The organism is Leptospiraceae bacterium (genome assembly GCA_016708435.1).
In the GTDB taxonomy this organism is placed as follows: domain Bacteria; phylum Spirochaetota; class Leptospiria; order Leptospirales; family Leptospiraceae; genus UBA2033.
Genome location: JADJFV010000035.1, coordinates 1 through 57,671 on the forward strand (window position 1 = coordinate 1; position 57,671 = coordinate 57,671).

A 57,671-nucleotide genomic window follows, 5' to 3' on the forward strand; every position below is an offset into this window, starting at 1 on the left:
CTAGCTGCGACTTTGACATTTGTAAATTGTCAGGAGAAAAGGTTGACGATAAACTCCTCTATTCGCGGCGCAGCACTTGCCTCTAGAGGAAGTGGAACAGTGGCAACGGAAGTGACAGGAACAGCAGCAATCCCATACAATCGGTGGAACGATTACGGGACCCGCTGGCAACGGGCTTGGTATTGCAAAACAACGCAGGTAACAATTTATCAGTAGCAAGTGGTGCGACTAGCTTCAAGACGAAGCTCAGCGATAGCAACAGGAACAGCCTATGCAGTAACCGTGAAAACACAACCAACTGATTAACCTGCACGGTTTCAAGTGGAACAGGGACGGCAACCGCGAATGTGACAACTCCGGCATTACCTGCGTTGCAGTAACTCATACAATCGGTGGAACGATCACCGACCTTACAGCAACGGGCTTGGTATTGCAAAACAACGCAGGTAACGATTTAACAGTAGCAAGTGGTGCGACTAGCTTCACATTTGAGCACAAAGGATAGCAACAGGAACAGCCTATGCTGTAACGCAGAAACCCAACCAACTGGTTTGACCTGCTCGGTGGCTGGGCAGCATTAGAACCGCAACCGTGAATGTGACAACTGTAACTTTAGCATGTAGCGTTCCAATAACTCGCAATTGGGGGTCTTTACTGACAATAATAATGGAACTATTCAAATTTGGCAGTCACTGCTGGAACTTGGGTGGACAAACAAACCTACACGGCACAGACTCTGACTTGATGAAATGTAGCCATGGACAAGCTTGGAAATCATCCACGAACACACGCTCAGGAACTGGCATTGCAACAGCTTACGGAGCAACTGGAGTTCAATACTGTAATATAGCTGACCAATCGTGCAATGATGCAGTAACTGGTCTCCTAAATGGGACTGGCACAAGTGGGGCGTATACAGCTTGTAATGGTTTAAACGCAGGTGCAGGGACTAATGGTAAGACCAACTGGCGTGTTCCTACTAAAAATGAATTAAAATTACACTGAATGCAACACTACAAACAAGAAATGCCAAATGATGATCTAACTTAGGAGGAGCTCCAAGTCCTTCCATTAATACTTTATTTCCCTGGGAATACAGTTGCCAATTTTTATTGGAGTTCTACCCAGAGATCTGCAGGCGATGCGTGGACAGTCGAATTCATCGCTGGTATCTCGTCTGAGAGCTGCAGAGTGGCACCCATTCTGGTGCGCTGTGTCTCCGGACCGTAGTTTGACATTTGAGCGTTTTGAATGAGGATTATTTCGTATTTGCCCAAGGGCGTGGTTAATCCACGTCCTGGGGCAACACACAGAATTTTCTTTTTCTAGATTTCCTTGACTCCCAAAACTCTAACCCAATAGTGTAACTATGAAACCGTTTCCTGATAGGAATTAAAATCCTCTGAAAACTCATAGAGGGAAATTATCTATACATAGACAAAACACAAAAAGGTATATCAGATGATCAAAAACTTGCCTGAGCTTAGTATTCTATCTCGCCTGGCAGATTTGGAAAAGAATCTTACCTTACACTGAAGAAATTTCTCGAAACAAAAGAACTCTTCCAGGGACTTGGTTTTTCAATTCGAATACAAATGAAAGACATTCAGTCATACGACTCGATTTTAGTAAACAGAAAACAAATGAACTATGAGGTTTAAAAAAAGGATTTATTAATAATCAATTGATTATATTGCGGAAGCGCATTCTCATTCATTTAAGCAAGAAGGAATACTTTGAACAGATTTGGAAGAACTGATCATGAAACATAGGAGTGACAGAAAAAGTTGTTATCCTAATTGACGAATACGACAAACCCGGTCAACGATCATCTAGAAGATATAGAGATTGCCTCAAACGCGCGAGGTGATGAAAGGGTTTTTACTGTTTAAAAGGGTAAGATGAGTATATCCGATTTCCCTTTGCCACGAGCGAGTAAGTTTTCGAAGGTGGGCGTGTTTAGCAATTTGAATCACCTCAATTGATAATAACTCGATGATGCACTATTTCTGACCTAACGTGGGTAGTGCAAAGGTAAGAATCGATAATTATTTTTCAAATTATACTTGTTCTGAAATCAACGAAAGTAAAACTGGAGTTGAAACTCTAAATACAATTCGCGCTTGGTATAACGGTTATCGTCTCTCCGAAGGGATCTCAGTTTACAATCCCTTTTCCACTCTACTAGTGATTTAAAAGAAAAGTTTGAACACCATTGGTTTGAGACAGGCACACCTTGAGTTTCTTTTGTTAAATTAATTTTTAAAATAACTAGACATCATAGAAATTCCAATTAAAAATAGATGCCTTAAACTTTTCAAGTGAAGTGGATGACCTAAGTCTAACGCCTCTTGTTCAAACAGGGGTATTTGAAAATCAAGGATTATAGTGCAGAGAAAACTTTTTACATTAGATTTTCCGAATTATGAAGTGAAGAATGCTTTCTGACAGCTCTACTCGCAAGCTGGAAAGCAAGGATTTTTCTGATTCTATACTTTATGAAATTTTAAATGCATTGGCAGTCGATGATCCAGAAGCCTCGCATTTCCTATTGTAGGAAAATATTTGTTTAAGATATGAATATGACTTCATGTAATCGCAAGAGAAATACTACCAAACTCTATTCTGTCTTACATTCACCTTGTTGGGATTTAAGATACGAACGGAAGTGAAAACAAATCTTGGTCGAGTAGATGCAGTAGTCGAAAGCAATTCCATTTATATTTTTGAATTCAAACTAAGCGGCACAAAGAAGAAGCCCTTGCCCAAATCAAAACAAGAAATATTACGAAAAATATTTAAACAAAGGTAAAGATATTTATCTTGTGGGAGTTGAGTTCAAAGATCGAAATATTGGGGAATATATTCTTGAGAAATTTGAGAGTGTGTAAAAGTTTCACTGACTTTTCTCTGTCCCTGTTTGCAAAAGCTTGCGCAGTGTTTGCCGAGGCTTCTGTCTAAGTTTAAAAACGTGGCGTTAAAGTTTAGCTAAACAATCTTTAAAGTTTAACGGCGCGTCGGTAAACTTTGACGATAGATTTTGACTGTTTACCGTTGGATTTTCAAACAGTCAAAATCGATTTCCAAACAGTCACTTGCGAGATTTACTCTGCAAATCTAGTGTATGGTTGGCTATGGCTCATCGGATAACTGAAAATATCGTATCTTTTTCCATTCAATTTATTGTGAAGCTTGACAAAGTCAGACTAGAATTATCTATTGAATTAGATAAAGAAGGAAATCGTTAGATATTTAACTATCTAATAATAAGAAGCACTTAAAAGGAGTTTTTTATGGCATTGGCAGAAATTACAGATTCAACTTATAAGCAAGAAACCGGTTCCGGTTTTAGTATTGGTAGATTGTTGGGCAGAATGGTGTGGTCCTTGTAGAATGGTCGGACCTGTTCTAGAAGAATTATCTAAAGAATACGGAGCTAAAGTTTCCATCAAAAAATTAAACGTAGATGATAACCAAAAGACAGCGCAAGACCTAGGAATTCAGTCTATTCCAACTTTTGTTATACAAAGACGGAGCATTGGTTGATAAAGCAATCGGAGCATTGCCAAAGAACCAAATCAAAAACTTTATCGAAAGGCATCAGTAGAAAGTGAAACGAAGTCTTCCTTTCACAGAAGAGCACACAACAGTTTCAGAGAAACTACTCGCAAATTCTTTGAGACTGAAGTGAAGCCATTCCACGAAGAATGGGAAAAAGTAGGAATCGTTCCAAGGGAGATTTATGTAAGGCAGGCGAGGCAGGTTTACCCTGTCCTGATGTCGCGGAAGAATATGGCGGTAGTGGAGCAGACTTTTTATACAACCTCATTATCATTGAAGAGTCTTCTCGTGCAGGGAACAGCGGCTTCTTTGTTTCTCTTCACAATGATATTATCGCGCCGTATATCTCAGAATACGCGAACGAAGAGCAAAAGAAAAGATGGCTTCCCGGATGTGTGTCTGGCGAAAAGATTCTAGCGATTGCTATGACAGAGCCAGGAACAGGATCTGACTTAAAAGCAATTCGAACCACCGCAATTGAAAAAGACGATCACTTCCTTCTAAATGGCTCCAAGACTTTTATCAGCAACGGACAACTCGCAGATTACGTGATAGTAGCCGCAAAGACAAGCGATGACGCGATGAGTCTTTTAATGGTAGAGCGTGGTATGCCTGGATTTGAAAGAGGCAGACGACTCGAAAAGATAGGATTAAAAGCCCAAGATACATCTGAGTTGCACTTTGTAGATGTAAAAGTTCCCAAAGAAAATCTAATCGGGAAAAAAGGGCAGGGCTTTCGTTACCTAATGACTAAACTTGCTAAGGAAAGACTTGTGCTTGCAGTTGGCGCAACAGAGGCAACAGCAGCAGTGCATGAGATTACACTTCGTTATCTCAAAGAGCGCGAAGCATTTGGTAAAAAGATTGGTAGTTTCCAACACATTCGTTTTAAAATGGCAGAGATGAAAACAGAACTTGAAGTCTGTCGTTCTTTTTGTGACCAAGCGGTTAATGCTATTATGGCGGGTGAGCTTACTACAAGCGAAGCTTCTATGGCTAAATGGTATTCTACTGAAATGCAAAAGCGACATACAGACGATTGCCTCCAATTCTTCGGTGGCTACGGATATATGATGGAATATCCAATCGCCCGTGCTTACCTAGATGCAAGAGTCCAAACTATCTACGCCGGCACAACAGAAATCATGAAAGAAATTATCGCTCGTAGCATCGGGCTTTAGTCCACCTAAATCCAAACTCAGGGTCTACCTGTTAGAAGTAGGTAAAATTAAGTGTTGTAATAATATGAATTATAAATCCTAATCTTGTCCATCTTGTTAATCATGTCTAGAAGAGTTTTTAGACAGGATTAACAAGATTCACAGGATTTTGTAATTTGTTGGTAAAACTTTACCTACTCAACAAAGGTAGACCCCCAAACTCATCTTCTGAAAGGTGAGTTACTAGTATTTCTTGACTTTTACTCGTTCGATAGGACTTTGTATTTCGAGGGTAAAAAATGGATATTGTAGAATTAGAAAAGGGATTTTCCGAGACAGAAGAAAAGATAAAGAAATTAGCCGCAGAGTGTGGCAATGATGTAGAAATTATTCGTGGTGGTGGAGTAAGCGATACCATTCATTTCATTGGAGACACAAGAAAAATCTCTGAAAAATCAGGTTACGTAAAGGAACTAGCAGGTGTTAGCCGCATCTGGAATGTATCGGCACCTTATAAAAATATTGCTAGAGTAGCCGCTGGAAAAGCAGGCGAAGTCGTTCATAGACCAGATAGAATTGTAGAAGTAAAAGGTCCTGATGGTTTCGTTCGTAAAATTGGAAACGGCAAACATGTATTTATCGTAGGACCTGATTCTCCTCAAACGCTGGAACAAACTCTTACTATTGCAAAACAAGCCAAAGCTCTCGGTGAAAAATATGGAATCTTAGATAGAATGATTATTCGTGGTGGCGCCTTCAAACCAAGAACAAGACCAACTGATTGGCGTGGACTTGGATGGGAAGGAATCAAAATGCTTGACCGAGTCAGAGAAGAGACCGGCTTACCATACGTAACCGAAGTTATGGATCATACCATGGCAGAAGAAGTTGCAAAACATGCAGACATGATTCAAATCGGAACTCGAAACGCTCAAGACTTTGAATTACTCGAAGCTGTGGGTAAGACGATGAAACCTGTAATTCTAAAACGTGGTTTTGGTAACGAAGCAGAAGAATGGTTCTCAGCAGCAGAATACATTGCCAATCAGGGGAATCTCAATATTATCCTCTGCGAGCGCGGTGTTAAGACGCTATTCATCAAAGAAGGTTACTGCCGTAATACTCCTGACTTTAACGTTATCACACACGCTAAGAAAAAAACAATACTGCCTACTATTTTTGATCCATCTCATGTTGCGGGGGATGATAAGATTGTAATGCAAAATCTACTTGGTTGTCTTCCATTCAAAGCAGACGGCTCTATCACTGAAACTTTACACGAAGAATCTTTCCGTAAAGAACAAATGTGTGATGCAGCGCAAGCTCTTGTAATGAGCGTATACGAAAAAGCAATTCAAGCAATCTTAGCTTACGAACAAAACATCAATCCGTTCATAGCTGAAATGGATGCATATTTTAGTAAAAGGTCTAAAGCTTGAGATATCTCATTCTATTCCCGGTCGCTTCTTTTATCCTAATAGGGACAATAGGAATTAGCCTCTGGGCTCTCTACAAGGATGAATCTTTAATTGAAAGATTCATCCTTCATCCGTATGGGATGATTCGCAAAAAAGAATACTATCGTATTTTCTCTCATGCGTTCATCCATGCGGATATGTGGCATTTGCTTTTTAATATGTTTTCTTTTTATTCGTTTGCCTTTGTCTTAGAAAGCTATCTTGGTTCTTCCAAATTCTTTCTAGTCTATTTTGGCTCTATAGTGGCGAGCGTGTATACCTGTATTCTTAAAAATAAAACGAATCCTGTGTATCGCAGTCTCGGTGCGTCAGGCGGCGTATCGGGTGTAATTTTTAGTTTTATTCTATTTCAACCAATGGCTAAGATCGGTATCATGTTTATTCCAATTGGAGTTCCTGCCTTTGTGTTTGGATTTCTATATCTCGCATACTCTTATTATTCCGCAGAAAATCAATACGACAACATCAACCACGAAGCTCATTTTTATGGAGCAGTAGCCGGTATGGTGATTACAGCTATCTTAATGCCAGATGTTATAAGTCATTTTATTCAATCGATTAGTTTATAAAGAGTAAAGAATACGGTCGGTGTAAGGTTTGTTTATTGCACAAAAAATGGAGACGCCGGGGGTTGCACCCTGGTCTATTGCACAGAAGTAAAACTGCTACGTGTTTAACTTGAAAGTAGAAAATGGAGACGCCGGGGGTCGAACCCGGGTCCTATTGCACATAAGTAAAGCCTCTACATGTTTAGTTTGTAAATAAATCTCGAAGTGCCTTGACCTACAAACAGGTGATTCACTCCTATCCAACTTTGGTTCTGCACAAATCCAAGTCGGAGAACGACTTGTGCAACTTTCCGTTTAGAGTCGATACGCTGCCCACCGGAAAGTTAGAGCAGTTTCTCGTAGCGGCTTAGATTAAGCTGCTAAAGCTAATTCGTTGTTAGCGTTTGTTTTTTGAGAGTTTTTAAAGGCGGCCTCTCACCTCTACATGCCACAGTACCCAGGTCTACAACAGTCGAAACCAAATCGTCCCCATTTACTTGTGAAGTTTAGACTGTAAATTATCTTCCTTTGTGCGGTAAAGAAATATTTTTTTAGTAATTTGAGTTACTTTGAAGAAATTTTATTGTGTCGGTCTTATTTGCGCAAGTAAACAACCAAGCCTAAGACTCCTGCGGCACCGGTGCAAAAAGCAGGCAGAGGGAAAAAGTAAAGTCCGCTCACAATAGCAACTGCAATTAATCCAAGACTATGTAGAAGTAACATTCTACGATTGCTTGTATCTGTATTCTCAGAAGAGGAAAAGGAAATAAAACTGAGTCCTGTAACAAAAAGATAAACAATCACACAAATATTATTCCCAAGAAAAATATCGAAATAACTTTTACCTTTACCAATAGGCATGGAGACTAACGTTTCCTTCATAATGTTCGTAGTATTCATCACTTCAACTTCTTCTTTTGGAATCGGCATAAACGTTCCAAACGTATGTCCAATGCAGGTAAATAGAACCAAGCCCGCCGCAATTCGTAAGAGTAATTTTTTGTTCATGGGATCAAAGTCTCGTTTTATTTAATAATGTCAAACAACATTATTAAAAAAGAAGTGTTTGATTTTTACGAGAGGAAGAAGATAGAATGAAAAAAATTTTAAAAGGAGTAGAGACACGCTTACGCTGTTTGAAACTTGTCTCTACGTTTAACAAAAAACACAATTTCGCGATATCACTTGTAGGTTATGCATATATGCATAACCTACAGTGGATAATAATCAATTATCGATTCATCTCATAAGTATCCACAAGAGCCATGATATGGTCTTTGTAGATATGATCGAATCTTTCTTGATTTAAAACAGGTTTACGCAAAATCTTCATAGCATAGTCTTGTTGTTCTTTTGTGCTAGTAGGTTTTGAATACAACTGTGTCGCATAACGGGAGAAATCACGAACCATGAAGTCAAAGATTTGATCGATTAAAGCTTCTTCTTCGTTAGTGAGTTTTGCTTGCTCGAGCACCAACTGACCGTAAGCCACAAGAGTAAACATTTCTCCAAGAGTGAGCATAAAGTCGATGTCTACTTTTTGCGCTTTGTCTGGAGCTGCTTTGTCGAGTAGTTCTTTGAAGACTGCGATTTGTTCTTTGAAGATAGTGAGGTTCGGGAGATTATAGCTGTTATACGCAATGTTATAATCATGGAAAACAACCTTATCGAAACCTTTTGTAGTAGCACCTTGATTGAAAAGGAAGGTATCATCTGTTAAAGTATGAACTCTTGGAATGACAGGAAGAGACGCATCTGGCTTGAAGAAATAATTTTGCATAAAGCGCATAATCAGGATCATGTTCACATGCACAGTTCCTTCAAGTCTTGGAAGCATTTGGATATCACGAATTGCCAATTCAAAATAAGCATCTTTGTTTAAACCCTTAGCAGCAATGATATTCCAAAGAGCAGTTACTACTTCTTCACCTTGCATGGTGACTTTCATTTTTTCCATTGGGTTAAATAGGAGATAACGTCTGTCAGTCGCAGAAGCTGTTCTCATATAATCAGTTGCACGGAAAGAAAACATTCTCATAGCAGCAAGACGAGTATAGCTTTCCATGAAAAGTTGTTTGATATGAGCAAAGTCAGTTACGTATTGATTGAATAGTCTTCTATGTGCGGCGTGGTTGATAGACTCATAAAATGCGTGAGTCGCAATACCAACAGATCCCCAACCTAAATTGAATTTACAAAATGCGATAGTTGCAAGAGATGCATCCCAGGCTTCACGACCAATAGATATAATATCATCTTTCGTAATTGGATAATCGTGTAACTCATACTCGGCTACATAGTTTTGGGAGGTAACGATGTTTGGTTTCAATTCATATTTTGGATGTTGTGAATTTACACCGAAGAACACAAATTCGCCGCTATCTTTTACTTTACCAAAAGTAGAAACGATAGCCGCTTTGTTTCCGTTACCGATGTAGAATTTGTCTCCACTTGCTTTATATGTTCCATCACCGTTGGGGATAAGCATCATATCACTACCGATTAAATCAGCACCGTGCTCTTTTTCAGATAAACCAAAAGCAAAGATTTCGCCTTCTTCTAAAAGTTTTGCGGCTTTGTTTTTAATGCCTTCATTTTTAGAAAGCCAAATCGGACCAAGACCAAGCATAGAAACTTGCCATGTATACCAATAACACAAACCGTAAAAACCTAGAATTTCATTGAACGCCATAATACGATTGGAGTCCCAACGAGAATCATTCGCACCATATCCTTTCGGAGTCATGAGAATGGAAAATGCTTTTTCTTTTTTCACAAACTCTAAAAAGTCTGCATACCAAACTTTTTTGTGGTCATCATCTAGAACTTTGAGTTTGCCTTTAGTCTCAAAAAACTCAATTGTCTTTAACATTAGGTTTCTAGACTTTTCGTCTAGATGCTCATACTTTTCTTTCTTAGGGTTTAAGAGTTTCATTTTGTTTCCTTGGAATTTTAATTAATAATAAACGTTGTTAGTTGACTTTTGTCATGGTGAGCTTGTCGAATCCATGCTTTTATAGACAGCGCACTTCGACTGGCTCAGTGTGACAATGCAATCATTTACATTTTTACAAAGTCTTCGTATTTCTTTTTTCTTAATTTGACTTTTTTATAGTTTTAGTATTACGTCTAGACAAAAAAACTTTTTTGGATTTGATTTGTTTGGGGGTTCCCGTCGGCTTTATACTTAGTGAACGCATGTATGCGTCACCTACAGGAATTACACGCCGGTCGGGCTCTCGCTCTCGTCCATTTTTTGCAGACTCACTTCTTGACTGCGAAGACTTTCTTGCATAAGCAAAAAATGGACGCCGCTTCCATCCCTAACCCGAGGCTTCTGTGTTTTAAGGGTAATTGGTATTATCCCCTTTTTTATGATTTTGATCTTTGAAAGTTATTTAGACTCTGTCTTATTGGGTAGGTCTAGTTAAAATTTTTCTATGTTAAATACTTTCCCTTATTTTAGGATTCATTAGAATATTTTTCAATTCATCTTTAGATAATACTTTCTTACGTCTGTGAATCATTGCATGACAATTCGGACAAATTGGAATTAAATCTTCTACAGGATTTACAATGTAATTTTCTTTTACTTCTGACAATGGCTTTATATGATGAACATGTATAAAATCTTTTCCTATTTCTCCGTATACTTCTTCAAAATCAAAATTGCACACTGAACATTTATGTCCATAATACTCTATACAAATTTTCCTTGCTTCTGGATTTCTTTCATATTTATTTACTAGAACCTTTGTAATACTTCCTTCATAAATTATTTTATCATCTATTAACTCGTTAGGAAAAATAGCGGATACATTTGATAATTCGCTCCAATATTCTTCTACTTTCTTCGCTACATCTTCTGGGATAGTAGTCGCAGCTTGAATTGTCCAATGAAAATCTAATCGACTTAAATACTCCAATCTCAAAATATCATTTTCATTTACATCTAAAATACAATCAAAGTTTATATCTATATAAAGACCTTTTTTGTTTTCCTCTGCCCAATGTTCATCTTCAAATACATCTGATAATGCAAAGCCTGAAGCAACAATACCTTTTGGTTCTTTCGCTAATCTTATTAAAAAAACTCTATCTCCTTTTTTAATTTTCTTTAGCTGACCGCAACTCCATCTTCCTTTACAAAATCCATTTTTAGAAATTTCTAGAATACTTTCTTGTATATCCCAATCAAACCTTTTCGGATTCCACGCTAATAAATATGTATTCATTAATTTCAAACTGAATCTTTTCGCACTAAAAGTCAAGGGATTAAAACTTGACCGAATAATTCGCACTATCAAATCCTTGCCAACACACACTCGATAAGATAAATTTAAAGCAAATATACACCAAGTAGCAGTTCATGTTGCAGTCCACGTTGCAGTTCAACTATACTCCTGAAATTTTAAGACTAAAGATGAACTGCAAGATGAACCGCAACAAGGACTGCAATTTGATATATCCGATATACGAAAGAAGATATAGTATACCCCCTACCGTATAAGGCTTGACAAAGAAAAGATTCTTTTTAAGTTAGGCAATAGGAGATTTGAATGAAATATCTATCGTTCTTAGACAAAATAACGTATACAAACCTTATCATTGGAGCAGTTTTGATGGGACTCGCACCTTTTGTTCCAATGCCTCATTCGATTGAGAAAATTTTACTCTTAGTCAAAGGTGAGCTTACAAAACCAATTGATATCTTTGATTTACTTTTTCATTTGAGTCCTCTCTTTATCATTGGTTTAAAGTTTTATTATTCTAAGAACAAAGTGGAAGTAAAATAAAATGGAAACTTGGATACTACAAAAAGAAGTTTATTTTAGACTCGGAATTTTCTTTGGATTATTTTTACTCTTTGCCCTCTGGGAAGTTATATTTCCAGATCACAAGTCTCCGTATTCTAAGACGACTAGATGGAGTTCGAATCTGGGTCTTGTCTTATTAAACAATTTAATCGTTCGAGTTTTATTTCCTGTAACCGCCATCGGCTTAGCAGAGTTTGCCGCTACTAGACAGTTTGGATTTTTAAGACTTCTAAACCCGGGAGACTGGATATATATTCTTGTTGGTTTAGTATTTTTAGATTTTGTAATCTATCTTCAACATGTTTTGTTTCACGCCATTCCTGTTTTGTGGAAGCTTCACCAAATGCACCATGCTGATTTGGAGTTAGATGTTACCAGTGGAACTCGGTTTCATCCGATTGAAATTATTATTTCTATGTTGATTAAATGGTCTGCCATTTTACTTTCAGGAGTTTCTCCATTTACTGTTCTTCTATTTGAAGTGATTCTAAATGGAATGGCTATGTTTAATCACAGTAATATTTTTATTCCTGCTGCGCTCGATAGAGTTTTACGGTATATAGTGATTACCCCTTCACTTCATAGAATTCATCATTCCGTCTTGGTTTCTGAATACAATATGAATTATGGATTTAATCTTTCCATTTGGGATAGACTTCTTGGAACTTTAAGAAATGAGGCTAAGGGAAGTTTAACGCTCGGGCTTCCTGTTTTTAGAGATTCAAAGTATTTGAGACTTGACTGGATGCTACGAATTCCATTTTTAAAACCAACAGAAAAGAGTTAATGTTTTATAAGTTAAGTGCTGCTTTTGCTTTTGCACTATAATCGACTGTCATAGTTTCAAATTTTGCAGAGAAAGCTATGCACATGATACAGAAGTTAATCATGTTTTCGTAATAAGGATGAAAGGTTAAGTTTAAATATCCTTCGCTGTGAATTTTTCGAATGTTTACAAATCCTTTTCCGCGACCATTGATGGCTTCTGACTCGGTTATCGCCAAATTGATATTAGTCAGAGTAATCTTGTATAGTTGTTCCACTTGAGGATTCCATTTTTTTAAAAGCCGACCGGCGGATAACAAATGAGAAAAAATTTCGTTCTTCAATACTGAATTCACAGGATCAAATAGATCGTTAGATTCAAATTTTTTGTAGCAACTCGCAAGTATACTCAAATTGCCTTGAATTTTTTTTAACTGTTGTCTATATAATTCTAAAAATCTAAGAATGCTTAAAAATGTAGAAGGTCTTCTATCAAATTTTAATTTTTTTATTTTTCCAGTCGGAGTGCTAAACGTCTCTAAGTCTTGTGGCTTAATTTCAAATGGATCGTTTACAAAAAATTTCTCTAAGAATTCATTCATCGCAATTTCATATTTTTGCGGTATTGGACATTCCAATTTCAGAATACGACTATCCGGTGCATCCTTGTTCACGTCTAGTAGGTGTTTGAAAATTTCGTCGAATTCCATAAAGTAAACGCATTCTATATTGTTTTAAGATCGTGTCATTCACTTTTAGATTTTATTGTCTGAGAGAGTTTATTTTTTTGACTTAAAACAATATGCAATTTGCAACTACAATATACGAGTTGGTAGTATTTTAATGATTTCGGTCAGTAAATCTCTTTTGCTCATAGGTTTTCGAATGAATCCGTTGCAGTATTTTTTAATTTCTTCTTCTGCGTCTTTCATCACATAAGCAGTGAGTGCTATAATTGGAATGTCTTTTAAGTTTTCCTCTTCTTTGATCATTCGACTTGCATCTAGTCCATCTAAAATTGGCATTCGAATATCCATTAGTATGATATCTGGCTTTAAATCACGAGCAAGTTCAAATGCTCTTTTTCCGTCCGAAGCTTCAAAGAATTCAATTTCATATTCGCTTAAAAAATCTTTTACCAGATTACGGTTGTAATCCACATCATCTGCAATTAGAAGAGAAAATTTTGGCAATCCTAAACTAGCATTATTTATATCTTCTTCTTTTAAATTTTCATTCATTATCTGAATGTCCGGCAAATGAAGAGTAAACGTTGTGCCAACTCCCACTTTACTTTGCAAATCAATCTTTCCTTTCATCATCTCAGCTAATTTACACGAAATAGTAAGTCCTAGTCCTGTTCCTCCGAACTTGCTTATATTCTGATCTAATTGTTGGTAGAAAGCCTCAAAAATTTTTTCTTGTTCCGCGTCCGTTATTCCAATTCCAGTGTCTTCTATAGCTATCATCAAATCCATCTTGTTGGGATTATTGCGATTAAACACAGAATTCACTTTTACAGTTACAGATCCCGACTCTGTAAACTTAATTGCATTTCCGATAAGATTGGAAAGAATTTGTCTAAGACGAAGTTCATCTACCAAAATTATTTTTGGAAAATTTCCGGAGATTACAAATATTAATTCAACATTCTTTTCAGTGGATTTTAAGTTAAAAATTTCTTGTAACTCACTCAAAACACTATGCATCAATACAGGAGAATTTTTGATCTCCATCTTCCCTGCTTCAATTTTTGATAAATCTAAAATATCATTGATGAGGTTTAATAGGTTTTTGCCGCTGCTCATGATTCCATCTAGATATCTCCGTGCTTTTCCCTCTTTGATTTCATTCTTCAATAGCTCAGAAAATCCAAGGATTGCATTCATCGGGGTTCTTATTTCATGTGTCATATCAGCGAGAAATTCACTCTTTGCTAATGTTGCAATCTCAGCGTGCTCTTTTGCTTTTATCAATTCATTCTCGAATTCTTTTGTGCGGGTAATGTCTGTTATTACACCTACTATGTATTTGTCTCCAGCCTCATCTACGTAAAGACGTTTTCGAGTGAGAATAGTTTTTCTTTGATGAAAGGAATCTGTGAACGACTCTTCATTTACAACATCTTCTTCGTCAATGAGGACTTTATTATCATTGAACCAAAAAATTTCAGCCTCTTCTTTTGGAAAGAAATCATAATCTGATTTGCCCAGCAATTCTTCCCGTTTGAATCCGACGAAGCTACAAAATGCATCATTTAATAAAATCCAATTATGTAGTATATCTTTCACAAAGACGGGACTAGCGATTGCATTGATGATGCTATCTAAAAAATTTCTAACTCCTAAAAGTCTTTGTTCATAGTATTTTTTTTCACTAATGTCTTTGCTATTAGAAGAATAACCGATTGGCTCGCCCTGGTCGTTTGTTATGAGTGAAACTGTCAGAAGTGTTTGAATATTACTTCCATCTTTTTTTCTTTGTATCAATTCTCCCGACCAACCACCTTTGTTTAGGATTGAATCAATAATCTCAGGCGTTTGGATTGTATCACGAGAATTGAAAATGTCTACATTAAGTCCTATTAATTCGGGCTCTTCATATCCGTAAAGCGCATAAGCAGAAGTATTCGCATAACGCACTATTCCCTGCATGTCTGCAAATACAACTGCTTCCCAATTGTTTTTGAGAATATGCTTATAGATTTTTAATTCTTCTTCTCGATTTTTTCGCTCTGTAATGTCTTGGGTTAATCCAAGGAATCTTATCGGCTTATTGTTATTATACTCTATGCTGCCTTCACTCAATACATATTTAATTTTTTCATCGGGCATGATGAGTCTATATTCAATGGAAAAAATTCTTTTTAATTTTATGGCTTCTCTCAATTTCTTGCGCACTCCAGTCAAATCATCTTTGTGCACAAAACTTAGATATGCCCCTACGCTAGAAGAAAACTCATTTTCATTTCTTTCTAGAATTTGATAAATTTCAGAAGACCATTCAATTTTTTTGGAAGCGACATCTAGATTGAAAGTAGCAATCTTACCAATTTTAAGAGCATGAGAAAGAAGATATTCTTTTTGTGCAAATTTATTATTAATCTCTGCTTCACAGTCAATGAGAGTTTGCATTAAGACTTCAGTGTCTTTCTCGCCTTTAGCAAGCTTTGCAATTTTTTGAAAAAGTTCTTTCGTCATGGATTTAATTATTTGTTGATTAGAATATCTTTTGGAATAGAAATTAATCGCTTCTTATACGATTTTTTATAAGATTTTTTAAACTTTGAATGACAGGCTTTGCAGGATGAAAGATATTTTCCTGAGCTAAGTGCATCGGAAGTTATCTTTTCCCAAACCTCTTTGTCTTCTGGAATTGCAAAGCTCGGCATTGCCTCTAGCATTTTCTTCAAAGGTTCTTTATCGCCTTTCTTGAATTTTTTCTCTGCCAATTCCACATGATCTTCCATAAAGTCATGCATTTTCATCTCCACAAATTCTCCTTCTTGGGAGAATAGCCACCCCGCCGAAAGGCAGGTTATCGTAAAACTAATACTTAAATAGAATCTTCTCATAAGGCGAGTTTAACACAGTATTTATTTTTTAAAACGTTTTTTTATTGCTAGAATAAATTAGGCGAAAACTAATAAATCTATGCCTGCATTAAAGTCAGTTCGAAAGAAAATTAACAAAGTTTTGAGAAATAATGAAATAGCACTCGCCATAGCAGGTGGAGGATGCAAAGCACTTTATGGTTTAGGAGTTGGATATAAACTTAGAAGTTGGGGGTTAAAGATAAAAGAAATTTCCGGCGTGAGCGCTGGCTCTGCCATAGGGCTCATGATTTTGTCGGGTAGAGAGGAAGCGGGAATCGAATACTTTGAACAACTACTCAAACGAAACAAAAGTAATTTTTGGCCTCATCACCTTCTCATGGGCAAACGACCATTTCCCCACGAGAATATGTATCGACGAACATTACGTTATGCGATAGACTTCGAGAAAATAGGAAAGAGTAGGGTGAAGATTTTTATCTTAGCTGTAAAAGCATTTCCCCGAAAAGGAAACTTGCATAATTATTGGAAGAAATTGCTTCTCATTCCAAAGACCATGAGAGCAGTTCTACTAGACGATAAAGACAAAGAGAAAGGACTCCCCTGTCACAGAGTAGACAATATTGTAAAGGAATGGAATCTAAAAGAAGTAATCTTTACAAATAAAGACTTTCAGTATCCCGCTATTACCGAGCAGATAATCATGAATTCCTCCTCTATTCCACCGGTGCTTAGTTTTCAGAGAATCAATGAAGAATATTACTTAGACGGAGGGCTAACAAACAATTTGCTCCTTGAATCTTTTTCTAATACGAGAAAAAAGATTGGAATCTATTATGAAGATACAACACTATATGGGAAGTCAGAAGAAGTAATGAAAAATACATATTTCATAAAGCCAGATGGGAAGTTGCCCATTCATACGTTTGATTATACAAATGCAATAGGTGCTCGAGAAGCCTATGAACTCGGGAAAAAAGATGCGGAGGAACAAAAAGAAAAAATCTTTTCTTTTTTGAATTCTAAATATGAGTAAAATAATTTGCATCGGTGCACATCCAGATGATGTAGAGCTTTCTATGGGGGGTAGCGTTTTACGTCTATTAGACGCAGGACATGAAGTTACCATTCTTGATATTTCTGATGGAGAGCCTACACCACATGGATCTGTTGAAATAAGAAAAGAAGAAAGAACTAAAGCAGCGGATTTGTTGGGGGTAAAAAGAATTACTCTCGACTTAAAAAATCGCTATATAGAAGAAACAGTGGAAAATCGAATCAAGCTGGCGGAAGTTTTTAGAGAAATAAGATCGGAATATATTTTTACGCATTATGATTATGATGTGCATCCAGATCATATTGCGGTGAGTAAGCTTACCGATTCTGCACGTTTCTATTCCAAGCTTACAAAATCAGACATAAAAGGAGAACCTTTCTTTCCAGAGCGGGTAATCTACTATTTCCCCAATCATATTAAACTAAATCTAGAACCATCCTTTTGTGTTGATATTAGTCCCTATATCGAAAGAAAGAGACAGGTGCTTGAATGTTATGAATCTCAGTTTATAAAGAAAGGGCAGGGGGCATTCATCCGTGAATCTCTTGAGGCAAATCGCTATTTCGGATTACGCATTCACACAGAATACGCAGAGCCTTTTTTCATGCGTGACACTGTTGGTATTTTAGAAATTGGAAAATTGTTTTTGAAATAAGGCGTTGCGTAAAAGCATTGCCACGGAGGCACTGAGACACAGAGAGAATGAGGTTTTTCATCATTCTGCGTTACAAAAATTATGCTTTTACTCGATCCCTGAAGTAAAAAATTTCTGAATTCTTTCAGCGGTATTCAGCTTATTTTTCTTTTATTGCATCAACAAAAGAATCAAATTTCTTTTCTGGCATTAACTCATGTGTGATTAATTTCCCATTGTAGTAAATTCCCATTGTTCCAAAGGGGCTACTAATTTGTTGTGCTTCTTTCATCGTTTTTAGTTTTATTACTTCAGTAGGGAATTTCTTTTTCTTACAGACGGACGCCATTAATTGTATATATTCTTCCATGAACGGGCATTGATTGGAATAAATAAAAGTAAATCCTTTTTTGTTTGAACAAATTCCTTCTTTTGCGTTCTTCACAAACTTAGGATTATCCGCTTTCTGATTAAACTTAAGTGCAAGTAATTCAAAATAAGGAGGAGCGGAATCAATCAGTTCAAATCCATGTTTCATATAAAACTTTTTATCAGTTAAGAACGGTTTCACCTTATTACCCGTCACCACAACAATTCCATCCATTTTTTTTGATTTTGAATCCTTTATACATTCTTCTAATAATTGAGTCGAAAGACCTTTCCCTTTGAACTGACCGGAAACCCAAAGACAATTGATAACCATAAAGTTTTTGCCAACAATTGGCTTCCATACTTTTTCAATTGGTATGTATTCAATGAAGATCTTTCCTCTCTGGTCAAAACGTTTGAAAATCAGACCATCATTGAATCGATCTCTCATCCAATCTTTTTTTGAATTGGCTCTAGCTTGATTTTTTTTATCATTCCCAATAGCACAACAAATATGCTCTTCTTCTAAGTTCTGTTTATTTATAGTTATGATTTCCATAAGTTGCCACCTCTTAGAGATTTTACTAATTTCATTCTTTCCCTTTCTAATAAAATGTCAATAAAATGTTTATTCATAGAAAGACGTAACTACTCAACATAATGGATTGCCTCTGTGGCAAAACACACTGAGTAGTTACGGAAAGACAATGAATCTTTCGAATGTATTTTTTGAGTTGTCTGAATCATACAACGATAAATTCTGATTATGCGAAAGGAGATTATTATGAATAAAAAAATTGCATTTATTGGTGTGGGGATTATGGGACGCGGGCTTGTAAAAAACTTAAAGAAGACAGGCGCGACCTTACAGATATTTGCGCGTAATCCTTCTAAGATTCAAGAGTTGCAAGATGCGAATACTATCATTTATTCGGAAATTAAGGATGCAGTGCAAAATGCTGATTTTATTATTCTCTGTCTGACTGAAGACCATATTGTAGAAAAATCATTTATGGAAGTAATGGCTGAACCAACACATGCCACTATTTTGGATTTTGGAACGAGTTCACCTGGGCTAACAGCGAAAATGCACAATGAATCTCTCAAGAGAGGTTTTCGTTTTGTAGACTCTCCTATGACTGGAAGTAAAATGGCTGCTGATAAGGGTGAAATTCTATTTATGGTTGGAGCAAGTCAAGAAGACTTTCAGGATTGCAATTTCATCTGGGAAGCCTGTGGTAAAAAAGTCATTCATTGTGGTGATGTTGGAAATGGGCAGCTAATGAAGATTACCCTTAATATGATGCAAGCTGGTCTTGCACAAGTTTATATGGAAGGTCTTATTCTTGGAAAAAAACTCGGACTTGATTTGGGAATTCTTCATGAAATAATAACAAATTCCGCAGCGCGCTCTGGTATCTCAGATTTTAAAGTAAATTGTATTTTAAACAATGACTATTCTACCAATTTTTCTCTCAAGAATATGAATAAGGATTTAAATCATTCTCTTAATATCGCAATGTCGCATAATGTGAGTTTGCCTTTAATTCATTCACTCAAGTCGATTTATGATTCTGGTATGTCGCAGAATCTAGGAGAAGAAGATTTTATTAGTCTATTTAAAGTAAATCAAAAGATGAATGGATTTGAATAGTTATTGATTGAATAACCATTTGTATAATAGTTTAGCAATTGTGTATTTTACAAATGGTTTGCACGCATAATCATCCATACCGATGGAGAGGCATTTCTCTTTATCCCCTTTCATCGTTCCTGCGGTTAATGCGATGATAGGTGTTCGCTTTTCCTTTTCAAGCTTCCTAATCTCTATTGTTGCTTCGAGTCCATTCATTTCTGGCATTTGTATATCTAGTATAATTAGGTCAGGATTCTCTTTCTGAAATATATCAATGGCTTCTTTTCCATTCATTGCTTCAATCAATTTAGAATTTGGCAATAGTTCTTGAATGATTGTCCTTACTAAAAATAAATTGATTGGATCATCATCAACAACTAGGATTTTGGAAATGTTAGTTGAGTCTGGAAAGAAACTATTATAATTCTCATTCGTAGACGAATACTTTGCATCTTCTTGGATATTTTCGTATTCTATTTTGTTTCCAGAATAAAATAAAATCTACTTCCTTTATCTAATTCACTTTCCAATCTCAGTTTACTGTTCATTAGCCTAAGAAGTGTATTCGAAATGCTAAGTCCTAAACCAATTCCCTTATAGCGTCTACTCGTGGAGCTATCTGCTTGTGTAAATGCTTCGAATATCCTTTTCTGATGTTCTTCTGAAATTCCAATTCCTGTATCAATGACTGAAAAAAGAATTTGCATTTGGTTTATTGATGAATCAAATTTTAAAACTTCAATTATTATTTCAACGCTTCCTGCATTGGTAAACTTAATTGCATTAATCAAAAGGTTAATTAGTATTTGCCGTAGTCGAGTAGAGTCTATCCATATATAAGTAGGTAGATTTTTAGCAAGGTTAGTTAGAATGGAAATGTTTTTATCATTGGCTGCGGATCTGATTGTGTTTATTGATTGATTAACTAATTCTATTAATTTTATTTTTTCGATCTTTAGAGCAAGCTGGCCGCTTTCAATTTTAGAATAATCTAATATATCATTGAGTAAATCGAGCAATGAATTTGCAGACTGAAAAACAATTGCCATATTTTTTTCTTGTGATGCATTCAATTTATATTTTAATAATAAATCTGTTAGCGCTATTACAGAATTTAAAGGAGTTCGTAATTCATGACTTATATTTGCAAGAAAATCCGATTTAGCCTGATTTGCCGCTTCAGCCGCTTCTTTTGTTTTAATCAATTCCGTTTCTGTTTCTTTGCGTAAAGTAATATCTTGGAAAGTTCCTATCAGTCTTATAATTTTATCATTGACTCTTATAACTCTACATTGCGTTTGAATCCATAAACTTCTACCACTCTTTGTAATAAATGGTAATTCAAGATTGTATGGAACTCCTTTTTCTATAGCATTTTGCATGGCAGCTTGTAGGACTAATCTACCTGGAAGAGGGTAAAATTGAATAGCCTCTTCTAATGAAAGAGGAGACTTCGTGATCGGGACTTCATGAATATTAAAAATTTCATCAGTCCAAGTGCGCTCCTTTGTTACCGTATCCATTTCCCATGACCCAATTCTTGCTATTTCTTCTGTTTGTCTGAGCAATTCGTTATTACGCGCTAGACTTTTTTCTTTTAAAATTCTTTCAGATGCAATTGCTGTCAGTATCATCGAATTTAACATTGTAATACTGCAAAATCCATAAAGCAGAAATAGGCTAGGATTGATTGATCCCGTAAAGAGTGGACCTTTACCGCTTATCGTTGCAAAGACCGCTATCGCTATTGTTGTGCAAGTAAAGGTTACTGTAATTTTATGATTGAATCGAATGGAAGTCCAAATTAAAAATGGAAATGCAGTCCATGCAAGAGACATTGAGGCGATAGGCGAAACAAGATCAAAATAAATAATTGTTTGGGTGAAGGTCAATAGAATGAGAAGAGAGAATCCTTCGAGCAGAGTAGATTTTGTAGGATTAATATTCGAATTTGATAACCAAGCGAAGACCAAAGCCCCTAAGGTTAATACACCGAATGCGTTGCCTGCCCACCAACCAAGTGAAATTGAAAAAAAAGAATTCCATTCGACCATGCCATTTAAACATAGACCTAGAACTCCGATCAATGCACTAATTGTAGGCGCAATGATAATTGCAATCAGAAAGAACATACCAACATTCTTTAGACTAAGCGGATATTTGTTATTCTCTAGTCTGGATTTTAAAAAATAGGCACTGAACAAAGGCTCAAGACTATTTCCGATAACAGTGGCTATTACAAAACCAATCGGTGCACCTGTTGAATAGGTTGTAAAAAATGCTCCTATACTAATTGCAGGCAAATACTTATAACCCCCGAAAAGTAAAACAGGAAGTGACAGGCCAGAAGGAAGCCAAATTAATGTGACATTCGATTGAATAAATGCAATTTTTAAACCGATCTTGGCAAATAAGTAGAAAGCCATAGAAATCAGAATGCTTGTAAATAAATATCTCAACTTTGATTGCATTAAGTTTTTAGGGCCATGTATGAAGTCTCATTTTAGAATTACTTTTCTTCTTCTTTGCGTTTAATTGGGAGTTTCCCCAGACTCTCACCACCTATGTTTAAGAATACACCTTCCAGTTTAGTTCCCGATAGAAGTCTTGAAAATACTTCCGCAACAGATTCACCACCGAGGATTGCAAGTGGAGCCATTGCTTCTGCAATTTTAACTAGTTGATCTTTATCGTTGAAAGACTGAAGTGCTGCGATGAAATCGGGGCTAATCGCCTTTGCCCGCTCAACCATGGATCTGACCTGCGTATCAAGCTCTTTTGCTGAGAGATTAATATTTTGTTCTTTGAAGAATACTTCTTGGTCAAGCCTAGATTTGTCCCTTGTGAGTTGGACAGAGTTAATCTTGTTCATCAAATCTTCTTTGTTCAACTGATTGTTTAATTTTAAGTCTTCGATGGATGCGTTTGATTTTGCGCGCGTAGTTTCTAAGTCTAAACGCTTTTCTAATTCTTCTTTTTCATAACCGTAGATTGCTTTTTGAGTTGAGTATTGAGATTCACTGGTTTCTTGTTTCACTTTCTCCATGAATTTTAATATTTCAAGCTTTGACTTCTCGCGGGTAAGAGTTGTTGACTCCTGAATCAGAGTTTGTTGCGATTCTTGCATAAGCTTTGCAATGGCTGCATCTTTGATAAGAATTCCCGTAACTTCCACATCGTAGATTTTCATTTCGTTTTCTGTAAAGTGATAACCAGCATTATCTTCACCGAGAATCGTCTTCTTGATAATGTTAATTCCATTTGTGTAAAATTCTTCTACGCGGAAATTCTTTACGGCTGAGCGGATAACAGATCTAAACCTATCAGTGAGAAATTTTACATAATTCTCAACATTAAACCATTTAGAAGAATCATTTATAAAATTCAATCGGTAAGAAAGCTTAATCTGTATGCTTACAAAATCCTTTGACTCTACTTCGATTGTATCGGATACTTTGTTGTTAGCCACTCGAAGATATACATCTCGAATGAGGTTTTCATCTGTCTTTGGATTTCCTTTTGATAGAGAGAATACTTGCATATCCTCGTCGAATTCTAAAAGGTAAGTGCTTGGTCCAACAATGACTTTGCGCTCACCGGATTTACCAACAACCATGATTGCATATCCTGCCCATACTCCGATGGAAACTGCTCCATCGTATTTTGTATCGAGTGTGATATAGCGAGGAGGAGTATACTTATTTCTTCGTTGAAACGAATCGCTGGCTATTTGTTCTAATTCTTCTGCTTCTGGTTCTGATAGCATAGAGTCAGCAACCGAAAATTCACGTTTGCTGGAAGCGGGAGAAGGTGTTGCTTGCGGTCTTGGAGGCAAAGTAGGCTTATCCGCTGGTATTGCTTGCTTGCGTAGTTCTGAATTAATTTCTACTGCTCGATCATTTCCTGGAAACCAAAGACCGACTTGACGATGCTCTAAAATTCTACGAACAATGACTTCAAAGCGAGGATCTGGTAAGAACATATCGGGACCACGACGAAGTTTTACTTCACCGGTGAGACGGTTCATTACATAGCGCGCTTCTCCGAGTGGAATTGCGACTGCGTAGTGCACCTCGTTATCCTCATATTTGACGATTGCATGCTCTTTACGTGGGAAATAAATCATTTGGTCTTTGCCAGTAAAGAAAAGCTCATCACCTTCTTTGTATTGTGCCTCACCTTCTGTGTAAGGAGCGATTACTTTGATGTAAATACCTTTGATTTCACTTAGCTCAATCGCTCTATATTTGCGACTGCCATCTTTTTGGATGAATGTTTCTGTAGGCTCAGGAAATACAACCTCAGGACCTCGCACATAACGCTTATTTCCGTCTTCATCTAAGAGGATACAATATTCTAGCCGCTCAAGAGTAACTGCTTCGCGAATGTATTGGTTTCTAACATCTTTTACTACTTCAATACCAGTTGGGGGTATATAGAACGAAACCTCAGTTCCTTTAATGGTGATATGTTTCCCTAGTTTGAGTTTTGAAATATCAAATTCAGTCTGACCGGTGCTTGATTCACTTGTCTTGATGACCGCCTTATTCCAATTATCCTTAGCGGCAGTCTCGTCATACACTCGCACGACCAAGTATTGATTCGATCGTAAATGATGACCTTTAACTACATTTACCATTTGCCCCGACCAGAGAGGAAAAGAAATCGGTCCGGGGATATTTACTTTATGCCCCACGTTTAGTTCGATGAGGCTATTCACTGTTCCAGTCTTTGGATTTGAATTATCTTTCGCAGGATTTTTTAGAACAAGATACCAACCTTCTGGAGATATCGCAAAGGTTTGAATGGCTCCTTCTAGAGAGCACTTTTCAAAGCGTTTCGTTTTCTCATTGAAGATGATTGGCTGATCGGTGTTGGAGAGACTTGCTTTATATGGACCAACGTAAATATTAATATTACCTTTTGTTTGGTCAGAAATAAATGCAAATTCATTTGGGGAGAGAATTAAATCCCTTTCGCGTTGTCTTTCTTCTACTGCCATAAAAATCTCCTGCTAATAGTTTATTCTGCAAATCTTAATTTGAATAATAGAACAAGCAAGTAGAAAAATATTCGTTTTATTTTTTACTTTGAGTGACTACTCTAATTGTTTTAGCAGGTCAATCATTTCAGCATTTTTAAATGGTTTTACCATCCAAGCAGATGCTCCTGCGTCTTCTCCTTTTTTACGAATCTCAGCACTAGACTCGGTGGTCAAAATTACAATCTTCATTGATTTGCCGTTGGGATGATTTAAAACTAGTGGGACAAGTTCGATTCCAGTCTTGCCAGGCATATTTACGTCGAATATTCCAAAATCGAATTTTCCTTCTTCAATTTTTTTTAGCGCCTCATCGGCATTAGACGCTCTAACTACATCATAATCTTCGAGGCTTAGGGCAGTCTCAATTATATTCAAAACCATTGGAGAATCATCAACTATAAGAACTTTTTTCATAATACTTCCTTGCCTTTTTTATAAAATTGGAAATCGAACCCAAACGCATACATCTTTCATATTGTTTTCTCGTCTCATATTATTGTCTGTTGTATAAAACGAAATACTCCCTTTGTGTAAATCAATAATTTTATTTACAACTGTCAAACCCAGACCAAATCGAAATGTTTCCTGCATGAATCTATCATCTACAACATTAGTCAATCGAAAAAATGGTTCAAAGATTTTATGCGCATTACTCTCCGTTATCCCCACTGTTCCGTCTGAATTCTTGTAGGCGGGATTCAGGATTCTGATTCCAAAATCCGTTTTATCATGTGAAAATAGAATATAGATTGTATCTCCATCTTCCGAGTATTTAATTGCATTTGTTAATAATTCATCAAAGACTAGCTTCAAATTTTCTGGGCTGGCAGTAATTGATCTTCCGGCTAGGTCTCTTGGAAAATCACCCATAACTATCTTCTGATTTTTAATTCCAGCAACTGGTTTCATACCTTTTACCATTTCGGTTAATGCAGCATAGAAATCTTTCAGGGTTAATTTCCCTATATAAAAATCCTTTTCCGCTAATATGGCTTGTGTTTTAGTTAAACTATCACTTAGTTTTAGAATTTCGTCGTAGTTGTCTTTTAATAGGTGATAAATTTTTTCATGAACTAAGTAAACTTTTTTCTCTTCATCTAATTTAGCTTTTGAAAATAAAATACTCAGTGTGCTAATAAGTGATCCGAGACCACTTCCATGGAAGAAGCTAATATTGATTTGGTGTATTAATTCATTTGCAAGAGATTCGACTTTTCTAGTATCAAGTTCTTTTCTCCAATCAAATACTTTAATCATGGATTCGAAAACTTGTTTCTCGTTTGATTTAAAATCAGAAATCTTGGACATCACCTTTCCGTAGGTGATAGCCTTTGTTATCGCAAAATGAAAATTGAATTTATAAATTGGGTAGGAGATAATATCATACACATGATAGTTTTCCATCATTTGTAGAAACTTGTCTCCTTCCTCTCGATTGATTAATAGAATAACCAATTGAAATGGATATTCGGAAAGAATATTTCCAAGATTTTTTTGATTTTCGCTACTCGTGTCAAGAAAATCATAAACGAGTAGCCATGTGTCATCTGATTTAAGATAACTTGTGAGATTATCCATATTATCCGCTACGTTGAAAGCGTAAGTAAGATCATCAACGTAGGTTTTCACCTGCTCTGTTATTTCTTTGTTTTGAGTATAGAGTAATATTTTATCAGACATATTGGCCCGAGTAGTTTAAATAATTTTTTATCTTATTCACCATTTGAGAAAGGGGAAGTTGCTCTTCCACACCGCCGATTTCGTAAGCAACTTTCGGCATTCCGTATATGAGTGCCGACTGTTCACTTTCGCCAATGGTTCTCGATCCAGCTTCTCGCATTGCTAGTAACCCTTTTGCTCCGTCCATTCCCATGCCTGTCAAAATAACGCCAATTGTCTCACTGGCAAGTTTATTATCAACAATGGAATGAAATAGAACATCCACAGATGGTCTATGTCCGTTAACTTTCTCGGCACGATTTAAGCCAACCGTGTGATTAATTCCATTTCTTTTATTTACCACTAAATGAAAGTCTCCCGGTGCAACGTAAATTCTTCCTGTCTGAATTATATCTTGATCTTTTGCTTCTCGCACATCAAGTCCGAAATCTTTAGAAACTCCCTTTGAAAAAGTAGCCGTAAATCCTGGCGGCATATGCTGAGTAATCACAATGCATGGAAAATCTCTAGGCACTGTAGATAGCACCTGACGTATTGCAGTCACTCCACCAGTTGATGCACCAATAGCAATAAGATTGTATTTACTCTTTCCATTTTTACCTGCCATAGGATTATTCATGAGTGGCATGGATTTATATTTTAATTGCTTGAGCCATCTATCAATATTGATCGTAGATGCTGTTTTAATCTTTTGAATTAATTCTGCTTGCGTTGATTCGAGAGTAATCGCTCCACCATCTGGCTTTGTGACAAAGTCAACTGCACCATATTGCATTGCTAAAATTGCTTTCTCTGAACCTTCCTCAGTTGTGCTACTGACCATGATCACAGGGATTGGATACTGAGGCATAAGCTTTCGCAAAAATTCCACTCCATCCATGCGAGGCATTTCTACATCTAGAGTTAAAACATCGGGCTCTTTTTCTGGAATCAGCTCGCTTGCTTCAAAAGGATTTGAAGCTTCTCCTACCACTTCAATGCGCGGATCGGTCGTTATCATTTTTCGAATAACATTTCGAACGACTCTTTGGTCGTCCACAATAAATACTTTAATTTTTTTGTTATTGTCCATGTGCTGCTTCGGATTCTTTGTTTTCCTTGTAGTAATTATTAATAAAGAATCTAATGTCTAGAATCATTCCAATATTCCCACTTCCCAGGATTGTGCAACCTGAAAAGCCCTTTGTTCCTTTTAAATAATCTGGAATTGGTTTAATTACAACCGATTGATTTCCTACAATTCCATCAAATACTAGGGCTAGCGAATTATTCTTATACTCCACAATAATTACATATAAAGAATTTTCGTAGTTAGAGTCCTTGTCACTTGAATCGTGATTGAGTAATCTCTCTACGGAGACAACGGGTATTAGCTGCTCTCGGAAGCGAATTACTTTTTTGTCCTGATCGATATAGTCGATTTTCGATTCTGCCAAATTCAGTGTTTCTTTTACGTCTATTGTGGGGATAATATAGAATACCCCGTTGTAGATTACCACCATACCTTCAATGATAGCAATTGTAAGAGGTAGCTTTAGAATGAACGATGCTCCCTGGTCTTTTTTCGTCTTGATTTCAACATCGCCGTTGATCTTTGCTATATTTCTGCGAACTATATCAAGTCCTACTCCGCGTCCTGAAATATCAGTTACTCTATCACTAGTCGAGAATCCAGGTTGAAAAATAAAATCCCAAATTCTTTCGTCTTTTAGATTTTCGTCTTCTCCTTCTTTGATTAATCCGCGAGCCATTGCTTTTTTCAAAATTCTATCTCTATCTAAGCCTGCACCATCATCAGAAATAATAATCCATACTTCATTTCCTGAATGCATTGCTTCAATCTTGATATGTCCGGATTCTGCTTTGCCCTTGGCTAATCTCTCTTTGCCTGTTTCCAATCCATGATCGATACAGTTGCGGATAATATGAACTAGAGGATCTGTTAATATTTCAAGGGCATTCTTATCAATTTCTGTTTCTTTTCCCGTAACTTGAAGACCCACTTTCTTTCCTGTTTTTTGTGCTAAGTCTCGAACAAGTCGTTCCATTTTATTAAACAAACCTTCGAGGGTAATCATCCTTAGCTGCAAGGATACTTCTTGTAGATTACGGACTACTTTACGTAAATAGGAAGATTGAATAGAAAAGTTCGGAAGATCTAGTTCTTTGATGTCTGGATTTTGAGTTACAAGAGATTCAGCTATCACTAGCTCACCAATCATGTCTAGTAGGTAATCTAATTTCTCTGTTTCGATTCGAATGTCTCTTTTTTACTGTAGCTTGTCCATTCGAATTACCGTTATTTGCCTCTATAGTATTTTGAATCTTTTTTTCTAAAACAGGATTTTCTTGCGTGGCTCTCTCTGTAATATGTTTATCTAACTTATCAGATTCTGAATTTTCCGGAGTAGGGGCAGGTTCATTCGAAACTGGCAACTCCTTATTATCCTCTTCTGTTATTGGAGTATCAGAAAGCACAATTTTCTTTTTGAAGATTCCAAACCTAGGCTCTTCTTTCTTTGGCTCTGAAGACTCTGCTTTTAGATTTTCTTTTATATAGAAGAGTCGGGGAATTAAAGTATCCGCCTTCTCTTTATACATTGTATCTGTTTTGTTTTCGTTTAAATTTGTGAATATTTCGTATAGAGTATCTCTTGCTTCCATGAAGAGCTGAATCATTTTTTGATCAAGAAGAGAATTGTCATTTCTTACAATCTCTAATAATGATTCTGCTGAATGCGATAGGTTTACTATCACATTGAAATTGAAAAATCCCGCATTTCCTTTGAGTGTATGGAAATAGCGGAATAATGAATTTACCTTATCTGCGTCAACCGTTGACTCAGTTAAACTTTTTTCCAATTGGATCAGAATTGCTTCTGCTTTATCCAATATCTCTTGTGAATCAAGCACAAGGTCTGAAAGTTCATTTTCTCCAAGCATTGTAGAACCTAAGCAATTCCTTTTACATCTTTCTCATGAATAAACTTATTCAGGTCGATTAATATTTTCAATGTATCGCCTGACTTTCCAATGGAATCGACGAATCGTTCCATATTTGCTTCTTCAAATCCGGGTGAAGGCTCAATGCAATCTTTTGGAATTTTTAAAACTTCTTTAACTCCATCGACGATAAGCCCTGCACTTAGATTGTTAAAATTCATAATCAATATGCAGGTGAATTCGGTATAGTCTATCTTGGGTAAACCGAATCTTAGCCGCACATCAATGACGGGAATAATCTTCCCTCGAAGGTTAATTACTCCCTTAACATATTCAGGTAAGTTTGGAACAAAAGTCACAGGTTGAAATGCAATGATTTCAATCAAGTAACGAATCTCTATTCCATATTCTCTTCCATCAATGAAAAAGATAATATATAAATCTTCCATCGTATCCTGTGAGTCTTCCTCTATTTCTTCATCTATTATTGCTGTTACCATAAACTTCTCCTTATTTCAGTTCAATTCTTCTTTTTGCGGTTGTCTGCGCGTCTCTTTTCTTATCATCTCTTGTTTTTTTGATATTAAATCTTTTTACCATATTTTGAAATGCTTCTGCTTGGCTCGACAACTCAAGACTAGCCGCAGAACTTTCTTCCGCTGTTGCGGCTGCACTCATAGTCACCTGTGAAATCTGATTGACGCCAGCAGTGGTCTCTACAACGGAAGAAGATTGTTCGACAGATGCTGTTGCAATGTCTTTTACAAGATCAGTAACTTCTACAACACCAGCTGTCATCTTATTCAATTCGTTTGCAGTTCTTCCCGCAATGTCCATACCAGAGCGAACTGTTTTAATTGAGCCTTCAATCATCTTAGTGGTTTCTTTCGCAGCATTGGCACTACGAGATGCGAGGTTACGGACTTCTTCTGCAACTACGTTAAATCCTTTTCCATGTTGTCCTGCACGTGCTGCTTCTACAGCGGCGTTTAATGCGAGTATGTTTGTTTGGAATGCAATTGCATCAATTTCTTTGATAATCTTAGCAATGTTTTCAGAAGTTTCACTGATTTCTTCCATTGCTTTGAGCATCCCTTTCATTTCGTTATTGCTTGATACTGCTTGGTCTTTTACATTGAGAGCACGATAACTTGCATTCTTCGCATTATTGGCATTATCCTTAGCTTTGAGTTCTATGAGAGAGAGAGTAGCAGTAATTTCTTCTATACTACTCGCTTGCTCATTTGATCCTTGTGAAAGAGATTGACTCGAATCAGCAACTTGTCTGGAGCTAACAAAGATTTGCTCCGATGCATCCATGATCTCTCCGATCAAGTCATTGAAAGATTCAATGATAAGTTTTAAGGCTTCTTTGATTTCCGCAAAATCACCATTAAACTCTTTTTTTATTTCAACAGTTAAGTCGCCCGCCGACATAGAAGAAAGAACTCTAGAAATTTCTCCCACATATTCATTGAGTGTTCCGAGACTTGAGTTGAGCGCATTCTTAAGAATTGCATGGTCACCTTTATAGTCTCCGGTAACTTTGGATTTTAAATTTCCTTTAGACAACTCCACTAATACGTTAGTCGCTTCCTGAGTCGGAAGAATTAGAGCGTCTAACGTTTGATTAATTCCTTCGACTACTTTTCGGAAATCGCCTTTGTGCTTTGATGCATCTGCTCTTGTTGAAAGTTTACCTTCAATGCCTGCGCGGGAAAGCATATTAGCATCTGTCACTAAAAGTGTAAGTGCTTGAACGGTTTGCTCAAGTGATACATAAATTTTTTCATATTGCTCTTTAACCAATTTAGTATCTTGATCTGATTCTTCTGGTTTGATGGCAATACTTGTATTTCCATTCTCCAATTTCCCTAATGCGTCAACTAATTTTGTAACTTCTTTGATTTGGTATTCTCCAATCTTTTTGGAAACTCCCATCGCATTTTTAATTTGGGTTTGATCCATTACAACTTCAAAGGCAGCAACAACTTCTCCCTTTTCGTTCTTGATAGGAACGGCAGAATAATTAATATCTAAGACTAAATTTCCAGGTCTTGCTACGTTATCTCGCGCAATATTTCGATTATCCCGCATTGTCAAATAACAGGCACAATTTTCCGTTTTACAGTCATTCGTCTTAAAATGATCAAAGCATTTTGTTCCGACGAGTTCCTTACCCGTGCGTCCATTTAATTTTGCACCGGCGGAATTCATATAAAGAACATTGTATTCCTTGTCAATAATCATTGCTGGAATTGGCATTTGATCTAGAAATCCAACTAATGAATCAATCGTCTTATTAACCCCTTCTAGAATACTCTTAAAATCACCAATATAAGAATCGATCTTGGCTCTTGTGCTTAGTCTTCCTTCTATAGCTGCTTTAGAAAGCATATTAGTTTCTGTAAGCATTGTCTGAAACATATTCATCAATCGATTCAAGGCTTCTGATGTTTTGCCCATCTCATCATTATGAGTAACTTGTAATCTAGAAGAAAAATCGCCTTTTGATTCTAAACCAACAACAAAAATATTTATATCAGAAATAAATTGATCCATTCTTGAAGTAATGCGATTGATGCTCTTCGTGGTAAAAATCGTAACGAGTATGATGATGATTGTCGCAAGAATGGAAATGATAGAAAAGGCTAAAAATATTTTCTTTACACTTGCATCTGTCTTTGCGCCTTCTGAAGTAATAATATCTTTTTGGTAATCACTGAAACTTGCTACTGCTTTTGAAAGATCATGCTGTCTTGGTCTTAGTTCTGATAGAAGTAATTTCTTTGCCTCTTCTTTTTTGCCACTATCGAATAAATCTAAATACTGATTTAAAGTCTCTACATATGCACTTCTCGTCTTCATTACATCGGCTAATAATTCTTTTCCTCTTTCGCGTCTAACTACAGTCTTTAAATATTCAATGATCCTTGGATTCTTTTCGTCTCTGATATTAATAATAATATCTCTTTCCTTCTGAATTTCTTTTATATCTTCCAGTAAAAGTATACTTCTAGTGGAACGGGCTGTCTGATTAATATTATTATTCATTTCATGCAAAGTTAGAATCTTTGGAATTCTATCATTGACAATATCATTGACCGAATGCTGAATTTCGTTTAATCCAAATAAATTATATATTGCTGTTCCCAAGAATAAGAAAAGCACTCCTATAAAACTAAAAATAAGCTTAGATTTAATTGATAATTTTTGAAACATTTTTAAACTCCTTAGAGGATAAATTAACTTATCCTCTACAACTTTTTTATATTCCCGTTTTCATTATTTGAGGTTAATCTTTCTTTTCCCCGTTGTTAGCGGTGCTTCTTTCTTTTTTTCCTCTTTTCCCCTTTTGATATTGAAACGTTTTACCATATTTTGAAATGCTTCTGCTTGGCTCGACAACTCAAGACTAGCCGCAGAACTTTCTTCTGCTGTTGCGGCTGCACTCATAGTCACCTGCGAAATCTGATTGATGCCAGAGGTCGTCTCTACAACAGAAGAAGATTGCTCCATAGATGCCGCTGCAATGTCTTTCACCAGGTCTGTCACTTCTACAACACCTGCAGTCATCTTGTTTAATTCGCCTGCAGTTCTTCCCGCAATGTCCATACCAGAACGAACAGTTTTAATTGAACCTTCAATCATCTTAGTAGTTTCTTTTGCAGCATTGGCACTACGAGATGCGAGGTTACGGACTTCTTCTGCAACTACATTAAAACCTTTTCCATGTTGTCCTGCACGTGCTGCTTCTACAGCGGCGTTTAATGCGAGTATGTTTGTTTGGAATGCAATTGCATCAATTTCTTTGATAATCTTAGCAATGTTTTCGGATGTTTCGCTAATTTCTTCCATTGCTTTGAGCATCCCTTTCATTTCGTTATTGCTTGATACTGCTTGGTCTTTTACATTGAGAGCGCGATCACTAGCATTCTTCGCATTATTGGCATTATCCTTAGCTTTGAGTTCTATGACAGCAAGAGTAGCAGTTATTTCTTCTACACTGCTTGCTTGTTCGTTAGAGCCTTGTGAGAGAGATTGGCTGGAGTCGGCAACTTGCCTAGAGCTAATAAAGATTTGCTCCGATGCATCGATGATTTCCCCGATCAAATCATTGAACGATTCAATGATAAGCTTTAAAGCTTCTTTGATTTCCGCAAAATCACCATTAAACGCTTTCTTAATCTCGATAGTTAAGTCGCCCGAAGACATGGAAGACAAGACTCTGGAAATTTCTCCCACATATTCATTTAAAGTTTCGAGACTGGAATTTAAAGCATTCTTGATGATGGCATGATCGCCTTTGTAATCACCGTTGACTCTTGCACTTAGATTTCCTTTGGCTAATTCCAATAATACGTTGGAGGATTCCTGCATTGGACTGATTACAGCGTCTAATGTCTGATTAACCCCTTCGACTACTTTTCGGAAATCGCCTTTGTGTTTTGATGCATCTGCTCTTGTTGAAAGCTTACCTTCAATAGCCGCGCGGGAAAGCATATTAGCATCGGCAACTAGTTCTTTCAGTGCATTTCGAATGGCAACGTTACTCTTTGCCATGATGTCTTTATCTGACATGACTTTTATTTCGACATCTAAATTTCCCTCCGCTAAACTTTGAACAACGGCGGCATCATGTTGGGTATTTGCAATCATACTTTGGATATTCTTGAATAGGGAGTCTCCTTGTGATCTCATTTCAATTCTGACTTCTGTATTTCCAATAGATAGAGAAGAGGCTACATTGGTAAGCAGACTTTCAGAGTCAATGAGTAGGTTTAAGTTATTCTTAATAGTATTAAAATCTCCATTATAACTCTCTGTAATTTTGGGAGGAATAATTCCTTTAGAGATTTTGTCTACATAATCAGCGGCAACGTTTAAAGGTGTAATAACTGCGTCTAATGTAGCGTTAACCCCTTCGACAATTTTACGGAAGTCTCCTTTGTGTTTGGTTGCATCGGCACGCGTAGCTAATTGACCTTTGACAGCAGCATCTGCCAATTTTCCAGCATCACTAATCAACGCTTTTAGGTTCAGTCGGACTTGATCAATTATTTCATTGATGAAAGCTTTTTTGCCAGGTAGCTTATCAATATTTGCCTCAAAATTTCCTTCTCCAAATTCTTTAAAAATTCCCATTGCTCTTTTTTTAACGCTAATATGGTCAAATACCATTTTATTGATACCAGTAACCATTTCTTGGTATGCACCTTGGAATTTTGAAACGTCAATTTTTACATCAATGTCTCCCAGTTCATGCTGTTTGGACATATCATTCATGGATTCAATAATACCCAAAAGGGAGCCAATGCAAGTGTTGAGATTATTTTTGATAGTGTTAAAATCTCCGTTGTAGGTATCGGTGATTTTGGAAGGGATATTTCCTTTGGATATTTTATCTACATAATCTGCGGCAACATTTAAAGGTCCAATCACAGCGTCTAATGTCTTATTAACCCCTTCTACAACCTTTCTAAAGTCACCGGGATAACGAGAAATATCTGCACGAGTAGAAAGTTTTCCCTGAATGGCAGATTCTGTAAGTAACATAGTATCTTTTTTCATATTCTCTAGCATTGCTAACAAACTACTGAGTGAGTTAGCGACCTCTGCTACTTCATCCTTGGAGGTTGAATCTACTTTAATAGAAAATTCTCCTTCTTTTTCCACTTTGCGAATAGCAAGGAGTAGAGCGGCTAACGGTTTCGTAATAGAATTTGAAGTCATGTAACTGAAGAAGATAGAAAAAAGAATAGCGATAGACGATATAACTAGCACATAGGAACTCGCTTTTTGAGAATCATTGAGTGACTCTTGATTGGCAGTAGTAGACAGCTCTGTTTCATATACGATTAAATCTTTTACCGCTTTCAAATATTGCTGCTGAGTAACTGAGAATTGAGGTAAAGTATCTTTTGCTCCTTTGTAGTCGCCTACTTCTAATTGCGAAATGTATTTGTCCTGATAGGGAATGAATTTTGTTCTTGCATCGGCTAATTCCTGTATGCCAAATCTTTCCTTTTCCGTATTTGCATTTTCACGGAGAAACTGAATATCTTGCACATTGCCTGAACGGTTTTGCAGAATTCTATCTTTTGCAAGCAATACTTCTTCTCTCGATTCTTTTAGTGTTGCGCTGAGTAGGTAAATTGTATTTTCATTGACGCGGTCAATAATATTATTGCTTCGGACAACTTTAGGTGAATACACTTTGGTAATTTTCTCCAAACTTCCTCCCAAATGACTCATCAAATAGAACACAATAGTGCTTAGTATGACGAGGAAAAATATAACTAATCCATATCCCAGCCTAAGCTTCGTTGAAATTTTTAAATCCTCTAACATTTTGAAATCCTCTTGTTTGCTAATTTTTATATATATGTAGAAAATTAAAATATCAGATTATAAATGAAAGAAAATAAATAAATTATTCTGAATTCGTGATATTTATCATAGTTCTTGCCTTGCAAAGTTGGATTTTTAAAGATTACTTGAGATGAACACATATGAACACGGATAAAAGATAAGATAGTCTTATGCAAAAAAATGGGAATGAGGAAAAGCGCACAGAGTTTTTTTTTCGGGCTTACTGGTAAATTTTACGCAATAGAGCTTTTTTAAAAATAGAATAATCTTTGTTTTGATACTGGCTAATAAGTTCATACGTATAATTTCCTTGCTTCACTCATCTCACCCCAATTTTATATAAGTTGCGGTATATGCCTGCTTTGTCCTGAGGCTGTGTAAAAAGAAGATTTTCCCACGCAAAGCCGCGAAGGCGCAAAGAATAGAGTTATGCCTTGTAGTAAAAATGTCCTTTCCTTCGCTCAGGACAGGCTGGCTCAGGATGATGAGGCTAATGCTGTTTAAACGCTTTGTATAAGATAACGTTTTATCAAACATAGGGTAGCGATAGGTTCAAAGCTATACTCAATATAGGTTCCCTATGCCCCCTGAACCCATATTTAAGGTATAAGGGAACCCATTCCTACCCTATGTTATGTGCATCGTCTTCTTATAGGATGGTAAAAGGAAACTACTTAGGTATGGGGAGTTAAGCTATTGGAAGAAGAAAACTTGAATAATTTGGCATCGGCTACTTTCTTTTTCCCTTGTCGGCAAACGGGAAAGTAGAATTCTAGTTTAGAAGGAGTTTTGCAATGAAAAATCTTTTAGATGCGATTAACTCATTTATTCAAGTAAAAGAAAAAACAAAAAAAGCAATTCAATCTAAAACCGCATTTATTAGCATCTCCAAAAAAGAAATCTTATTAAGTCATGGGCAAATAGCCGATAACCTCTACTTTATTCGCAAGGGTTTGTTTCGGGGATTCTCTATGCACAAACGAAAAGATGTTACGAATTGGTTTGCGAAAGAAAATGAATTTGTAACTTCTATGTATTCTTTTGTGTCTCGAAATCCTTCTCTCGAAACTATTGAAGCCTTAGAAGATTCAGAGCTTGATTTTATTTCTTACAAAGATCTAAATGAACTGTATTCCACGTATGCAGAATTAAATATGCTCGGTCGAATCTTTATTGAAAAATACTATGTTGAGTTAGAGGAAAGAGCCAACTCGTTTCAGTTTCAATCGGCTAAAGCTCGTTATGCGCACTTCCTAGAAAAGAATTCAACCTTGTTTCGTCGGGTTAAGTTGGGTCATATCGCATCCTATCTCGGAATCACAAAAGAAACTTTGAGTCGAATCCGAACTTGACCTTTTGACTCCACTTACGGGGCTAACGAGTATTTACTGTTCTATCCTGTTTACTTTCTATTTAAACATTTAACATCAGAAGAGAAAATAGTTTGCTAAATTGGATTTTGTAAATAATTCTAAGCTTGAATCAAACCTAATTCTTGAACACTTTGAATTGATTTCAGCTCTTTAGCAAAATGCTTTCTAGATTCTTCTAAGTCAAAATAGTTTTGAAGATTGAGCCAAAACTCAGGCTCGATACTAAAAAATTTACCTAGCTTTAAAGCTGTCTCTGCGGTTACTGATCGTTCACCGCGAATGATCTGCCAGAGTCTTGTTTGCGAAAGTCCGGTTTCCTTTGCTAATTTATAAACAGAGATGCTCATTGGAATTAAAAATTCTTCTTTTAGCACATCACCGGGATGAATGTTTTTTATTTTCTTATTCATAGTATAATTCCTATTTAATGATAATCTACAATTTCTACATCACTTGCATTTCCATCAGTCCAGATAAAGCAAATTCGATACTTTTCGTTGATTCGAATGCTCCACTGACCTTTTCTATTCCCTGATAATTGCTCCAAGCGGTTACTAGGAGGAATCCGCAAAGAGTCAATACTAGGTGCAGACGCAATCATACGTAACTTTCTTCGTGCTACTTCAAACAAATTAGGTGATAGTTTTATTCTCTTTGAAAATTCTCCTTCCCAGATCATCTCGGTTTCTTTGTCTGCGAAGTTTACTATCATATAATGATAGTAAACTAAATTGATTTATTTTGTCAATGAAATTTTTATTACCACGAAGGATTTCTCTTTGTTCGACCGAGCGTGGAAGTCACCGAATTACTTACACGTAAATCCATTGCGAAGGTTGATTACTTGACATTCCAAGGCGATTTTAAGGATTATAGATTTGTGAAAGAGAAAATAATTTGGGTTTGGCGTTTTATATTTCTCGCGTCGGTAATTTTATGGTTAAAATCCAACGTGCTTACAGTTGAAGTTTTTCTTCTCATTCTTTCGTTTTCTAATATTTCTGAGCCTTTTTTACATCTCTAGTCTCTTATGCGTTTCAAATTTATTCATTTTACCGGGTATTCATAAGTAGCCGCATTAACACTTTACCTTTATATCAGTTCTCTTTTTTGGTATAGTTTTATTAGTTAATCTAAAAATTTACAACGGCACCCAGTCGTAAAGATTTTAATTCGTTTAATATTGGGTCACGATAAATGATATAACTTGATAGCATTTCAGAGAGTGCAAGTTGGGGTCTAGAAATTCCTGATGCATTGGCAAATCGAAAGAAAGCAGGAGGCTGATAATTTTCATAGTAAACATATAACCTATCATAATCAAGTGTAACTGAAATAGAAAGATTTTCAAAGATTGGATACTGGTAATCCATGAGTATCCGCACTCCATAAATATTTGGCTTTTTATCTCCGTAAAGATAATTTGTAACTAGCAAATCGCTGGATACATTGCCGGTGAAAATATCAATGGGAAATCGAATTGCTCCTACCTGTTCGATTTTTCCAGAACTAGAAATAAGTCCAAGGCTTCTAGGACGAAAGGAAACTTCACCGGTAATTTTTCCTTTCTCGAATATTTTCGTTATGCTAAAACCGGCAAATAAATTCGAAGTCCTGTAATTACTTTCTGCATGAACTACTCCTAAAAATCCTGGCGCGTAAAGAGTAACGTTTTTCTCATACTCTGACTGAAAATCTCTCTTCATTATTAAACCGCTGACAATAATGGATGAAAATTTATTTCCAACGGATAATCTGCTATTTGCGTTACTAGTCTTAGCCAAAATATTTCCTTGTCCTTGAAAAAAACCAACTGCGGGATAATTGAAATTAGACTGCAATTGGGAAGCATTGAATCCATTTAGTCCGAGAGTCTCAAGTCCTGCTAAAAAGACAAAATTACTTTTAGTGTAAAAGAATTTAAATTCCATTGGATTTAAAAACGCAGGAAAATATTTCTGTGAATACGATCTATTAATCGCTCCAAAACCTAAACCATCGCTTCCACCTGCTGCTAAGTCATCTTTATAATAACGCTTTTCAAATTCCGGCCGATAGTCAGAAACTGAAATTCCTGTTTTGATTTCAACTCTGGATTCTGCATGGATTAAAGTAGGAGTTGTAAATAATAGAATTAGGGTCAAAGAATAAATTATTCTTGGCAATGATTTAAATAATCCTAATCGGTTCTTAGATTCAAATTCTTGGAAATAAAATTGCATTCACTTATACCCACTAAATCCAGAAGCGCAGCCAAAAAAGTAGGAATTATAATTTGCCGTTAGCCCCGCGCTTTGAAATGTCTCAGTCACAGACTTTGCATTTACAAATTTTTCAGTATACTTCCATAACATTTCGTAAGCAGTTGGATCACCTTGAAAAAGTTTCCCTAGAATGGGAATAATATTTCCAAGATAAAATCCATAGAAGAATTTTAGAATAAAACTTTCTGGTTTAGAAACTTCGACAAAGGAAAATTTACCACCTGGCTTTAAAATACGGTTTGTTTCTATGGCGAGGGTTTTTAATTGTTCGGGGTTATAGATATTATCCGTCATTTAATACCTACAACTAATTTGATTCCCCTTTCAACATTTGCCATTAGCTTCGGATTTAATTTTCCGACGCGTTCAGTGAATCTCTCTCTATCTAAAGTAACAATTTGTGAAACATTTACAACGGAATCTTTTGAAAGATTTGATTCTTTCTTGTTTAAAAGAACATTGCCTGGAGCTTCGGCAAGAATAAGATTAGAGGAAATAGCAGCAACAATGATTGTGCTAATATTACTTTCATTAAATGCGTCGTCTTGAATAATTAATACAGGTCTTTTAAATCCTGGTTCACTTCCAAATGGAATACCTAAATCAACCCACCAAATCTCACCACGTGTCATTTTTTAAACTCTTGCGAAGTGCCTGAACGGATACTTTATCAATACTTGTTTTAGATTTTGGTAAATTCTTGCTGTATATTTTGTTCAATTTTTCTGTTACAGAATTTTTACTGTGTGTCTGAATAAATTCTTCGAGTGCCCGAGCAAACAACTGGCTTCTGGGAATACCCATTTTCTTTGCTGTTTTTTCTGCTGTCTTAAATAAATCATCAGGAATCGAAATAGCTGTTTTCATAGGAAAAGTATAACTTGGGTAATACCCAAGTCAACTAATAAAATTATTTAAAAACTATGCTATTACAGCTTTTTAAAATAAGGAATTTGCATTTCTGGTTGAGACTTGTATTTTTTGTTATGCAAATAAATGACTAATGTGCGGGCAAGTAAAAGCGGAATGAATAACAGGAGTGCAATTAAAAAAGTAGAAAGTAAAACATAATACTGCCCATTCATCATTTTTGCCTGCCAGATATTGATTGCCTTCGCGGGACCTGACTGGGTTATACCAATATAAGCCGCTCCTATGAAAATTAGAATTGCAAATAATCCAAATCTTCCATTTAATTTTTCTATAAAATCTCGTTTTTCTTTGTTCATTTCAGTCACCTCGAACTGTTTCCACCCTGCGCTAGGTCGCGCCCAACGCCTTCGCATGTGAGAGGTCTATCTCCCTTTTTCTATTAAAATATTTTCTAGCGCCTTGTCAATATTAGAAAATTGAAATTGAAATCCCGCTTTCAGTAATCTTTCTGGAATGACCCAGCGGCTTTTTAAGATTAGCTCCGTTTCTGTTCTTATCATGATTGCCCCAATTTCTAGAAGAAATTTAGGAGATGGTAAACCAAATTTTACATTCATTGCCTTTCTTAGTGATTGCATTAAAGTGGCATTGGAAACTGGATTGGGAGATGAACAGTTGTAAGCCCCTGTCATATTTTTATTGGATTGTAAGAAGCGGATAATAGTAAATAAATCCTCAATATGAATCCAACTGAACATTTGATTTCCATCGCCTTGTTTGCCGCCTAAACCAAAGCGAACTAGATTTTTAAAGGGTGTCATGACTCCCCCCTCTTTTCCTAAAACGATTGCCATGCGTAAAGCAACTTGTCTAGTCTTTGGTAATTGAAAATCAAAAAATGTTTTTTCCCATTGAGTTGCTACACCAACTGAAAATCCACTTCCTATTTCTCCACCGCTTTCTGTCATTGGTCGATCTTGCGCATGACGGTAAATGGTTGCCGTGCTAGAATTGATCCAAAGTTCGGGAGGATTCTTACATTTCAAAATCGCTTCTCCGAGTATTCTGGTAGTTTCTGTTCTTGATTTCAAAATTTCTTCTTTATTTTTTTTGTTATAACGACAATCGACGGATTTTCCTGCGAGGTTAATTAGCATTTCTGAATTGTCAAGGGCATCAACGATGGAAGAAATATCATCCCACTGGATACTATCATTTTGCCTCGAAATAATTTTTACTTCGTAACCCAATTCACTAAACTTTGTCTTTAGGTATTTTCCCACAAAACCAGTCCCACCGGCTAATACTATTTTTTTATAATTCATAGTTCCTCATGTAATGTAAGGCTCGTAATTTGCATGAGCTTAATGTATTCCAGTAAAATATTAATTTTTTGTCATCAACTATGTAATTCTTTGAATAAAATTTCAAATAGACCGCACAAGATTTAATTCATTAACCCAATGTAATTAGGTTCTATCATTTTTTTTTGATTGACGGTTGCATTCGTAGGGGTTGAATATATTCAACCCCTGCTATGAATACAACGACTGATACAATCCAAGACTTTGATCTAACTGAAATCATTCAGGGAGAAAAGAGAATGGCACCTAGTCCTTTTGGGTATCACCAAAGAATTGTAGCAAATATTTTTAAATATATGAGCAGGTATGTGGAAGAGAATGGTTTAGGAGAAGTATTTCTTTCTCCGCTAGACGTAATTTTAGAAGAAGGAAAGTTTCGTCTACAACCGGATTTGATTTATTTGAAAAAAGAAAATCTTCATCTACTCCGTGAATGGATTTACGGAACTCCTGATCTAGTCATCGAAGTAGTTTCCAAAGGAACGCTCACAAGAGACAGTGTCGAGAAAAAAGAAATCTACGAAACCTTCGGCGTCAAAGAATTCTGGCTAGTGTTTCCTGAAATAGAATCGATTGAAGTCTTTACTCTCATTGACGGCAAATACAAATTACACGCTTCGACTGATTATACTCCTGATTCTATTGAGTCAAAGTTGATAGAAGGTATGGATATTTTACCTGAGAAGATTTTTGTGAAGTAGAGACGTCGTAGAGACGTAGCGCGCTACGTCTCTACGATTACGGCGGTAAATCTCCTAATCTTTTATCTGTGGTCCATCTGTGTCCATTCCACCCTTCGCTCCAAGTATTCGCGACCAGCGCCTTCGCATGGTATTCTTCAAATATTCTTCAACACCTTCCCATACAACGCAAGCATAATATCATTTAACCGCTCATGACCCAATATTTTAAGAGTAGAATAAATCGTAGAAATCAACACATTCGAATCTCCTGGTGTAGCGGCAATTCCACGGACAATATTACCGTTAACCTCAAGGCTTGGTTCGACGAAGACTGCGTGAGAAAATATTCTTCCAAACTCGCCACGCTCTCGACCGGAGGAAAAAATCATATTAGAGGAAATCTGACTTGTTAGGGAAAGCAGTGGATCGTTGTTAATAGATTCCAAAATTTCTTTACGTGAGATTTCTTTTTCGAGTTCTATTCTAAAGCGGGTAATATGCATATACGGAGAATTAACTGTCATTGCACTCGATGTCACCGCATAAGATTGATTAACCGTTGTATAGAGTTCATTTAAAAGTCTTGCATGATGCGTCCCGTGTGTTCCTTCTGGAAATTGAAAGAGTGGTCCTGTTACATGTGGATCATTCTTTGCCATGTCTGCATCGCGGCGGATAATCACAAAGTCTATATTAGAAATTTCTACTGGAATAGAGTTGAATACTCTTATTATTGCGGATAATGTATGTGTATTGCAAGTGCTTACGTGAAAGAAAGTATCCTTTGTATTTTCCAGGATTTCGGTATTATCAGGAAATAATAGCTGTTTGCCAAACGTATGCTCACTTCCCTGCGCGATAAATGCTTTTGTGTTTGGATAATTTTCTTTTGTATATTCGCCTATTCTTTTTTCTGCAACACCAGATGGAGAGCAATCTAGAACGATTTCACAGGAATTGCGAATTTCTTCTGCATTGCATACGTATCTTAACGCAAACCATTTCGAAGCCTCATTCGAGCTATTCATATCTGATTCTACCATCAGAGCGCCTAGTTTGCAAAGGTGCTCCAAGTGATAGATGTTTTCTGCATTTATTTTATATGGCTCAATTGCGATTTTTATTTTGGGTAGTAATTTCTTTAGCGAAAGAAAAAGTCCAGCGAGAGGCCAGCCAATCACTCCAACTCCGCGGATATAAATAATTTTGTCTTTCATTCCAGTCATCTTGCGAAATACTTGCACTGTGGCAATTTGAAATAAAATAGCGTTGTCGCTCTTTGTCACCCCCTAAATTTTCTGTAGGGGGTCTCAAGTAATAGAGATTCCCGATAGAAAATTTCGGGAATGACGCAGCAAATATTAATAAAGGAACCGTATGAAACTAAAGAAACTCTTGATTATCCTCTCCGTGATTGCACTCATTGTGCTTGCAAGGTATTATGGCTTGCAAGAATATTTATCTTTTGAATCTTTGAAGAGTAATAAAGAACTGTTAAATAGCTATTATGCGCAAAATGAAATTCTATTCATTTCTGGCTATATCTTGCTTTATATAATTTCTGTTGCGGTTGCATTGCCTGGAGCTACGATATTAACCATTGGTAGTGGTGCTTTGTTTGGTCTCGTGAAGGGGGTAATCCTTGTTTCCTTCGCTAGCACTATTGGTGCTACTCTCAGTTTTTTAATTTCTAGATATTTATTTCGAGATACTCTACGAGAAAAATTTTCTGATAAATTAACTGCTATAGATAAAGGTGTGAGCCAAGATGGTGCTTTTTATCTTTTTACTCTTCGGATGATTCCTATTTTCCCTTTCTTTTTAATTAATGTCCTCATGGGACTAACTGATATATCGGTCGTCATATTCTTCTTTGTCAGTCAAGTCGGAATGCTTTTGGGAACTATCGTTTATGTAAATGCCGGCACGCAGCTAGCAAGCATTAGCTCCTTAAAAGACATTCTTTCTCCAAATCTACTTTTTTCATTTGTTGCCCTTGGCATTCTTCCTTTATTTGGTAAATCCATCATTGCCTATATAAAGAATCAAAAGATATATAAAAATTACAAAAAGCCAAAGTCATTTGATTACAATTTAATTGTAATTGGAGCAGGTGCCGCTGGACTTGTTACTTCTTATATTGCGGCTACCGTTAAAGCTAAAGTTGCGTTAGTCGAAAAACATAAGATGGGAGGAGACTGTTTAAATTATGGATGTGTTCCATCTAAAGCACTCATTGCAGTTGCTAAAAAAATTCACACAGAGAAAAGAATTGCAGAGTATGGAATTAAATCTGCAAAGATTGAATTTGATTTTGCTACCGTAATGAAAAGAGTTGCCGGTGTAGTTAAAAAAATTGAACCAAATGACTCTGTGGAACGTTATACGAAATTAGGCGTAGAATGTTTTTCGGGAGATGCAAAGATTGTTAGCCCTTATGTTGTTTCTATAAATGGTAAAGAATATAGCACAAAATCAATCGTAATCGCATCGGGTGCGGAGCCTTATATTCCAAATATTCCAGGACTAAATGAAATAAAATATCTCACCTCCGAGACACTCTGGGATTTAAAAAAACTACCGAAGAAACTTCTTATCCTGGGAGGAGGACCGATTGGCTGTGAATTATCACAAGCATTTTCTAGACTAGGTTCAGACGTAGCGTTAGTTGAAATGGGAGAGCGAATCATGCCAAAAGAAGATTTAGATGTTTCTGCCTTCATGAAAGAAACCCTAGAAAAAGAAGGGCTTAAAATTTTAACATCACATAAAGCCATAGAGTTTAAAAAAGGAAAAGTGAATTCTGTTATATGTGAGGCTAATGGCAACAAGGTAGAAATCAAATTTGATGAAGTAATTCTTGCAATTGGAAGAAAAGCCAGAACAAAAGGGTTTGGAATCGAAGAATTAGGAATTCGTTTGAATCCGAATGGAACGATTGAGACGGATGAATTTTTGCGAACCAATTTTCCAAATATATTTGTTTGCGGAGACGCGGCAGGACCTTATCAATTTACACATACCGCATCTCATCAAGCATGGTATGCCTCGGTCAATGCACTTTTTGGATTTGCTAAAAAGTTTAAAGCGGATTACAGCGTTATACCTTGGACAACGTTCACGGACCCAGAAGTTGCTCATGTAGGCTTAACGGAAGCCGAAGCAAAAGAAAAGAATATTGAAATAGAATTGAGTCAATATGATATTGGAGAACTCGACCGAGCTATTGCCGATGGTGAGGCAAATGGATTCATAAAAGTCCTGACCAAAATAGGAACCGATAAAATATTGGGAGTAACTATAGTATCCGCACATGCAGGAGACTTGCTTGCGGAGTATGTTCTCGCTATGAAACATGGACTTGGTCTAAATAAAATATTAGGAACAATTCATACATATCCAACGATGTCAGAAGCAAATAAGTTCGTTGCGGGTAATTGGAAGAAGGCGAATAAGCCAGAGAAATTGCTTTCGTATGTGGAAAAATTTCATAGATGGCGACGCGGATAATTAAATTATTTTTCTTTTATCGAATTATAGCTAGAAAAAAAATCGAATTGAAATAAAAAGTGCTTTTCTCATCTAGGCAATTATTGGAAAAGTATACTATTCTATGTTCCAGCTTGACTTAGTCAATAAACTGAAAATAAACAACGTTACCGGGAGGCCTGTAATATTATGCGTAGACGATGAGTTGATTATTCTATCCTCTCTCAGTCAACAATTGATGCGCAAATATGGACAGGAATTTTCTATTCAAGCGGTGGATAATGCAGAGCAAGCATTGGATATTGTCCTAAAGTGCAATGAGGATAATACTGATATACCTGTAATAATATGCGATCGTCTAATGCCTCTTATGAGTGGAGATGAATTACTAATTCAGATTCATAAGACTAATCCTGATACTAGAAAAATATTACTTACGGGTCAAGCTTCTACTACGAGTATTAGTAATGCTATTAATAATGCTAACCTTTATAGATATATTTCTAAGCCATGGAGCAACGAAGAGCTATTATCCTCTGTCGACGAGGCTCTCGGTGCCTTTTACAATGACCGATTCTTAGAAGAAAAAGCATTAGAGCTAGAAAAAAGTCTTCTATTTGAAGAAATCAAATACAAGAATCTAGTCGAACATATGTCCGGTGCAATTTATATAATGACTGCTGATTTAAGTAGACAATTTCTATTTCACAGTCCGCAGATTTCCAAGATAACTCATTATTCAAATGATGAGTTTACGTATGAATTGTGGCTAAGTCGGATTTACCCCGAAGATAGAAATAGGGTTTTAGGTAAGTTTGAATCTGTTACGTTTAATTCTAAAAGTTTTTTGATAGAATATCGTTTTTTTCGAAAAGACAATGAAATGATTTGGTTAGAGGAAGATATTACCTCAATTTATAAAGATAGACAACCATTCCTATTTCAGGGAATTCGAAATGATATAACAAATCGTAAACGTGCTGAAGTTAAGTTAAAGTTATATGCTGAAGAAATTGAAAAAGTAAATCAAAAACTTCTAAAAGCATTCGACCAGGCAGAGCAGGCAAATAAATCAAAATCCGAGTTTTTAGCAAATATTACTCATGAATTTAACACACCGTTGAATTCGATTTTAGGATATTGTCAATTACTCGAGATGGAGCAGATTGGTAAATTAAATGAAAAGCAAAGCAAGTTTGTTTCTTATATTTACGAAAGCGGCAACCACTTGTTAGCCCTCGTTAACACCATTCTAGATTTTTCAAAGATAGATGCTGGCAGAGTGTTAATAGATAAAACTAACTTCGATCTCAATGCATTAGTGAAAGAAGTCATCAATTCACAAGAAGCATTAGCAAGCCAAAAAAATATTACAATAGAATTAGATGTCGATAGCAGCAGAGACTATTTTATATTTGCCGATAGAACGAGAATAAAGCAAGTTTTGATCAATCTAAGTAGCAACGCGATCAAGTTTACTCAAAATGGTCGTAGTATTGGTTTTAAATTATATCAAGATGCGGATAACACCATATTGAAGTGCTGGGACGCTGGTATAGGTATTCCTAAATCTGAAGTTGTCCGAGTCTTTGAACCGTTTGAACAAATTCGAAATGAGTTTACTGCCAAGACGAAGGGAACCGGGCTCGGTCTTTCTATTGTGAAAAGCATTTTAGATTTACATGGTTTTTCGATTCAGTTGGAAAGCGAAGAGTTGAAGGGAAGCACATTCACGATCACAATAGGGCAAACACCTATTTTGCTCTCGAAGACTTAAAATAGACTTTCTTCTTTTCCTTCTAGTTTTGCAATATACTCTAAATACTCAGTCATCCTAAATTTTTTCTTTGTTGAGTCAGAAGACATATAGCGTAAATTTCCGTGAACATTTCTTTCGGGAAACCACGGTCTATCAAATAGTCCAAAACACCAGAGGATGCCTGTATAAGAATTTGGATTTCTTCCATCATACGCATACTTGTTATTAAACTCTTCTAGTGTATCAAATGCTTCTTGGTAAGTCTTAGACCATTCAATGACTTTTTTTCCCCAGAGCATTCGCATATAATTGTGCATTCTACCCGTGATAATTAATTCTTTTTGTGCAGCATTCCAGAGCGGATCATGGGTATTTGCTGCTTCAAACTCTTTTCTTGTATAAAGATAATCACGCTTATCCGTTGCATGTTTGACTAGGATTTTTTGAATCCAATCAGGTAGTATTCTAAGGTCTTTATTGAATTCTTTTTTAGGCCAGAAGAGTAGGTAGCCTATATCTCTCCATGTTAGAAGTTCATCAAAATAGGAGTTTAGACTTTTATTCTTGCCGTAGAAAGTATCTTTGTCTCCTTTCGCGTCAATATTTAGTTTATCAGGTGCCCATGTTTCTTTTTCGTCTGCACTTAGGCAGTGGGCAATAATTGTCTCAACGCTGATATGTCCGAAATGTAAATAGGGAGACATCGCGCTAGCGGGTGTTAGTTTGGGGGAATGCGGATTCGATCTATTATCCCCGTAAAGTTTCAAATTATTCTTAATAAAGTAATTTAATTTTTCTAATGCTATTTTAGATCCGCCAATCATATCGGGAACAGGTTTTATAGAATTCGAAAAACTTATCTTAGAAAGAAATTTATCTATGTCTTTCTTTTCTATTTTAAATTCTTTGAATGGTGCTTTGGAAATCTTTTCTACTTGAATCAAGTCTTTCTTTGAAATCTTTTCCTTTGCTCTATGAACATAGGCTTCTGCGAAGAGTCGGTGAATTCTAGGACGAAGGACGCGGGCGGCAGAGGCATGTTCTCCGTAAAGAGAAATTGGAATGATGCTGTTTGAGTCTACTACGATAAGCTTGCAGTCTACTTTCTTGGATAATTTATCAATTTGTTCCGGGATGATAAATGCGGGAAAATCATCTGTAACCACAACACACGCTTTATCGGAGATTTTTCGTAAAATTCCTTTTGCCGGATTATCAGGAGTTTCCACAAAGCTCCAGTAATTTATGCCAAGCTTTTCTGCGGTCTGGCGGTTATCGCACATTCCTTCTAATATGAATTTATGAAGTCTCTCTGAATTCCATTTGTAATCAGCTCTCAGTCCTTCGTAGACTACTAACTCTTTGCCTAATTTTTTTCCTAGAAATATTGCATAATCGAGAGCGTGGTTGGATTCAAATCTTCGATAGGCTTGCATCCAATATAAAACATAAGTTCTATTTTCTAAGATTGGCTTTTGGTTTGTATCACGGACTCGGACTTTATTATACTCAGAGAAATTCATAACCCATTGGAATAAAATGGGGCTAGAATACAACACTAAATCGGAAAGTTAAAATTCTATTCTGGGACTAATTACTCTTAGCTGCATTTACAAAATACATGTCGATTTCGCCTTTATTCTTGGCTGCGACCTTGCCTCTGTATTCACAAATAAAATTATCTTTAATCAATTCATAGGTGTATCCTGAAATATTCACTCTGCCCGGAAAGCCAGAAGATTCCATTCGACTGGCAACGTTTACCGAATCTCCCCAGACATCATAGCAGAATTTCTTAGTTCCTACAACTCCTGCGACGAGTGGACCGGAGTGAACTCCAATCCGAATTTCCCATGGTGGAATTCCTTGTTGGGAATTGATTGTATTTACGATGTTCATGTAGTCTGCTAGTTCAAGTCCCGCCTTAATGATATTAACCGCATGATTTGGGTCTTTCTCTGGAATACCGGCTACGCACATGTATGCGTCACCAATTGTTTTAATCTTTTCAATCTTATAGATTTGCATGATAGAATCGAAATAACAAAAAAACTGGTCTAGTTGATGAATCAATTCTTCTGTTGTAAATTTCTCCGATAATTTGGTGAATCCTTTAAAGTCCGTAAATAGAATACTCGCACTTTCATAAAATACCGGCTTTGCTTTGCCGGTCTCCCTTAATTCCTTTGCTACTCGCTTTGGTAAAATATTTAACAACACTTCTTCTGTTTCTTTTTTACTCAGATCTAAAGATTTGTTTAATTTCTTTAATTCAATTTGAGCATTCACGAGTTCATTGTATTGCTTGAGAGAATTTTCGTAGGTAGAAAGAAGCATATTTAAAATATGTAAACGGTCTGCTACTATCTCAAAGTTTTTCCCCGCATAATTTATATTAATCGGAGTAACATCTTCATTGGTTGCAATTGGATTATTTAGAAGAGTCTCCACTCGATACATTAAGTATTTTTTGTCATAGGGCTTGGTGACGTAACCATCTGCACCGCATTCGATGCCTGTAATAATATCTTCCGGTCTAGAAAGAGAAGAGCAGATAACAACGGGTATGTCCTTTAAGGCATCGTTATTTTTAATTTTTCGACAGAGTTCAAATCCATTCATGTCTGGCATCTCAACGTCTGTTATGATGAGAGAAGGTTTTTCTCTTTCGACTAACGCATAGGCTTCTGCTCCATTCTTTCCCCAAAACACAGTATAGCCTTCGTCTACTAAGATACGCCTGAGCATTACACCTTGCACGGAACTATCTTCTGCAAAAACAATTGTGTGCATCTCTAAATCAATCCTAGTATATGCGATGCTATTTTATCAACTGGAAGTTGAATATCTAATGCGCCAATTTCTTTTGCGACTTTCGGCATTCCATAGACTACACAAGTTGATTCTGCTTCCCCGATTGTTTTTCCACCTAAGTGTTTAATGGTGAGTATCCCCGTTGCTCCATCATCTCCCATGCCTGTTAGGATTACTGCGAGAGTTTTATCTCCGGCGTATTTGGCGAGAGATTTGAATAACACATTGACTGAGGGACAATGACCATTAAACGGTGCTTCATTGGATACTTGTAATTTGCCGTCAGATCCTATCACCATATGTTTTAAGTTCTGCGGAAAATACACAGTGCCCGCAACAGGAGTTTCTCCTTCGTGCATGATTTTTACTTTCAGTTTTGTATTTTGTCCAAGCCAGGAAACCATACTCTCAATGAATCCATCACTTATATGTTGGACGCAAAGTATGGGAAGAGGGAACTCTCTAGGTAGTCCACCGAGCACTTGTTGTATTGCATTTGGTCCACCTGTTGATGCACCGATACCGAGGAATTTTATTACTTGTTTTTGAGAGCTAGTGATTGTAGGAAAGCTTCCTGTATCAACTCCAGGATGTTTCTTAGTTTTTTTATAAACGGGGATACTCTTGATTACGCGTATTTTTGAAACGAGTCTATCGCGAATCATATCATAGTCCTTTTCTGTTCCGCCTAATGGTTTAGGAAATACATCGAGTGCTCCAGCTTCGAGTAATTGAAATACATTCGTTTCGTTTTCTCCCTGAAGCGCCGCACTTACAACAAGAATCGGTTTGGGGTTAGTCTCCATTAGCTGCTTTGTAAATTCTAGTCCATCCATGACTGGCATCATGAGATCAGTGCAGATCACGTCTGGATTTAAAAAGCGAACCTGGTCTAATCCTTCGCTTCCATTCTTTGCAGTTCCGATTACCAATACTTCGGAACTCTTATCTAAAATTCTTTTTAATATGTTCAAGACGATAGGCGAATCATCGATGAGCAATACTTTGATTTTATTTTCTATCATCTAAGCCTCTTTATGATTTGTAACAAATCTTTTCTATCAAATTTTGTTTTTACTAAATACGCGTCAGCACCTGCATCCATTCCCTGTTTTATGTTCTCTTCTGAGCCTAGGGAAGTAAGCATGATGACGGGAGTGTTTTGTAATTTTGCTGAGTCCTTTATTTTTTTCGTAAATTCTAATCCATTCATCTTAGGCATTTCCATATCTGTGATTACTATGCTAAATTTCTCTGTGTTTAATTTGGACCAACCGTCTTCTCCGTCGATTCCAATTTCTACATCGAATCCTTCTGTCTCTAGAATCCTCTTTATTTGCACACGGGTTGTAAGAGAATCATCAACTACTAGAATTTTAAAATTAGATTCTTCTTGGTTCTTGTCTTCAACCATTATAGAAATATTGGTTTTAGTAATCGTCTTTACTAATTCTTTAGGGTGGAGGATAATGCATATTTCCCCCGAATCAAGAATCGTAGCACCGGATACATTTCTAACTTTTTTTAATATACCTTCGAATGATTTAATAATGACTTCATTTTTTTCGATTACCGAATCTACTACTAGTGCAAGTTTAATTCCATCTGATTGTATGAACAAACAAGGAGTAGGCGCTGTTATTTTCTTTGCTGTGATTTGAGCAATCTCTAAATAATTTGCAAGCTGAACTAGATGCACTGGTTGTTTTTCTATAACGACTGTGCTTTGTCCTTCTAAAATGAAAATATCTTTCGGGTAAATGGTTTTACTGAGTATTACATTATCCGCCGGAAATCCAAACTTTTGATTTCCCACTGAAATGATTAATACATGAGTGGTAGAAAATTTAATCGGGAGCTTGATTCTAAATGTTGTTCCTACGCCTAATTCGGATTCGGTGTCAATGTCTCCTTTGAATTTTTCTACAAAGCTTTTTACTACATCCATTCCTACACCACGACCGGAGAGGTTGGAAACATTGCTTTGAGTAGAGAATCCATGTTGGAAGATGATGGAGTAAATTTTTTTATGATCCATTTGACTCAATTCATCTTGATTGTATAAACCTTTTTCTATTGCCTTGCTCTTGATTTTTTCTATGTCGAGTCCTTTTCCATCATCTTTGATTTCTATTAATACAGTATCACTTTGACTTTTTCCAAATAGAGTGATAGTGGCTAATTCAGGTTTGCCTGATTTGGTTCTAGCTTCTTTTTCTTCTATTCCATGGTCTACAGCGTTTCGGATAATATGCATCAAAGGATCTTTTAATTCTTCTAGAATTTGTTTGTCAACGGTTGTCTCTCCACCTTCGATAATGAGTTGCACATTTTTTCCAGTCTCTCTGCTTAAATCTCGAACAGTTCTATGAAACAAGCTGAACACAGTTGAAACTGATAGCATTCGTAGGTTGTAGATTCGTCTCTCTATTTTCATGGAAGTGAGGCTAAGACGTGTTGTATCATTACTTAGATTTTTTTTGAGTCGATTGATATTCTCTTCTAAGTTTTCGAGCTTACTTGTTTCTTTGGTGTTTAATTCTTGTAGCTGTGTGAGAAAAAATTTATGCTTAGGACTCAGATCAGTTTGCTTTGCGAAATTGCTTAATAGATTTCTAGTTTCCTGAACTGTGCGTAAAAGCTCTTCGTAAGAATAATATGCATCACCCACTTCTTTGACTCGATTTAAAATTCTATTCTTGGTTACAATCAGTTCACCCGTTTGCACCATGAGAGCATCTAACTTGGATGGATCCACGCGCATCGTATCCGTTTTCTTTTGCTCTATAGAATTTGATTTATTCTTTTCAGTATCCCCTTCTTTTTTAGAGGGAGTATCTACAACGGATGCTTTTTTGCTTTCAATGATTTTATCAATCTGATCTTTTATCTCAGGCTTGGGAGGATTAGGTGTAGCCGTTAGTTCTTTTGGTGGTGGTTCTGGAATAACAGTATTATCCGCAACAGGATTGGGCTTGGGTTCTACTTTTACTTCTTGCTTTGGAACTTCTGGCTTTACTTCTTCGGGTTCTTTTTTTTCTACTGTGATGATACTTGCTTTATTTTCAGAGGATTTTGTTTTATTGGAGATGTCATTCTTACTTTCAATTAATTTATCTAAAACAGAAATAACATCTACATCGGAGCTTTCGCCTGTAACCGCTTCATTGACTAGTTTCTTGATTGCGTCAATGCCTTCATAGTAAATGTCTATTTGCTTAGGGGTAATTTGGAATTCGCCGCGACTTGCTTTTCCTAAAACTTCTTCGAAAATATGAGCAATCGATTCTATATCAGAAAGACCGAGCATACGGCTAGCACCTTTCATGCTATGAGCCTCTCTGAATATTAAATGCAGAATATCATAGTCATGAGGGTTTTTTTCTAAGGTCAATAGGCATTTTTCGATTACTTGCATATGCTCTTCACTTTCTATCTGGAAGAGATCTCTTAGTTCTTGGTCTTCGATCATAATGCCCACGCAAAATACCTGTTAGCCTTGCTTATGACCTTCGACTAGGTCTCTTAGTTTGCGGGTTGCATCGCCAATTTGGTTGACGCCGACTTTTGTTTGTGCAATGCCACTGGCAGATTCTTGTGAGCCTCGATTGATTGAATTCATCGCGCTTACAATTTCGTTCATGGAAATAGATTGTTGTCGAATGTTGATAGAAATTTTCTCAATGCTATCAAATACTCCGGCAACGGAATGATTAATTCCAGAAAGAGAATCTAATACTTTAGATCCTAGTCTTGAGCTATCATCTGCTCGTTTCACTCCTTCTTCTGTTGCCATGACAGTAGAGTCTGTTGCTTTTTTGATTTCCGAAATGATTTCTTGAATCTTTAGGGCTGACTTCTTGCTTTCATCGGCGAGCTTTCTGATTTCAACGGCTACTACCTCGAAGCCTTTCCCGTTCTCACCAGCTCTCGCCGCTTCTACTGCTGCATTGAGTGCGAGCATATTGGTTTCGTTTGCTAATTCACTGACTAATCCGATTATATTGCTGATCTGACTATTTTTTTCGGAGAGTCGTAAGATTTGTTCCGCAATGCCGGAAACTCGTATTTTTAAAGTGTCAATGGACTGAATCATTTCTAGAACCGAATTATGCCCGTTAACCGCCATATCCTGTGCATCTTTTGCTTTCATTGTGACACTCTGTGATTCTTCGGCAGAGAGGCGAGAAGAGTTACCAATATTACTAATCGTAGTAGTTGTTTGGTTGACTGAGGCAGACTGCATGTTAGCCGTTCTTTCATGGTTGTCAATGACAGAGCTAATTTCTCGAATGGAAGTAGATAGAATATTTACAGATTCTTGAATAGGCTTACTTAAAATTCTAGATAGGAAATAACTTGCTATCGCCATGATTGAAAGAACAATCAGAGTTATAAAAAACATTTGGTTTTGAAAGCTAGAGAGAGCAGCAAGTGTTTCGTCATAATCTAAGTCTATGAGCAGGGCATATTTTACACCGAGTAGTTCTATTGGTGCATAGGCGGTAAATGTTTTCCCACCTGCAATGCCTGTTGTTACGACTATTCCTGATTCGCCGCTAAGTGCCTTTTTTGCTTGCTCGGTTTCAAATTTCTTTTTTAAGATGCTTGATTCTTTTGCATTGTCTTCGAATTCACTTCTGAGTAAAAAATCAGGACCTACTAAGAAGGATGTTTCTTTTCTGTTCTTCACAATTGGTTTTCTAATTTTGTTACTGATTTCGTCTAACGGTAGTTGGAATACTAAAATGCCTTCTAATTTTCCGTCTATAAAAATTCCACTTCCTATAAATTAATTCACCTGGTTATTCGATGCCGCATAAGGCTCGTAATCCACAAGTTGAGCTTGCTGTCCTCCGTCGGGTGAGTTGATAACCTTTCGATAAAGCTTTCCTAAATTAGAGTCTCTATAAGGTCCGACAGAGAGGCTTGTCATATAATCTTCCTCTTTGGCAACGGTGAATAGAATATTTCCAGTCCTTGCATCGATTAAGAATGCATCATAGTAATTTCTTTCTTTGATGATGGAAGAAAAAAAACTAAGTGCTTGTCCGTGCGCTTTGCTGTATTCAGAATTATCCGCTTCTAAAAGATTTTGTTTGCTTCCGGGTGGATTTGGATTTCCGGAGATGTAGAGTGATTTATAAATATCTTTTGCTCGTTCAAATCCTCCCATTCTTTCTACTGCTGTTCTCATTTCTAGAAAGCGCTTTGTAGCTGCTACACTTTTTCGAAATATGAATACATCTTTGATTTTATATTCAAAGTATTCCATGAATTCATTCTTTTTGGATTCGCGGATAATTTCAATTTGCTGATTAGCACCGGAGTAGATGATAGATCTACCAATTACATTTCCAGGAATCGCTATAGAAAGAGCGACGACTAGGGTAGAAATAATTGTAAATAGAATAAGTCTCCAAGTGAAATCGAGCCGATGAACGAATGAAATAAGCATATTTTTCTCCTTAATAACCAATACTTTCTTCTACATAAAGTTTTTCATAAGCGAATATTTTTTCTGTGTCAATGAGACCGACACTAAATGAATCATAAAAACAAAGTCCTTTCATGAGATTTTCCCCAACGGTATTCTTATCCGTGGGGTTACTCAGGATTTGCTCTTTGGAAAGATAAATTACATCAATGAGTTGGTCTACAATCAAACCAATCATCATTTCGTCAAAGCGAATCACTACAATTTTTTTGTTTTCAATCGATGTGCTTTGTTCTGATTTCAGTAAATAGAGTAAATCAATTAGAACTAGCATGTCACCACGTAAATTTACACAACCAGAAATATGGGCGGGCACACAGGGAATTCTAGTAATGCCTTCGCCGTGTGCGAATTCTAGAATGTATTTTAATTCGATCGCAAGGTATTCATCTTTTAATCGAAACACAACAACAGATAATAAATTAGAATACTCTTTGATATTTGTAGACTGCGAATAATTATTCTTACGGCTAATGAGTATTTGCTTGTCTTTTTCGGTTATACCGCTGAATAGCTTTGCGAGGTGAATATCTGAAAATGGTTTAATCCTTTTCGGATCAGACGGAGGTATATCTAGATTAGTCAATGCTTCTAGATTGATGATTTGTGTGATACCAAATTGAGTTTGAATCACTCCGTCTGTGATTTTGTCTGCAATGATTTCATTTGAGATGGTTTGTTTTTCATGGGTAAAGTGAATTACATTGTGAACATCATTGATGTGAATACCAAATTTTTTTTTGTCCTGGGTGATAACTAGAATTCTATCATTTACAGAATATCTTTTTGTTTTCATACCCTGTCTGAGATTGAGATCAATGATTGGGACAAATTCTCCCCGAAAGTTAAAATACCCGACTACAAAGAAAGAATTAGACTCGATACGAGTAAGTTCTGGAAGCCAGATGAGCTCAACTACATGAGAGGATTGAATCGCATAGACATTGGACTGAACAGAAAAAACTAAGAAACTCTCTTGCATAGGTGTATTAACTTTTATAACCATATACCAGATTCTTCGCTAAAAAAAGATTCCAAACTTTCAATATGATATCCTTTGTTTTTATAAATCTGCTTTAAGTGTTCATTGTGCTGCAAACAAAACAATCCTGCTTTTCTAACTTTCAGCGATTCAGAAGTATTGTGTAATAGGCTATAAAGACTACACAATGTCAAGTAAGATTCTAAAAAAAGAGGATTTAAATAAATAACTTTTTTATAAAGTTCAATCGCTCCATTCCAATTTCCAGAAGCTTCTTTGAGTTGACCTTTCAAGAACCAGGCTTCGTGATTGGAAGGATTTGTTTGCAATAACTCTTCAACTAAGTATTCTGCTTCTAATACTTTTCCTGCGTCGGCGAATTCTCTTGCCTTTGCGAGAGAATCCCTTTCCCAGTTCCTTGATTCTGCAAGAGGGCGTATCGAATTCAGTGGGGAAGGAGTCTGGTTTTTTTCTCTTGCGGGTAATACTGTTTTGGCGATAGAGGGCAAAATCGAATCTGCTTTAGGAAGTATTTTTTTATACACCATCGATTTCTGGTATTGAATTGCTTCGAACGATTTGGGAATTAAGTGAGCGGCTTCTGAATGTCCTATTAGTAAATAGGCATTATCCACTAAAGCTTTTTCAAATTTTTCTAAAATGATTTTTTTAGAAGGATCATCGAAATAAATGAAAACATTTCTACAGAGAATCAAATCAAATTCTTTGAAGTAGTTTGAGGTAAATAGATTGCTCTCTATAAATTGAACATGGTTTCGAATAGAATCATTGATTCGATAGATATTCTTTTTTTGTGTGAAGTATTTTTTGATTCTGTCTTCTGGAACTCCTCTAAAGGACCAATCCAGATATTCACCAAGGATAGCCTGCTTAATAGAGTCTCCATTTACATCTGTGGCTAATATGGATATACTCCAATCAGCGGTAAATGGAAG

The 57,671-nt window shown here is 36.4% G+C and carries 51 protein-coding genes, 1 other RNA gene and 2 pseudogenes (1 of these 54 running past the window's edge); 18 read left to right on the forward strand and 36 right to left on the reverse strand.

The window, feature by feature from the left end:
* Positions 1-42: 42 nt before the first annotated feature.
* The 9 genes and pseudogenes from IPH52_25275 to IPH52_25315 all read left to right on the forward strand — a co-directional run bounded on the left by IPH52_25275 (position 43) and on the right by IPH52_25315 (position 6,768).
* Entirely contained in the window at positions 43-216 is a 174-nt protein-coding gene (locus IPH52_25275; GenBank protein MBK7058300.1) for a hypothetical protein, read from the forward strand.
* 450 nt (positions 217-666) lie between these two features.
* Positions 667-1,005 carry a hypothetical protein gene (locus IPH52_25280; GenBank protein ID MBK7058301.1) on the forward strand — a complete coding sequence of 113 codons (339 nt, stop codon included), beginning with the start codon at positions 667-669 and terminating at the stop codon, positions 1,003-1,005.
* A 1,014-nt stretch (positions 1,006-2,019) separates the two neighbouring features.
* The gene (locus IPH52_25285) at positions 2,020-2,196 is read left to right on the forward strand and encodes an AAA family ATPase (GenBank protein MBK7058302.1); all 177 of its coding nucleotides are present in this window, start codon (positions 2,020-2,022) and stop codon (positions 2,194-2,196) included.
* Between the two features lie 445 nt (positions 2,197-2,641).
* Positions 2,642-2,812: a PD-(D/E)XK nuclease domain-containing protein gene (locus IPH52_25290; protein ID MBK7058303.1), complete on the forward strand. Its 171-nt coding sequence runs from the start codon at positions 2,642-2,644 to the stop codon at positions 2,810-2,812.
* 283 nt (positions 2,813-3,095) lie between these two features.
* The gene (locus IPH52_25295) at positions 3,096-3,248 is read left to right on the forward strand and encodes a hypothetical protein (protein MBK7058304.1); all 153 of its coding nucleotides are present in this window, start codon (positions 3,096-3,098) and stop codon (positions 3,246-3,248) included.
* Between the two features lie 45 nt (positions 3,249-3,293).
* Positions 3,294-3,607: pseudogene (gene trxA, locus IPH52_25300) on the forward strand (thioredoxin).
* Positions 3,608-3,687: 80 nt separating this feature from the next.
* A pseudogene (locus IPH52_25305) lies at positions 3,688-4,742 on the forward strand (acyl-CoA dehydrogenase family protein).
* Positions 4,743-5,020: 278 nt separating this feature from the next.
* Entirely contained in the window at positions 5,021-6,160 is a 1,140-nt protein-coding gene (locus IPH52_25310) for an N-acetylneuraminate synthase family protein (GenBank protein ID MBK7058305.1), read from the forward strand.
* A complete protein-coding gene (locus IPH52_25315) occupies positions 6,157-6,768 on the forward strand; it encodes a rhomboid family intramembrane serine protease (protein ID MBK7058306.1) in 612 nt (203 codons plus the stop codon). The genes IPH52_25310 and IPH52_25315 overlap by 4 nt, the downstream gene beginning before the upstream one ends.
* Before the next feature lie 120 nt (positions 6,769-6,888).
* Here IPH52_25315 and ssrA read toward each other — a convergent pair.
* From ssrA to IPH52_25335, 4 genes are all read right to left on the reverse strand, one after another.
* Positions 6,889-7,238: a transfer-messenger RNA gene (gene ssrA, locus IPH52_25320) on the reverse strand.
* A 103-nt stretch (positions 7,239-7,341) separates the two neighbouring features.
* Positions 7,342-7,755 (reverse strand): hypothetical protein, encoded by a 414-nt coding sequence (locus IPH52_25325; protein MBK7058307.1) that lies wholly within the window; start codon positions 7,753-7,755, stop codon positions 7,342-7,344.
* 223 nt (positions 7,756-7,978) lie between these two features.
* Positions 7,979-9,682 carry an acyl-CoA dehydrogenase gene (locus IPH52_25330; GenBank protein ID MBK7058308.1) on the reverse strand — a complete coding sequence of 568 codons (1,704 nt, stop codon included), beginning with the start codon at positions 9,680-9,682 and terminating at the stop codon, positions 7,979-7,981.
* A gap of 508 nt (positions 9,683-10,190) precedes the next feature.
* Positions 10,191-10,991, reverse strand: a complete 801-nt coding sequence (locus IPH52_25335; protein MBK7058309.1) for an HNH endonuclease — start codon at positions 10,989-10,991, stop codon at positions 10,191-10,193.
* Positions 10,992-11,306: 315 nt separating this feature from the next.
* On the opposite strand from IPH52_25335, the gene IPH52_25340 reads away from it, so the two are divergent.
* On the forward strand, positions 11,307-11,543 hold the full coding sequence (locus tag IPH52_25340) for a hypothetical protein (protein ID MBK7058310.1): 237 nt from the start codon (positions 11,307-11,309) through the stop codon (positions 11,541-11,543).
* 1 nt (position 11,544) lies between these two features.
* Positions 11,545-12,351 carry a sterol desaturase family protein gene (locus IPH52_25345; GenBank protein ID MBK7058311.1) on the forward strand — a complete coding sequence of 269 codons (807 nt, stop codon included), beginning with the start codon at positions 11,545-11,547 and terminating at the stop codon, positions 12,349-12,351.
* 4 nt (positions 12,352-12,355) lie between these two features.
* On the opposite strand, the gene IPH52_25350 is transcribed toward IPH52_25345, so the two are convergent.
* The 3 genes from IPH52_25350 to IPH52_25360 all read right to left on the reverse strand — a co-directional run bounded on the left by IPH52_25350 (position 12,356) and on the right by IPH52_25360 (position 15,903).
* Positions 12,356-13,039: a hypothetical protein gene (locus tag IPH52_25350; GenBank protein MBK7058312.1), complete on the reverse strand. Its 684-nt coding sequence runs from the start codon at positions 13,037-13,039 to the stop codon at positions 12,356-12,358.
* A 105-nt stretch (positions 13,040-13,144) separates the two neighbouring features.
* Positions 13,145-15,529 (reverse strand): PAS domain S-box protein, encoded by a 2,385-nt coding sequence (locus tag IPH52_25355; GenBank protein ID MBK7058313.1) that lies wholly within the window; start codon positions 15,527-15,529, stop codon positions 13,145-13,147.
* A gap of 8 nt (positions 15,530-15,537) precedes the next feature.
* Entirely contained in the window at positions 15,538-15,903 is a 366-nt protein-coding gene (locus IPH52_25360) for a hypothetical protein (GenBank protein MBK7058314.1), read from the reverse strand.
* A 79-nt stretch (positions 15,904-15,982) separates the two neighbouring features.
* On the opposite strand from IPH52_25360, the gene IPH52_25365 reads away from it, so the two are divergent.
* Both IPH52_25365 and IPH52_25370 read left to right on the forward strand, forming a co-directional pair.
* Positions 15,983-16,918, forward strand: a complete 936-nt coding sequence (locus IPH52_25365; protein MBK7058315.1) for a patatin-like phospholipase family protein — start codon at positions 15,983-15,985, stop codon at positions 16,916-16,918.
* Positions 16,911-17,594, forward strand: coding sequence for a PIG-L family deacetylase (locus IPH52_25370; GenBank protein MBK7058316.1), 684 nt, complete (start codon positions 16,911-16,913; stop codon positions 17,592-17,594). Before IPH52_25365 ends, IPH52_25370 begins: the two co-directional genes overlap by 8 nt.
* A 139-nt stretch (positions 17,595-17,733) precedes the next feature.
* Here IPH52_25370 and IPH52_25375 read toward each other — a convergent pair whose 3' ends face one another.
* Positions 17,734-18,501, reverse strand: a complete 768-nt coding sequence (locus IPH52_25375) for a GNAT family N-acetyltransferase (protein MBK7058317.1) — start codon at positions 18,499-18,501, stop codon at positions 17,734-17,736.
* 222 nt (positions 18,502-18,723) lie between these two features.
* On the opposite strand from IPH52_25375, the gene IPH52_25380 reads away from it, so the two are divergent.
* Positions 18,724-19,596: an NAD(P)-dependent oxidoreductase gene (locus tag IPH52_25380; GenBank protein ID MBK7058318.1), complete on the forward strand. Its 873-nt coding sequence runs from the start codon at positions 18,724-18,726 to the stop codon at positions 19,594-19,596.
* On the opposite strand, the gene IPH52_25385 is transcribed toward IPH52_25380, so the two are convergent.
* From IPH52_25385 to IPH52_25435, 11 genes are all read right to left on the reverse strand, one after another.
* Positions 19,597-20,079, reverse strand: a complete 483-nt coding sequence (locus tag IPH52_25385; protein MBK7058319.1) for a response regulator — start codon at positions 20,077-20,079, stop codon at positions 19,597-19,599.
* Positions 20,052-22,004, reverse strand: a complete 1,953-nt coding sequence (locus IPH52_25390; GenBank protein MBK7058320.1) for an MASE1 domain-containing protein — start codon at positions 22,002-22,004, stop codon at positions 20,052-20,054. The genes IPH52_25385 and IPH52_25390 overlap by 28 nt, the downstream gene beginning before the upstream one ends.
* Positions 22,005-22,087: 83 nt before the next feature.
* Positions 22,088-24,580, reverse strand: coding sequence for a hypothetical protein (locus IPH52_25395; GenBank protein MBK7058321.1), 2,493 nt, complete (start codon positions 24,578-24,580; stop codon positions 22,088-22,090).
* Between the two features lie 96 nt (positions 24,581-24,676).
* Positions 24,677-25,036, reverse strand: a complete 360-nt coding sequence (locus IPH52_25400; protein MBK7058322.1) for a response regulator — start codon at positions 25,034-25,036, stop codon at positions 24,677-24,679.
* A gap of 18 nt (positions 25,037-25,054) precedes the next feature.
* Complete coding sequence (locus tag IPH52_25405; protein MBK7058323.1) at positions 25,055-26,302, reverse strand: sensor histidine kinase; 1,248 nt, start codon at positions 26,300-26,302, stop codon at positions 25,055-25,057.
* A complete protein-coding gene (locus IPH52_25410; protein ID MBK7058324.1) occupies positions 26,295-27,374 on the reverse strand; it encodes a chemotaxis response regulator protein-glutamate methylesterase in 1,080 nt (359 codons plus the stop codon). Before IPH52_25410 ends, IPH52_25405 begins: the two co-directional genes overlap by 8 nt.
* Positions 27,364-28,524, reverse strand: coding sequence for a chemotaxis protein CheA (locus tag IPH52_25415; GenBank protein ID MBK7058325.1), 1,161 nt, complete (start codon positions 28,522-28,524; stop codon positions 27,364-27,366). The genes IPH52_25410 and IPH52_25415 overlap by 11 nt, the downstream gene beginning before the upstream one ends.
* Complete coding sequence (locus IPH52_25420; protein MBK7058326.1) at positions 28,514-29,245, reverse strand: Hpt domain-containing protein; 732 nt, start codon at positions 29,243-29,245, stop codon at positions 28,514-28,516. Before IPH52_25420 ends, IPH52_25415 begins: the two co-directional genes overlap by 11 nt.
* Positions 29,246-29,253: 8 nt before the next feature.
* Positions 29,254-29,745, reverse strand: a complete 492-nt coding sequence (locus tag IPH52_25425; GenBank protein ID MBK7058327.1) for a purine-binding chemotaxis protein CheW — start codon at positions 29,743-29,745, stop codon at positions 29,254-29,256.
* Between the two features lie 10 nt (positions 29,746-29,755).
* The gene (locus IPH52_25430) at positions 29,756-32,467 is read right to left on the reverse strand and encodes an MCP four helix bundle domain-containing protein (protein ID MBK7058328.1); all 2,712 of its coding nucleotides are present in this window, start codon (positions 32,465-32,467) and stop codon (positions 29,756-29,758) included.
* Between the two features lie 63 nt (positions 32,468-32,530).
* Positions 32,531-35,596, reverse strand: coding sequence for an MCP four helix bundle domain-containing protein (locus IPH52_25435; protein MBK7058329.1), 3,066 nt, complete (start codon positions 35,594-35,596; stop codon positions 32,531-32,533).
* Between the two features lie 815 nt (positions 35,597-36,411).
* Here IPH52_25435 and IPH52_25440 point away from each other — a divergent pair.
* Positions 36,412-36,969, forward strand: coding sequence for a Crp/Fnr family transcriptional regulator (locus tag IPH52_25440; GenBank protein MBK7058330.1), 558 nt, complete (start codon positions 36,412-36,414; stop codon positions 36,967-36,969).
* Positions 36,970-37,088: 119 nt separating this feature from the next.
* Here IPH52_25440 and IPH52_25445 read toward each other — a convergent pair whose 3' ends face one another.
* The 8 genes from IPH52_25445 to IPH52_25480 form a co-directional block, all read right to left on the reverse strand.
* On the reverse strand, positions 37,089-37,400 hold the full coding sequence (locus IPH52_25445; GenBank protein ID MBK7058331.1) for a HigA family addiction module antidote protein: 312 nt from the start codon (positions 37,398-37,400) through the stop codon (positions 37,089-37,091).
* 14 nt (positions 37,401-37,414) lie between these two features.
* Positions 37,415-37,702 (reverse strand): type II toxin-antitoxin system RelE/ParE family toxin, encoded by a 288-nt coding sequence (locus IPH52_25450; protein ID MBK7058332.1) that lies wholly within the window; start codon positions 37,700-37,702, stop codon positions 37,415-37,417.
* A gap of 421 nt (positions 37,703-38,123) precedes the next feature.
* On the reverse strand, positions 38,124-39,134 hold the full coding sequence (locus tag IPH52_25455; protein ID MBK7058333.1) for a hypothetical protein: 1,011 nt from the start codon (positions 39,132-39,134) through the stop codon (positions 38,124-38,126).
* A 78-nt stretch (positions 39,135-39,212) separates the two neighbouring features.
* Positions 39,213-39,548, reverse strand: coding sequence for a class I SAM-dependent methyltransferase (locus IPH52_25460; GenBank protein ID MBK7058334.1), 336 nt, complete (start codon positions 39,546-39,548; stop codon positions 39,213-39,215).
* On the reverse strand, positions 39,545-39,886 hold the full coding sequence (locus IPH52_25465; protein MBK7058335.1) for a type II toxin-antitoxin system PemK/MazF family toxin: 342 nt from the start codon (positions 39,884-39,886) through the stop codon (positions 39,545-39,547). The genes IPH52_25460 and IPH52_25465 overlap by 4 nt, the downstream gene beginning before the upstream one ends.
* Positions 39,873-40,121 carry a ChpI protein gene (locus IPH52_25470; protein MBK7058336.1) on the reverse strand — a complete coding sequence of 83 codons (249 nt, stop codon included), beginning with the start codon at positions 40,119-40,121 and terminating at the stop codon, positions 39,873-39,875. The genes IPH52_25465 and IPH52_25470 overlap by 14 nt, the downstream gene beginning before the upstream one ends.
* Positions 40,122-40,183: 62 nt before the next feature.
* Entirely contained in the window at positions 40,184-40,483 is a 300-nt protein-coding gene (locus IPH52_25475; protein ID MBK7058337.1) for a hypothetical protein, read from the reverse strand.
* A 66-nt stretch (positions 40,484-40,549) separates the two neighbouring features.
* Positions 40,550-41,452: a TIGR01777 family protein gene (locus IPH52_25480; GenBank protein ID MBK7058338.1), complete on the reverse strand. Its 903-nt coding sequence runs from the start codon at positions 41,450-41,452 to the stop codon at positions 40,550-40,552.
* 212 nt (positions 41,453-41,664) lie between these two features.
* On the opposite strand from IPH52_25480, the gene IPH52_25485 reads away from it, so the two are divergent.
* Positions 41,665-42,192, forward strand: coding sequence for a Uma2 family endonuclease (locus tag IPH52_25485; protein MBK7058339.1), 528 nt, complete (start codon positions 41,665-41,667; stop codon positions 42,190-42,192).
* Positions 42,193-42,329: 137 nt separating this feature from the next.
* Here IPH52_25485 and IPH52_25490 read toward each other — a convergent pair whose 3' ends face one another.
* Positions 42,330-43,400 (reverse strand): hypothetical protein, encoded by a 1,071-nt coding sequence (locus tag IPH52_25490; GenBank protein MBK7058340.1) that lies wholly within the window; start codon positions 43,398-43,400, stop codon positions 42,330-42,332.
* 151 nt (positions 43,401-43,551) lie between these two features.
* On the opposite strand from IPH52_25490, the gene lpdA reads away from it, so the two are divergent.
* Together lpdA and IPH52_25500 are read left to right on the forward strand one after the other, a co-directional pair.
* Positions 43,552-45,684, forward strand: coding sequence for a dihydrolipoyl dehydrogenase (gene lpdA / locus IPH52_25495; protein ID MBK7058341.1), 2,133 nt, complete (start codon positions 43,552-43,554; stop codon positions 45,682-45,684).
* 103 nt (positions 45,685-45,787) lie between these two features.
* Positions 45,788-47,440, forward strand: a complete 1,653-nt coding sequence (locus tag IPH52_25500) for a response regulator (GenBank protein ID MBK7058342.1) — start codon at positions 45,788-45,790, stop codon at positions 47,438-47,440.
* Here the strand turns inward: IPH52_25500 and IPH52_25505 are convergent.
* From IPH52_25505 to IPH52_25540, 8 genes are all read right to left on the reverse strand, one after another.
* The gene (locus tag IPH52_25505; GenBank protein MBK7058343.1) at positions 47,437-48,945 is read right to left on the reverse strand and encodes a deoxyribodipyrimidine photolyase; all 1,509 of its coding nucleotides are present in this window, start codon (positions 48,943-48,945) and stop codon (positions 47,437-47,439) included. The two genes, IPH52_25500 and IPH52_25505, sit on opposite strands and share 4 nt — an antisense overlap.
* 67 nt (positions 48,946-49,012) lie before the next feature.
* On the reverse strand, positions 49,013-50,215 hold the full coding sequence (locus tag IPH52_25510; protein MBK7058344.1) for a response regulator: 1,203 nt from the start codon (positions 50,213-50,215) through the stop codon (positions 49,013-49,015).
* A gap of 2 nt (positions 50,216-50,217) precedes the next feature.
* Positions 50,218-51,261: a chemotaxis protein CheB gene (locus IPH52_25515; GenBank protein MBK7058345.1), complete on the reverse strand. Its 1,044-nt coding sequence runs from the start codon at positions 51,259-51,261 to the stop codon at positions 50,218-50,220.
* A complete protein-coding gene (locus IPH52_25520) occupies positions 51,258-53,708 on the reverse strand; it encodes a hybrid sensor histidine kinase/response regulator (protein MBK7058346.1) in 2,451 nt (816 codons plus the stop codon). Before IPH52_25520 ends, IPH52_25515 begins: the two co-directional genes overlap by 4 nt.
* 21 nt (positions 53,709-53,729) lie before the next feature.
* Positions 53,730-54,929, reverse strand: a complete 1,200-nt coding sequence (locus IPH52_25525; protein ID MBK7058347.1) for a chemotaxis protein — start codon at positions 54,927-54,929, stop codon at positions 53,730-53,732.
* A gap of 99 nt (positions 54,930-55,028) precedes the next feature.
* The gene (locus IPH52_25530) at positions 55,029-55,694 is read right to left on the reverse strand and encodes a hypothetical protein (GenBank protein MBK7058348.1); all 666 of its coding nucleotides are present in this window, start codon (positions 55,692-55,694) and stop codon (positions 55,029-55,031) included.
* A gap of 10 nt (positions 55,695-55,704) precedes the next feature.
* Complete coding sequence (locus IPH52_25535; GenBank protein ID MBK7058349.1) at positions 55,705-56,739, reverse strand: chemotaxis protein CheW; 1,035 nt, start codon at positions 56,737-56,739, stop codon at positions 55,705-55,707.
* A protein-coding gene (locus IPH52_25540; GenBank protein MBK7058350.1) for a hypothetical protein crosses the window boundary here: on the reverse strand, positions 56,730-57,671 show its 3' portion. 381 nt of this gene lie beyond the right edge of the window; only the last 942 of its 1,323 coding nucleotides appear in the window; the start codon falls outside the window, past its right edge; its stop codon occupies positions 56,730-56,732. Before IPH52_25540 ends, IPH52_25535 begins: the two co-directional genes overlap by 10 nt.

Excerpts from the sequence above, each read along its gene's own strand:
- IPH52_25345 (MBK7058311.1), top strand. The coding sequence starts at position 11,545 with ATGGAAACTTGGATACTACAAAAAGAAGTTTATTTTAGACTCGGAATT.
- IPH52_25510 (MBK7058344.1), bottom strand. The coding sequence starts at position 50,215 with ATGCACACAATTGTTTTTGCAGAAGATAGTTCCGTGCAAGGTGTAATG.
- IPH52_25350 (MBK7058312.1), bottom strand. The coding sequence starts at position 13,039 with ATGGAATTCGACGAAATTTTCAAACACCTACTAGACGTGAACAAGGAT.
- IPH52_25310 (MBK7058305.1), top strand. The coding sequence starts at position 5,021 with ATGGATATTGTAGAATTAGAAAAGGGATTTTCCGAGACAGAAGAAAAG.
- IPH52_25375 (MBK7058317.1), bottom strand. The coding sequence starts at position 18,501 with ATGGAAATCATAACTATAAATAAACAGAACTTAGAAGAAGAGCATATT.
- IPH52_25470 (MBK7058336.1), bottom strand. The coding sequence starts at position 40,121 with ATGAAAACAGCTATTTCGATTCCTGATGATTTATTTAAGACAGCAGAA.
- IPH52_25395 (MBK7058321.1), bottom strand. The coding sequence starts at position 24,580 with ATGGCAGTAGAAGAAAGACAACGCGAAAGGGATTTAATTCTCTCCCCA.
- IPH52_25340 (MBK7058310.1), top strand. The coding sequence starts at position 11,307 with ATGAAATATCTATCGTTCTTAGACAAAATAACGTATACAAACCTTATC.
- IPH52_25355 (MBK7058313.1), bottom strand. The coding sequence starts at position 15,529 with ATGACGAAAGAACTTTTTCAAAAAATTGCAAAGCTTGCTAAAGGCGAG.
- IPH52_25430 (MBK7058328.1), bottom strand. The coding sequence starts at position 32,467 with ATGTTTCAAAAATTATCAATTAAATCTAAGCTTATTTTTAGTTTTATA.
- IPH52_25420 (MBK7058326.1), bottom strand. The coding sequence starts at position 29,245 with ATGCTTGGAGAAAATGAACTTTCAGACCTTGTGCTTGATTCACAAGAG.
- IPH52_25520 (MBK7058346.1), bottom strand. The coding sequence starts at position 53,708 with ATGATCGAAGACCAAGAACTAAGAGATCTCTTCCAGATAGAAAGTGAA.
- IPH52_25480 (MBK7058338.1), bottom strand. The coding sequence starts at position 41,452 with ATGAATTATAAAAAAATAGTATTAGCCGGTGGGACTGGTTTTGTGGGA.
- IPH52_25505 (MBK7058343.1), bottom strand. The coding sequence starts at position 48,945 with ATGAATTTCTCTGAGTATAATAAAGTCCGAGTCCGTGATACAAACCAA.
- IPH52_25485 (MBK7058339.1), top strand. The coding sequence starts at position 41,665 with ATGAATACAACGACTGATACAATCCAAGACTTTGATCTAACTGAAATC.
- IPH52_25400 (MBK7058322.1), bottom strand. The coding sequence starts at position 25,036 with ATGAAAAAAGTTCTTATAGTTGATGATTCTCCAATGGTTTTGAATATA.
- IPH52_25405 (MBK7058323.1), bottom strand. The coding sequence starts at position 26,302 with ATGTCTGATAAAATATTACTCTATACTCAAAACAAAGAAATAACAGAG.
- IPH52_25440 (MBK7058330.1), top strand. The coding sequence starts at position 36,412 with ATGAAAAATCTTTTAGATGCGATTAACTCATTTATTCAAGTAAAAGAA.
- IPH52_25410 (MBK7058324.1), bottom strand. The coding sequence starts at position 27,374 with ATGGACAATAACAAAAAAATTAAAGTATTTATTGTGGACGACCAAAGA.
- IPH52_25445 (MBK7058331.1), bottom strand. The coding sequence starts at position 37,400 with ATGAATAAGAAAATAAAAAACATTCATCCCGGTGATGTGCTAAAAGAA.
- IPH52_25465 (MBK7058335.1), bottom strand. The coding sequence starts at position 39,886 with ATGACACGTGGTGAGATTTGGTGGGTTGATTTAGGTATTCCATTTGGA.
- IPH52_25475 (MBK7058337.1), bottom strand. The coding sequence starts at position 40,483 with ATGAACAAAGAAAAACGAGATTTTATAGAAAAATTAAATGGAAGATTT.
- IPH52_25500 (MBK7058342.1), top strand. The coding sequence starts at position 45,788 with ATGTTCCAGCTTGACTTAGTCAATAAACTGAAAATAAACAACGTTACC.
- IPH52_25280 (MBK7058301.1), top strand. The coding sequence starts at position 667 with ATGGAACTATTCAAATTTGGCAGTCACTGCTGGAACTTGGGTGGACAA.
- IPH52_25415 (MBK7058325.1), bottom strand. The coding sequence starts at position 28,524 with ATGATTGGTGAGCTAGTGATAGCTGAATCTCTTGTAACTCAAAATCCA.
- IPH52_25365 (MBK7058315.1), top strand. The coding sequence starts at position 15,983 with ATGCCTGCATTAAAGTCAGTTCGAAAGAAAATTAACAAAGTTTTGAGA.
- IPH52_25530 (MBK7058348.1), bottom strand. The coding sequence starts at position 55,694 with ATGCTTATTTCATTCGTTCATCGGCTCGATTTCACTTGGAGACTTATT.
- IPH52_25360 (MBK7058314.1), bottom strand. The coding sequence starts at position 15,903 with ATGAGAAGATTCTATTTAAGTATTAGTTTTACGATAACCTGCCTTTCG.
- IPH52_25390 (MBK7058320.1), bottom strand. The coding sequence starts at position 22,004 with ATGGCTTTCTACTTATTTGCCAAGATCGGTTTAAAAATTGCATTTATT.
- IPH52_25490 (MBK7058340.1), bottom strand. The coding sequence starts at position 43,400 with ATGACTGGAATGAAAGACAAAATTATTTATATCCGCGGAGTTGGAGTG.
- IPH52_25515 (MBK7058345.1), bottom strand. The coding sequence starts at position 51,261 with ATGATAGAAAATAAAATCAAAGTATTGCTCATCGATGATTCGCCTATC.
- IPH52_25535 (MBK7058349.1), bottom strand. The coding sequence starts at position 56,739 with ATGGTTATAAAAGTTAATACACCTATGCAAGAGAGTTTCTTAGTTTTT.
- lpdA (MBK7058341.1), top strand. The coding sequence starts at position 43,552 with ATGAAACTAAAGAAACTCTTGATTATCCTCTCCGTGATTGCACTCATT.
- IPH52_25435 (MBK7058329.1), bottom strand. The coding sequence starts at position 35,596 with ATGTTAGAGGATTTAAAAATTTCAACGAAGCTTAGGCTGGGATATGGA.
- IPH52_25370 (MBK7058316.1), top strand. The coding sequence starts at position 16,911 with ATGAGTAAAATAATTTGCATCGGTGCACATCCAGATGATGTAGAGCTT.
- IPH52_25325 (MBK7058307.1), bottom strand. The coding sequence starts at position 7,755 with ATGAACAAAAAATTACTCTTACGAATTGCGGCGGGCTTGGTTCTATTT.
- IPH52_25425 (MBK7058327.1), bottom strand. The coding sequence starts at position 29,745 with ATGGTAACAGCAATAATAGATGAAGAAATAGAGGAAGACTCACAGGAT.
- IPH52_25330 (MBK7058308.1), bottom strand. The coding sequence starts at position 9,682 with ATGAAACTCTTAAACCCTAAGAAAGAAAAGTATGAGCATCTAGACGAA.
- IPH52_25460 (MBK7058334.1), bottom strand. The coding sequence starts at position 39,548 with ATGACGGATAATATCTATAACCCCGAACAATTAAAAACCCTCGCCATA.
- IPH52_25450 (MBK7058332.1), bottom strand. The coding sequence starts at position 37,702 with ATGATAGTAAACTTCGCAGACAAAGAAACCGAGATGATCTGGGAAGGA.